This is a genomic window from Algoriphagus algorifonticola, assembly GCF_007655305.1.
Taxonomy (GTDB): domain Bacteria; phylum Bacteroidota; class Bacteroidia; order Cytophagales; family Cyclobacteriaceae; genus Algoriphagus; species Algoriphagus algorifonticola.
The window spans coordinates 5,096-62,002 of sequence record NZ_VLOG01000045.1 but is presented as its reverse complement, the minus strand read 5'-3'; the positions used below and the strand labels follow the sequence as shown (position 1 = coordinate 62,002).

62 protein-coding genes and 2 pseudogenes (1 of these 64 running past the window's edge) are annotated in these 56,907 nt (G+C 40.5%); 6 read left to right on the top strand and 58 right to left on the bottom strand.

From position 1 onward, the window contains the following. The 28 genes from FL972_RS11595 to FL972_RS11455 all read right to left on the bottom strand — a co-directional run. A protein-coding gene (locus FL972_RS11595) for a hypothetical protein (protein WP_144605599.1) crosses the window boundary here: on the bottom strand, positions 1-2,057 show its 5' portion. The gene continues 424 nt to the left of window position 1, outside the view; 2,057 of the gene's 2,481 nt are visible here — the first part of the coding sequence; its start codon is at positions 2,055-2,057; its stop codon lies beyond the left edge, outside the window. Between the two features lie 149 nt (positions 2,058-2,206). After that, complete coding sequence (locus FL972_RS11590) at positions 2,207-2,428, bottom strand: hypothetical protein (protein ID WP_144605597.1); 222 nt, start codon at positions 2,426-2,428, stop codon at positions 2,207-2,209. 356 nt (positions 2,429-2,784) lie between these two features. Next, entirely contained in the window at positions 2,785-3,204 is a 420-nt protein-coding gene (locus tag FL972_RS11585) for a 3-hydroxyacyl-ACP dehydratase FabZ family protein (protein ID WP_144605595.1), read from the bottom strand. A 91-nt stretch (positions 3,205-3,295) separates the two neighbouring features. After that, on the bottom strand, positions 3,296-3,790 hold the full coding sequence (locus FL972_RS11580; protein ID WP_144605593.1) for a hypothetical protein: 495 nt from the start codon (positions 3,788-3,790) through the stop codon (positions 3,296-3,298). Between the two features lie 88 nt (positions 3,791-3,878). Continuing rightward, positions 3,879-4,628 carry a hypothetical protein gene (locus FL972_RS11575; protein WP_144605592.1) on the bottom strand — a complete coding sequence of 250 codons (750 nt, stop codon included), beginning with the start codon at positions 4,626-4,628 and terminating at the stop codon, positions 3,879-3,881. Positions 4,629-4,667: 39 nt separating this feature from the next. Continuing rightward, positions 4,668-5,339 carry a hypothetical protein gene (locus FL972_RS11570; RefSeq protein WP_144605590.1) on the bottom strand — a complete coding sequence of 224 codons (672 nt, stop codon included), beginning with the start codon at positions 5,337-5,339 and terminating at the stop codon, positions 4,668-4,670. Next, entirely contained in the window at positions 5,311-6,237 is a 927-nt protein-coding gene (locus FL972_RS11565; protein ID WP_144605588.1) for a DUF4099 domain-containing protein, read from the bottom strand. The genes FL972_RS11570 and FL972_RS11565 overlap by 29 nt, the downstream gene beginning before the upstream one ends. Positions 6,238-6,247: 10 nt before the next feature. Next, entirely contained in the window at positions 6,248-6,877 is a 630-nt protein-coding gene (locus FL972_RS11560) for a M23 family metallopeptidase (RefSeq protein WP_144605587.1), read from the bottom strand. A gap of 12 nt (positions 6,878-6,889) precedes the next feature. Continuing rightward, the gene (locus FL972_RS11555) at positions 6,890-8,881 is read right to left on the bottom strand and encodes a type IV secretory system conjugative DNA transfer family protein (RefSeq protein WP_144605585.1); all 1,992 of its coding nucleotides are present in this window, start codon (positions 8,879-8,881) and stop codon (positions 6,890-6,892) included. A gap of 32 nt (positions 8,882-8,913) precedes the next feature. Next, complete coding sequence (gene traN / locus FL972_RS11550) at positions 8,914-9,750, bottom strand: conjugative transposon protein TraN (protein WP_144605583.1); 837 nt, start codon at positions 9,748-9,750, stop codon at positions 8,914-8,916. Between the two features lie 6 nt (positions 9,751-9,756). Then, positions 9,757-10,980: a conjugative transposon protein TraM gene (gene traM, locus FL972_RS11545; protein ID WP_144605581.1), complete on the bottom strand. Its 1,224-nt coding sequence runs from the start codon at positions 10,978-10,980 to the stop codon at positions 9,757-9,759. Further along, positions 10,970-11,401, bottom strand: coding sequence for a hypothetical protein (locus FL972_RS11540; RefSeq protein ID WP_144605579.1), 432 nt, complete (start codon positions 11,399-11,401; stop codon positions 10,970-10,972). The genes traM and FL972_RS11540 overlap by 11 nt, the downstream gene beginning before the upstream one ends. Further along, the gene (traK, locus tag FL972_RS11535) at positions 11,379-11,987 is read right to left on the bottom strand and encodes a conjugative transposon protein TraK (protein ID WP_144605577.1); all 609 of its coding nucleotides are present in this window, start codon (positions 11,985-11,987) and stop codon (positions 11,379-11,381) included. Before traK ends, FL972_RS11540 begins: the two co-directional genes overlap by 23 nt. 2 nt (positions 11,988-11,989) lie before the next feature. Then, positions 11,990-13,144, bottom strand: a complete 1,155-nt coding sequence (locus FL972_RS11530; RefSeq protein ID WP_144605575.1) for a plasmid transfer protein — start codon at positions 13,142-13,144, stop codon at positions 11,990-11,992. Next, a complete protein-coding gene (locus FL972_RS11525; RefSeq protein ID WP_144605573.1) occupies positions 13,141-13,923 on the bottom strand; it encodes a hypothetical protein in 783 nt (260 codons plus the stop codon). Before FL972_RS11525 ends, FL972_RS11530 begins: the two co-directional genes overlap by 4 nt. Beyond that, the gene (locus FL972_RS11520) at positions 13,920-14,582 is read right to left on the bottom strand and encodes a hypothetical protein (RefSeq protein ID WP_144605570.1); all 663 of its coding nucleotides are present in this window, start codon (positions 14,580-14,582) and stop codon (positions 13,920-13,922) included. Before FL972_RS11520 ends, FL972_RS11525 begins: the two co-directional genes overlap by 4 nt. Next, positions 14,579-15,235, bottom strand: a complete 657-nt coding sequence (locus FL972_RS11515; RefSeq protein WP_250161342.1) for a hypothetical protein — start codon at positions 15,233-15,235, stop codon at positions 14,579-14,581. Before FL972_RS11515 ends, FL972_RS11520 begins: the two co-directional genes overlap by 4 nt. Further along, the gene (locus FL972_RS11510; protein WP_250161341.1) at positions 15,232-15,894 is read right to left on the bottom strand and encodes a hypothetical protein; all 663 of its coding nucleotides are present in this window, start codon (positions 15,892-15,894) and stop codon (positions 15,232-15,234) included. Before FL972_RS11510 ends, FL972_RS11515 begins: the two co-directional genes overlap by 4 nt. A gap of 8 nt (positions 15,895-15,902) precedes the next feature. Next, positions 15,903-18,395, bottom strand: a complete 2,493-nt coding sequence (locus FL972_RS11505) for a TraG family conjugative transposon ATPase (RefSeq protein WP_144605568.1) — start codon at positions 18,393-18,395, stop codon at positions 15,903-15,905. A gap of 283 nt (positions 18,396-18,678) precedes the next feature. Further along, positions 18,679-18,993, bottom strand: a complete 315-nt coding sequence (locus FL972_RS11495) for a DUF4134 domain-containing protein (RefSeq protein ID WP_250161340.1) — start codon at positions 18,991-18,993, stop codon at positions 18,679-18,681. Positions 18,994-19,039: 46 nt separating this feature from the next. After that, positions 19,040-19,369: a DUF4134 family protein gene (locus tag FL972_RS11490; protein WP_144605564.1), complete on the bottom strand. Its 330-nt coding sequence runs from the start codon at positions 19,367-19,369 to the stop codon at positions 19,040-19,042. Beyond that, positions 19,366-19,758 carry a hypothetical protein gene (locus FL972_RS11485; RefSeq protein WP_144605562.1) on the bottom strand — a complete coding sequence of 131 codons (393 nt, stop codon included), beginning with the start codon at positions 19,756-19,758 and terminating at the stop codon, positions 19,366-19,368. Before FL972_RS11485 ends, FL972_RS11490 begins: the two co-directional genes overlap by 4 nt. A 2-nt stretch (positions 19,759-19,760) precedes the next feature. Continuing rightward, a complete protein-coding gene (locus FL972_RS11480; RefSeq protein WP_144605560.1) occupies positions 19,761-20,105 on the bottom strand; it encodes a hypothetical protein in 345 nt (114 codons plus the stop codon). Further along, positions 20,084-20,761 carry a ParA family protein gene (locus FL972_RS11475; protein WP_250161339.1) on the bottom strand — a complete coding sequence of 226 codons (678 nt, stop codon included), beginning with the start codon at positions 20,759-20,761 and terminating at the stop codon, positions 20,084-20,086. Before FL972_RS11475 ends, FL972_RS11480 begins: the two co-directional genes overlap by 22 nt. Beyond that, entirely contained in the window at positions 20,745-22,073 is a 1,329-nt protein-coding gene (locus FL972_RS11470) for a relaxase/mobilization nuclease domain-containing protein (protein WP_144605558.1), read from the bottom strand. The genes FL972_RS11475 and FL972_RS11470 overlap by 17 nt, the downstream gene beginning before the upstream one ends. Further along, entirely contained in the window at positions 22,070-22,435 is a 366-nt protein-coding gene (locus tag FL972_RS11465) for a plasmid mobilization protein (protein WP_144605556.1), read from the bottom strand. The genes FL972_RS11470 and FL972_RS11465 overlap by 4 nt, the downstream gene beginning before the upstream one ends. Before the next feature lie 152 nt (positions 22,436-22,587). Beyond that, positions 22,588-23,508, bottom strand: a complete 921-nt coding sequence (locus FL972_RS19715; protein ID WP_144605554.1) for a helix-turn-helix domain-containing protein — start codon at positions 23,506-23,508, stop codon at positions 22,588-22,590. Then, positions 23,505-24,074, bottom strand: a complete 570-nt coding sequence (locus FL972_RS11455) for a GNAT family N-acetyltransferase (protein WP_144605552.1) — start codon at positions 24,072-24,074, stop codon at positions 23,505-23,507. Before FL972_RS11455 ends, FL972_RS19715 begins: the two co-directional genes overlap by 4 nt. 688 nt (positions 24,075-24,762) lie before the next feature. Here FL972_RS11455 and FL972_RS11450 point away from each other — a divergent pair. The 3 genes from FL972_RS11450 to FL972_RS11440 all read left to right on the top strand — a co-directional run bounded on the left by FL972_RS11450 (position 24,763) and on the right by FL972_RS11440 (position 26,262). Then, a complete protein-coding gene (locus FL972_RS11450; protein WP_144605550.1) occupies positions 24,763-25,170 on the top strand; it encodes a helix-turn-helix domain-containing protein in 408 nt (135 codons plus the stop codon). Between the two features lie 68 nt (positions 25,171-25,238). Continuing rightward, positions 25,239-25,985: a ParA family protein gene (locus FL972_RS11445; protein ID WP_144605548.1), complete on the top strand. Its 747-nt coding sequence runs from the start codon at positions 25,239-25,241 to the stop codon at positions 25,983-25,985. A gap of 7 nt (positions 25,986-25,992) precedes the next feature. After that, positions 25,993-26,262: a hypothetical protein gene (locus FL972_RS11440; protein ID WP_014773269.1), complete on the top strand. Its 270-nt coding sequence runs from the start codon at positions 25,993-25,995 to the stop codon at positions 26,260-26,262. Positions 26,263-26,522: 260 nt separating this feature from the next. On the opposite strand, the pseudogene FL972_RS11435 reads toward FL972_RS11440, so the two are convergent. From FL972_RS11435 to FL972_RS11305, 29 genes and pseudogenes are all read right to left on the bottom strand, one after another. Next, positions 26,523-27,737, bottom strand: a pseudogene (locus tag FL972_RS11435) (IS256 family transposase). Positions 27,738-27,864: 127 nt separating this feature from the next. After that, complete coding sequence (locus FL972_RS11430; RefSeq protein ID WP_014773267.1) at positions 27,865-28,095, bottom strand: hypothetical protein; 231 nt, start codon at positions 28,093-28,095, stop codon at positions 27,865-27,867. Positions 28,096-28,105: 10 nt separating this feature from the next. Beyond that, positions 28,106-28,972, bottom strand: coding sequence for a patatin-like phospholipase family protein (locus FL972_RS11425; protein WP_014773266.1), 867 nt, complete (start codon positions 28,970-28,972; stop codon positions 28,106-28,108). Positions 28,973-29,058: 86 nt separating this feature from the next. Beyond that, a complete protein-coding gene (locus tag FL972_RS11420) occupies positions 29,059-30,429 on the bottom strand; it encodes a TolC family protein (RefSeq protein ID WP_014773265.1) in 1,371 nt (456 codons plus the stop codon). Between the two features lie 11 nt (positions 30,430-30,440). After that, positions 30,441-33,515, bottom strand: a complete 3,075-nt coding sequence (locus FL972_RS11415) for an efflux RND transporter permease subunit (RefSeq protein ID WP_014773264.1) — start codon at positions 33,513-33,515, stop codon at positions 30,441-30,443. A 4-nt stretch (positions 33,516-33,519) separates the two neighbouring features. Further along, on the bottom strand, positions 33,520-34,554 hold the full coding sequence (locus tag FL972_RS11410) for an efflux RND transporter periplasmic adaptor subunit (RefSeq protein ID WP_103923946.1): 1,035 nt from the start codon (positions 34,552-34,554) through the stop codon (positions 33,520-33,522). Positions 34,555-34,625: 71 nt separating this feature from the next. After that, complete coding sequence (locus tag FL972_RS11405; protein WP_200820542.1) at positions 34,626-35,219, bottom strand: TetR/AcrR family transcriptional regulator; 594 nt, start codon at positions 35,217-35,219, stop codon at positions 34,626-34,628. A gap of 151 nt (positions 35,220-35,370) precedes the next feature. Next, positions 35,371-35,802: a PaaI family thioesterase gene (locus tag FL972_RS11400; protein WP_014773261.1), complete on the bottom strand. Its 432-nt coding sequence runs from the start codon at positions 35,800-35,802 to the stop codon at positions 35,371-35,373. Positions 35,803-35,854: 52 nt separating this feature from the next. Further along, positions 35,855-36,343, bottom strand: coding sequence for a luciferase domain-containing protein (locus FL972_RS11395; protein ID WP_014773260.1), 489 nt, complete (start codon positions 36,341-36,343; stop codon positions 35,855-35,857). 13 nt (positions 36,344-36,356) lie between these two features. Then, positions 36,357-37,238 carry a dioxygenase family protein gene (locus tag FL972_RS11390; RefSeq protein ID WP_014773259.1) on the bottom strand — a complete coding sequence of 294 codons (882 nt, stop codon included), beginning with the start codon at positions 37,236-37,238 and terminating at the stop codon, positions 36,357-36,359. Positions 37,239-37,322: 84 nt separating this feature from the next. Further along, on the bottom strand, positions 37,323-37,988 hold the full coding sequence (locus FL972_RS11385) for an NAD(P)-dependent oxidoreductase (protein ID WP_014773258.1): 666 nt from the start codon (positions 37,986-37,988) through the stop codon (positions 37,323-37,325). Beyond that, positions 37,988-38,365: a DoxX family protein gene (locus FL972_RS11380; protein WP_014773257.1), complete on the bottom strand. Its 378-nt coding sequence runs from the start codon at positions 38,363-38,365 to the stop codon at positions 37,988-37,990. Before FL972_RS11380 ends, FL972_RS11385 begins: the two co-directional genes overlap by 1 nt. A gap of 111 nt (positions 38,366-38,476) precedes the next feature. Beyond that, positions 38,477-38,890, bottom strand: a complete 414-nt coding sequence (locus FL972_RS11375) for a hypothetical protein (RefSeq protein ID WP_146914385.1) — start codon at positions 38,888-38,890, stop codon at positions 38,477-38,479. Positions 38,891-38,933: 43 nt separating this feature from the next. Then, positions 38,934-39,287, bottom strand: a complete 354-nt coding sequence (locus FL972_RS11370) for a nuclear transport factor 2 family protein (RefSeq protein ID WP_014773255.1) — start codon at positions 39,285-39,287, stop codon at positions 38,934-38,936. Positions 39,288-39,370: 83 nt separating this feature from the next. Then, positions 39,371-40,132, bottom strand: coding sequence for an SDR family NAD(P)-dependent oxidoreductase (locus FL972_RS11365; protein WP_144605546.1), 762 nt, complete (start codon positions 40,130-40,132; stop codon positions 39,371-39,373). Between the two features lie 45 nt (positions 40,133-40,177). After that, positions 40,178-41,047 (bottom strand): SDR family oxidoreductase, encoded by an 870-nt coding sequence (locus tag FL972_RS11360; RefSeq protein WP_014773254.1) that lies wholly within the window; start codon positions 41,045-41,047, stop codon positions 40,178-40,180. Between the two features lie 96 nt (positions 41,048-41,143). Further along, a complete protein-coding gene (locus FL972_RS11355; RefSeq protein WP_160111209.1) occupies positions 41,144-41,410 on the bottom strand; it encodes an ArsR/SmtB family transcription factor in 267 nt (88 codons plus the stop codon). 370 nt (positions 41,411-41,780) lie between these two features. Continuing rightward, a complete protein-coding gene (locus FL972_RS11350) occupies positions 41,781-42,779 on the bottom strand; it encodes a DUF2971 domain-containing protein (RefSeq protein WP_103923797.1) in 999 nt (332 codons plus the stop codon). 141 nt (positions 42,780-42,920) lie between these two features. Next, positions 42,921-44,126: an SIR2 family protein gene (locus FL972_RS11345; RefSeq protein ID WP_103923796.1), complete on the bottom strand. Its 1,206-nt coding sequence runs from the start codon at positions 44,124-44,126 to the stop codon at positions 42,921-42,923. Between the two features lie 87 nt (positions 44,127-44,213). Then, a complete protein-coding gene (locus FL972_RS11340) occupies positions 44,214-45,341 on the bottom strand; it encodes a hypothetical protein (protein WP_144605544.1) in 1,128 nt (375 codons plus the stop codon). A 41-nt stretch (positions 45,342-45,382) separates the two neighbouring features. Next, positions 45,383-46,114, bottom strand: coding sequence for an ATP-binding protein (locus FL972_RS11335; protein WP_144605542.1), 732 nt, complete (start codon positions 46,112-46,114; stop codon positions 45,383-45,385). 85 nt (positions 46,115-46,199) lie between these two features. After that, positions 46,200-46,844, bottom strand: a complete 645-nt coding sequence (locus tag FL972_RS11330) for a tyrosine-type recombinase/integrase (RefSeq protein WP_255590697.1) — start codon at positions 46,842-46,844, stop codon at positions 46,200-46,202. Continuing rightward, positions 46,842-46,988: pseudogene (locus FL972_RS19665) on the bottom strand (phage integrase N-terminal SAM-like domain-containing protein); the annotation flags it as partial. The gene FL972_RS11330 and the pseudogene FL972_RS19665, both read right to left, overlap by 3 nt. A gap of 18 nt (positions 46,989-47,006) precedes the next feature. Continuing rightward, positions 47,007-47,162 carry a hypothetical protein gene (locus tag FL972_RS19435; protein WP_184496413.1) on the bottom strand — a complete coding sequence of 52 codons (156 nt, stop codon included), beginning with the start codon at positions 47,160-47,162 and terminating at the stop codon, positions 47,007-47,009. A 76-nt stretch (positions 47,163-47,238) separates the two neighbouring features. Then, positions 47,239-48,255 (bottom strand): toprim domain-containing protein, encoded by a 1,017-nt coding sequence (locus FL972_RS11325; RefSeq protein ID WP_186300107.1) that lies wholly within the window; start codon positions 48,253-48,255, stop codon positions 47,239-47,241. 192 nt (positions 48,256-48,447) lie between these two features. Further along, positions 48,448-49,470 (bottom strand): AAA family ATPase, encoded by a 1,023-nt coding sequence (locus tag FL972_RS11320; RefSeq protein ID WP_144605539.1) that lies wholly within the window; start codon positions 49,468-49,470, stop codon positions 48,448-48,450. Between the two features lie 108 nt (positions 49,471-49,578). Beyond that, on the bottom strand, positions 49,579-49,860 hold the full coding sequence (locus FL972_RS11315) for a helix-turn-helix domain-containing protein (protein ID WP_144605537.1): 282 nt from the start codon (positions 49,858-49,860) through the stop codon (positions 49,579-49,581). An 87-nt stretch (positions 49,861-49,947) separates the two neighbouring features. Further along, a complete protein-coding gene (locus FL972_RS11310; RefSeq protein ID WP_144605535.1) occupies positions 49,948-50,784 on the bottom strand; it encodes a hypothetical protein in 837 nt (278 codons plus the stop codon). 12 nt (positions 50,785-50,796) lie between these two features. Beyond that, entirely contained in the window at positions 50,797-52,110 is a 1,314-nt protein-coding gene (locus tag FL972_RS11305; protein ID WP_144605533.1) for a site-specific integrase, read from the bottom strand. A gap of 615 nt (positions 52,111-52,725) precedes the next feature. Between FL972_RS11305 and FL972_RS11300 the strand changes: the two genes are divergently transcribed. The 3 genes from FL972_RS11300 to FL972_RS11285 all read left to right on the top strand — a co-directional run bounded on the left by FL972_RS11300 (position 52,726) and on the right by FL972_RS11285 (position 56,483). Then, positions 52,726-54,027 (top strand): RHS repeat domain-containing protein, encoded by a 1,302-nt coding sequence (locus FL972_RS11300; RefSeq protein ID WP_222116031.1) that lies wholly within the window; start codon positions 52,726-52,728, stop codon positions 54,025-54,027. Between the two features lie 217 nt (positions 54,028-54,244). Then, positions 54,245-56,128 (top strand): RHS repeat domain-containing protein, encoded by a 1,884-nt coding sequence (locus FL972_RS11290; protein WP_222116030.1) that lies wholly within the window; start codon positions 54,245-54,247, stop codon positions 56,126-56,128. Positions 56,129-56,132: 4 nt separating this feature from the next. After that, positions 56,133-56,483: a hypothetical protein gene (locus FL972_RS11285; protein ID WP_076503108.1), complete on the top strand. Its 351-nt coding sequence runs from the start codon at positions 56,133-56,135 to the stop codon at positions 56,481-56,483. A gap of 34 nt (positions 56,484-56,517) precedes the next feature. On the opposite strand, the gene FL972_RS11280 is transcribed toward FL972_RS11285, so the two are convergent. Continuing rightward, the coding region (locus FL972_RS11280; protein WP_317129942.1) for a helix-turn-helix domain-containing protein at positions 56,518-56,907 on the bottom strand (390 nt) is incomplete at its 5' end.

Here is a 56,907-nt window from a genome sequence, read left to right as displayed (position 1 = left end):
GGCGAACCCCCTACTATAGAAGTCGTTTTTCTTATGTCATATTTTTCAATAGTATCCAATAAAAATTCATAAAGCATATTAATTGTAAGATCCCCACCTTCTATTGGAATATAAATTGCCTTATCAAAATTTCGACTTTCAATTTCAGAATGAATTCTCTTGTTCAACCATTCCAAGGATAAAATATTTGTTATACTTCCTTGAAGACCTAAGAGACCCTCTGAACCCATAAGCAAGTTATGAGGAAAATCACTAATAGCCATATCCTTAATTAATAAAACCTTTTTAACCTTCGATAACATATTTAATTTTGGAAACTTCAAATTTTGAATGAACCTAGAGGACTCTTGCTCGTAGTCTTCAGCAAACATGTTCCTTATTTGACCTCCTTTATCCTTTATCGTAGTATCAAACTTAAATTGAACCAATTCTTCATTCTTCCACTTCCTAAATTCATCAGGATTCCAATCAGGAAATTGGCCATAGTGTAAAACGCTTTTTTTATTGTAAATTAGATAGAATAGTTTTTCTTCTGAATTAATTAAAAAAATCACAAAATCAAAATCCATTATTGGAAGTTTTTCAAGGACTCCAAGCTGATTATTATAAATTTCATAGAAAGATTCATGGGAATATTCCGTAAGGTCAAGCTGCTCAAATTCAGAACTTGATTTGTTAACAAAATTTATACTGAAATCGGACTTCACTATCATCGCTATAAGAATTGATTCAAAATCCATTTTCGCAAAACTGTCTGCTATTATTCTACTAGCAATCTTTAAAGCCATTTCATTATCATAAACAAAATCAGCTTTGTTCTTGGTCTTTGTGAGCTTTAACAGAGATTCCTTTAATTGCACATTAAGCCCATCCGAATTTCCAAAAATTATATTTTTCCATTTTGTAATAAGGCCCGACGGAACAACACTTTCAAACAACGGTATGTATGAAAAAAGACTTGAATTTGAGTATTGAAAAGAATCATCAATTCTACTCAAATTATACAGCAAAATAAGCCATGGAATGCAGCCATTAGTCCCTTCCTTTAGGATTGACTCTCTTTCTATATTAATATAATCTTCTAAAGCCGATTTTAGACTAGGTTCATTTATCATAAGTCTACAATTGAAGTAGCTATTATCTAATGCATGCTTATCATAGTCAGAAAGTACTATTGATTTTGGCTTTCGATCATAAATACGAATTGCTAAAGGGTATAAATGACAATTTCTAAACATTTTAAGGGATTGCCAAATAATTTCGAATTGAAACTTATCACTTGGCAAAGCCTCTAATTGGATCACACTCTTCAAGCATAAATTCCCATACATTAAGGCAGCTTGAACGTTTCCTTGATTTGAGTAAACTCTAAAACAGATAAAATATCCGTAAAAAGAGAAATTATCTTTGATCGACGAAATCAAAATCTCCTCACAAAGATTTCTTGAGTCTTGATGGTATTCTGAAGTAAATAGCCTATCGAAAAACATGTTTGTTAAAAAATAGAAAAGCTCAGGCTCACGAATACGTAGGCACAACCCCCTTAGAAAAGCAAAATCAAACACTGTAGAATCAATGAGCTTCATATCCCAATGAAAATTTTCCACAGTATCATTCTGAAATTTGTCAATCATTAGACTAACAATTTCTCTTATTTCAAAATCAGAAAACCCATCAGTTTTAACAGAAAAATCTGATATTCTAATAATTTGAACATCCTCCATACTACGCTCCACAATACGCTTGACATTTTTTATTGCGGAATCTGATGGAATTATTTTTACAATATTTTGGTCGAAGGTACCTTTTACCGGGAGGTTTATTACCTGATCATAGAGGGCAACGTAAATAGAAGCAGAGACACCAAGTGCATAATTAAAATACGTTTCAAGGCTATCTAAAAACCTAGAAGAATTTTTGCGATAAGACTCATAATCTTCAATCCAATTATCTAAAATCTCATGATAGACTAAGACGATTTTTTCTTCGTTGGTATCAGATTTATTCGCAGTGTCGTGAAGCATCAAATCACGAAACTTTTCATATAATTCGGCCATCTATTTTTTTTTAACGATCTACTCCCATTTCTTAAGCCATGAAAATTTCTAGGTTGTAATTGATGCAAAATAATCATTTGGGAGACAAACTTTGGCAGTACCAACCGAAAATAGTCTTAAAGATCAAAAAAAGCCCGAAAGCGCTTTTTTTAAGATTCTTCAGAATCCGGGTCTTTGACGGAAACGTAGACCGTGTGGGTTTTGCCGTACTGATCAGGCTCTTTTAGCTTGGCGACATTGAACTTGACGAAGGTTTCTCCTTCATATTCAAAGGTGTGGTTTTGAAGCTCAGCCATATTCAGGCTCACTTCCACAATTTCCATGTTTTCGACTTGCTTTCCTTTACCGATGTACTTTTTTGAGAATGCCATAGTATTTTGGTTTTAGTTAAAATTTATGCAGGTCATTTAGGATGGCCGGGAAAGTGAGAAAAAATTAGAATTTAAAAACTGGGAGGCAGTCCGTAGGAAACCCTGTTTTTAGGAAATTCTGCTGAAAGCCTCAGTTTTTTGAAACTGACAGGCCGTCAGACCTTTGTGCATACAATTGGATAAAACCGGAATTTGGGATTCAATCACATCACATGAAAATTAAAAATGAATGGGACAGAAAAGGGGAAGAAAAAAACAATTTCAAATAGGATTCAGAGATCCACCATGAGCACAGGAATTAAAAGCTATTAAAAATAGTATCCTTAAGCTCTAACCCATCCCGTTAAGAAAACTGATCAATTTGCCAACTTAGCACAAACCCAAGAAGCCTCAGCAACTTTTTCCCCATTAGAATAAGCAATTCCAGATTGTTTTATTAAACGGTCACTTACTCTTAAATTATTAATTACATATTTCACCTTTTCGTCATAATTAACCCCTTTGTAAAATCGGACTTCCTGAAGACTTACTAACGCAAAAAAACCATTGGTTAAGCCCAATATTTTTATTCCAGCTCCCCCACATTGTGCCATAGATTCTATTAAAATCATTCCAGGAATAAAACCAGACTCAGGAAAGCTCCCTTTTACAAATTCGTCACCAATCGATCTAAATGTTTTAAACCCAACTATTTCTTCAACAGATGTACTTTCAATAGAATCTACAAACAGAAATGGGTAACGGTGTGGAATTAGTGATTCAATCTGATTTTCCATTTTTACTGTATTGATCTGATTTACATTTTTAAGTAAGTTAATAATTTTGAAAGTAAAGAAACCTTTTAATTAATAGTCCTCTTTTAGTAAATTATTCAATCGAAATCTCCTCCGCCAATGGAACCGAAGTCTCCCCAGGTGCCACAGCCTCATAGCTGAACTCTTTAAAAACCGAACCATTGGCCAAAATTCTAACTTCCGCCGAAAGAGGCTGAAAAGAAACATCTGTTTCTCCTCCCAAATGGACGGCATTGAAGACAAAGCCTAGGCTATGGATCGGGGCTGAAGAAGTGGCTGAAATGGTTGGGACTTCTGGCTCAAAAGAAAGAGTGTAGGTATTTCCTTGTTCGATCACTTGGGTCCAGTTGAGCTCATTCGGCTGATCCAATACCGGAGTAACAAAGGTAGAGGTACCGCTCAGCATACTGTGAACCGAAAAGGTCACCAAATAGTCGGTGTAATTCCCCTCCAATTCTACCTCAATGGTGACATTTTTCTCAACCAATTTAGGCCCCTCATCCTCCGAAGAACAGCTAAAAGAAAAAATGGTAATTGCGATTAAAAACAGATAATTCAGATTTCTCATGGATTAAAATGGTTTAGTTTAAAGATTTGGAATAGTTAAATGTAAAAGACTGGATATGAATAAAATAAATGATTTGGTAGACCTAAATTCACCTACCCATTTCTTGCGTCTGAGTAGGTAAAACGTCCAATTTGTTGAAATTCATGTCATAAAACTGGATTTTCTTCGATTCCGGATCCGCTTCGATAAATACGGATTGACCATTTTCCAAAGTGGCTTTTTGGGTATTACCCCGTCCTAAGCTGGAAAGTAGCAATTCCTTTTCCTGAAAATTTTCAAGCTCCTTGATCGGGAATCTGCTCAGTTCAGTTTCTAGGTGGAATCCATGATCAGGATAGAACTTTTTGTAGGAGAAAGTCCCCTGCTCATTCCGCTTTTCAAAATCCAGTTTGATCCAGATGGAATCAATCTTTTCTCCTGAGCCTTCCTTCATCTGACCGACTTCTCCCGAAGCCAATAACCCATTATCCATTTGCCTATTTAGAATAGCTTTTTTATGGATAGATGCCCCTCTGAGCAGATTATAGGCTTCCTTTGCCGTCACGTCATTCCCCTTTCCATACGAAAATGTGCTTTGGATCTGTTCGTTGAGGGTGACTTTTACGCTATCCAAAGAATAATTAAAAGGCTTCGAAGATCTCGAAAAATTCAGCTCATAATTAACCTTGTCCTTTCCCTGGCTTCCATCTTTCTGCTTGGCATCAAATTCAGCTGAAACTCCGATTTTAAAGAACTCCTGTCGCTCAGAAACTTTAGCTTCCAGGGCAGCATTTAACGAAGTGCCAAAACCAAGGAATTTCAGGTTCTTTTTAAGGAATTCAAGATTATTATTCTCCATAATTTTGAGTGACAAGCGTTTCAATATAGCAAAACCATATTAAATGGGACTTTTCCAATGTAGTTGATTTAGCTGATAAAAGGACTCAACTCCCTTTTGCTTAGGCTTAAATGTGCGGACAGTTTGAATGATCGCTTGCGAGATGCAGTAGGTTCGAAGTGAAAAGGTAAAAATCGATTCCTTCGAGACTTTATTCCTCTTTTGATTTTTCAGCTGAACCCAATCATCAGACAAATAATACTGGCAGTCCCGATCATAAACTAAATCCTGAACCTTACAATCCATCACCCTTCCCAAAATCGAGGTGCTAAAAACGGTATTGAACTTGGCTTTCTTTGAGACTTTCTTGAGCGCTTGGGTTAACAAGCTAAAGTCAAACTCAGCCCCGATGATCAGGAAGCCAGCTTCATCAAAGGAGATTCTGGCTTTGAATTGATTGACAAAGCAGATCAGGGAAGCATAGGAGTCTGAGACAAAAATTGCCCGAGAATCTTCTGAAAGGTTGAGTGTAGAAATCCCTCTTGAAGCCTGTTTATTCCGGTAAAGGCTCAGGATTTCAGCATCCACTTTCCTGCCTTGCTCATCAAAGAAATCAAAAACGATCTGGCCCGTTTGATCCTGATGGGCAAACTTGGAAAACAGGCCTTGAATAGCCTTATCCACTCCCTTATAACTCAAAATATCAAAGGTCTCTGTCAAAGCCATTGTCATGTTCGAAGCGTTTTCTTGGGTTCTTTCCCTCTTCCGTATCGATGCTGTTTAGCCGTTTGATGGCATTGATATCAAAGTCGTCCCTAACCGATTTTGGGAGTGAGGAATCAGCTGAAATTTTGGAATATTCCTCCTTGATGTTGTTCAAATCCCGGATTGCATCTCTGTCATTTGGATTTTTAGAAATCCGTCGCTCCGTCTGCTTTTGTACCTCCTTGATGGCCTGAAGGTATCCTTCGCTATAGGCTTTATCCTCCTTGCTTTGCTTTCCGAGCAATTTCTGAACACCGGTAATCAATAAGTAGGATACCCCTCCATCCAGCAAAACTGAAAGGACTAAGCCGGATTTATTTGATCTGAGGCCCTTTGGAGCAGATGGCGAAAGTTGAAAAGCTGTCCCATCTGCCAACAGCACCGTTTCCCCTTCCTTGTATTTCTTCTTTTGCTGTGGATCGAGTTCTTGCCCATTGACTGATTGAGGGGCTTTGATGTCACGGGGATTGTAGGAAAGAAATTGTTTGGTTTGCTGATCGTACTCGATGATTTCGGTCTGAATGTTCCCTTCTTTATCCACATAGCTTTTCTTGATGTTGGCCAATTCATTTCGAACCAGCAGATTCCGCTCATTGTCATTCAAATTGGGATGTGAGTTTGGTTCCCTATAAACCGGATCAATCCGCAAGGCGGGATTACCATCTTCCCCCCTTACTATGGAAAGTCTTGCCGGTAATTTTTCGATGAAAATATCCTTCCCTTTCAGGTCGGTCAATTCCACGATATCGGTCATTCCGCCATTCTTCAGGGCGTTGACATCTTTTTGAGGAATGGTAAATTTTCCGTTTTTGATGACTCCGAAAATCTCCAAATCCTTCATCGGTAATACATTTTGATTTGCCATGTTGCTTACTTTATGGTTTTGATAAATAAGTGATTGCCTCTTCTTTGGTCGATAGCCTTGAGATCAATTGAATGAATAAGATTGGATTGACATATTCCCTTCCCTTTTTGATACTCAAATGCAGATGATCGCCAGTAGCTCTTCCCGTACTTCCCGAAATCCCTAGGATTGTGCCTGGTAAGACACGCTCTCCCTTTGCTACAAAGGATTGAGAAAGGTGACCGTAAATCGATTCATAGTTGCCGTGTTGAACCTTGACAAAAATTCCCAAAAACGGATCATTGCCTACTGACAATACAGTTCCATGGAGCATAGAAAGCACTTTTGAACGGTTGGTTTTAAGATCGATTCCCCGATGAAATTTCGTTTCTCCGGAAAATGGATCGGATCGGTAGCCAAACCCTGAAGTCAGAAAAAAATCCTCCAAGGGAAGGGATGCCAACAATAGCTCCTCCCCATGTTCCAAGGCTAGTTCCTGTTGGGACAAAGGAGGAATTTCAGACACTTTCGCTTCTTGCTTGAATTCAAAAGACTTGATCACGTTCACTGAAGTCATTTCCTTTCGAAATTCAATGGAATTGAATTGAGGAAATGCCTGGTGAGCAAATAGAAGAAGTATGATCGATAGGTTCCTTTGCATGATTCCAATGATTTAATCTATCACTGCCATTTCCCTGTGCTTTTCAATAATCTCAGTAACCTGTCGGTGGATTTTCTCAAAGTGCTTGGTCAGGATCTCTTCCTTTTTTCCTTTGAAATCATAGAATTTCGGAGTGGTTCTATAGGAGTTTTCTTCCTGCCTGATCTCCCTCATATCCAAATTGACCCGGCAATGGACGTTTGAGGTTTTGTATTTTCCGTCAAACTGAGTTCCTTCTGTGGCGATAATTCCCGCTATTTCCCCGGTGTGCATGGATGCAATTTTGCCCGCAGGAATCAGTGGATCATATCGCTCACTATACGAAATCGAAGTTTTATCCCGATCAATCGAAACGCTTTGCCCCAGCTGCTTTCGCTTTCCAAACATCATCTCCAACCAGGACAGCGTGTCCTTATGGCGAACGGAACCACAAAGGACATTTCCGATCACCGAGGTCATGGTCGAAGCCGTATCTTTTCCCTGAAGCTGGTTTAACTGGGGCAGTTCCTGAAGACCTAGCAAAACCGCCACTTTATTACTTCGGGCTGTAGAAATCAGGTTCTCGATTTTGTGGATGTAAAAAGTCGGCGCTTCATCCGCTATCAAAGCGGTTGGCAAATTCCCTTTGGTATTGATCAATCGGGTCAGCCGGTTAATGATCACCGAATAACAGGTGCCTGTGATGCTCTGCGTTTCGGTACTGTTGGCAAGGACTAGAATGGAGGGGCTATTTGGATCCGAGATTTTGAGGTCGAAATCATCCCCACTGAAAACCCAAGCTGTTTCTTTGGTATTCAGTCTGGAAAGGAAAATCTTCAAGGTACCAACCTGCCCTTCCAACTGTCTGTAAACCTTCTTTTCAAAAGCACTTCGAAAAGGAGATACCATGGATCTGAGTTCGGGATATTTGGTCAGACAGTTGAAAATATCCTCATAGTCTCTGTTGAGAAAATCCAGCACATGGGCGAATGTGGAATATTTGCCTTCCTCGTATCGAGATACAAAAAAGATACAGGCGGAGAGAAAGTTGATGGCCGATTGCTCGAAAAACTTATCTGCTCCTCCTGTGGAATCGGATTTTTGAAGGGATTGAAAAATCGCTTCTGCGGTTTCCGAAGCATTGGCCACCGTCTTCAAATACCTTCTGTTGATCGGATTGATCCTTCTGGAATATTCTACCTCGTCCAGATTGATCACATGGAATTTGAAATTTGGGTTTTTCTTTTTGTCCTGAGCTTTGAGATAGTGGAAGTAGGCAATTTGAGCCAAATCAGGAAACTTAAAATCGTAAAGGCACATGGTGAATCCCTTCCCAATCATCTGTCGGATAAAGGGATTGATAACCCCAAATGACTTTCCCGAACCTGGGGTTCCGATCACAAAAGTCCCTCTGAATGGATTGACCAAGTTGATCCATCCTTTTCGGACTTTTCCCCTGAAATAGAACTTCATGGGAATGTTGACTGAATAGGGATTTTCGTTTTTTTTGATGTCTTGCATGAAAGATTCTCCTTCGATATTCCATTCATCTTTTCCCAGCCCAGATTTGATCAATTTCGAGACATTGTCCAAGGAGGTATGGATCAAAACAGAACCTATAAATAATGACAGGCTATACCCCAGGTCTTGAATGGAAGTGAGGTCAAAGACCAAAAATGAATCTTCCAGCGTGTAGAGATAGATCGATCCAAAGAACAAAATCAGGCCGATTGCCAAGGGAAAAATGATCTGATTCCTCGGGTTTAAATCCAGGTTCTTTCTGGCGACAGTCCCGATTGCTGAAAGGCAAATCGCTATCAAAATGGCCACTTTGCCAAGAAGCACGTTGCTGTAAATCTTCAGGTTTTGCAGCTTTTCAAATAGAGGAAAAAGAAATCTTCCTACCCCATCCATGGCCAAAAACTGTGGGGCATAGACAAACATCAGAATGTCCAGAAACACCATCAGGTAAACAATGAATTGAAAGGTCGCGTGAAGGCTTTTTAATTCTCTTTTTTCATTCATGGCAAAGGCTCAGTTGAAGGGAAAAATCATTTTTAAAGTGTGTCTGCCGCCAAAAGGTCCGCGTACTTGATCTCCAAGGAGAGCGTTCTTCCACTGATTTGGGATTCGGAAAGCTCGATGGTGAAAACCTTTGAATTGGGGAAGGTGAACTTTTTGAACACGTAGATATTGCGGTATTTCTTCTCAAAGCTCTCCGGAGTAAAAAGCTGGTATTCAGGCTCTATCTCAATGGATTGGACATTGGTTGCTTTGACAATTCGTTTGTCCTCGATCTTAAACCTCAACTGGTCCAGGTCAAATTTGAGATTGGTCTTGTTGATAAAGGAGATGTCCAAAAAGATGTAATCGTCCACCGTGTAGATACTGTTCACCTGACCGGAAACCCCATACTGACTACTTTTGGTGATCTTGTCCTTCTTCTTCTCTTTGAATGCTTCTATGGAGAAATACCGAAGCTCTTGGTCGCTCATGGGGATTTTACCGACCTCCAAGGGATTGGTATTGATCGGAAGAATTTCGATTTGAGTCTTGAGCTGCCGCTCATCATGGGCATACCATAAATCGTACTGAGCGATGAACTTCTGCCCGATAATGGTAACTACGCCCAAAGACTTATTGTATCCATTGAGGTTGGAAACACTGTCCCGGATGGCTTTTACCCGAAAAACACTCTCCAAAGGAATATCCCCGATCATATTATCGGTCGAGATATCCACATATTGAATGGGTTCGGGAGAAAGAAAGTGTAACGAGATTTCCTCGTCGATATAGATCTTGGGAAGTTGGCTTTTCAGCAGCGTTCCGTTTTGCTGGGCATAGCCCGAAATGGATATCGCCCAAAGGATTAAGGTTATAATCTTTTGTCTCATGGTAAGTCAGTTTTGATTTTGGATCATTTTTCCGTCTTCCTGCAATTCGTGGGTATCGATCAGATAGACAGAGGTTCCATACTTGATATTGGCCTTGTTCTTTTTGATGGATTTGGAAACGGCTTGGGATGTTGAGGTGAACATTCGTTGGAGCGCAGACATATACAGTTGACTCAATTCGTCTGAGTTTGGCTGCATGGTCAGATTCATTCCCCCGGTGGTATTTCCTCCGAGTTCTTTGGAGAATTCCCGAAAGGCACTGGCCGGGACATACAGACCCTCCATCCCATCAACGTCATAGATGGAGAGTTTAATCGGGAAGATTCGATCATTGATCATGACCGAAGAAATGGTCAGTTTCACCCGCTGCGCTTCATATCCGGAAATCAAGGCATAGAGATAAGTGCCTCTGCCCACAATGGCATTTCCGATCAGGATATCATCTAAAAGTCGGATTCTCAATCTAGCTCCTAGGGTACCACTCTTGATATCCTGGTCAATGATTGCCTCGATGAACTTTCCTTTTTTTTCTCTAGTGACGGTATTGAATAAGGTTGCGGCCCCCTCTGACTTCTGGACTCGATAAACCACGTTTTCGGTCTCATTTGCTACGGGTTGACTCTCCTTTTCTTTTTGCTGTAGCTCTCGATAATTTGGATCATTCGCTTTGGAGATGGAGTCTATTACCGCCATTTGAGCTTTGAATAGCTCCATGGGATCTTCGTATCGGTTGACGGGAACTTGGGTCTTTTTTCCTTCCAGCTGATTGATGGCATTCAGCAATTCTTCATCTTCCTTGGAAAAGCTTTGCTGTCTGGAATGTTGTGGCAAAACAGTTGGAATTGGATTCCCTGCATCGGGTTTTTCCGAGTACAGACCTGCGCTTTTTAAAGCGTTATCTATGGAATCCAGCAGCCTTTTTTCTTCCTCGTTATACAGCGTTTTAATTTGGCTGGATTCTTCTACCTCGAGCTCCAAGCCTTTGATAGCCGTGTATCCATCATTTGCCCTTTTATAGGTTTCCCTGGAAGCATCCAATTTGGAATCAAGCGGTTTTTTCTGGATCTGTTCCGATACCTTGCCAATCTCGGATTGGATTCCACTAAGCCCCTGAACAGGCTCAGCCGGACCGTCTTTGCTGAAGGATTTATAGCCGTAAAACAGCAAGCACAAAAACGGGAGCATGATAATCGGCAGGATGTATTTGGGTTGTTTGAAGTCAATTTTCATGGGAGTGGTTGTTAAAGTATTGCAGTTGCTCAATTGCTTTTTCCAGATAGGCTGAATCGGTCTTTGAAATGGAATCCTGAGCGATAATCCGTTCTATTTCAGACTTTAACTCTGCCATTTTCGCAGCCCTTAGTGTCAAATCCTGTAAGGCTGAAAATTCATTTGAAAGCTCCCTCGGGATGACCTTTAGCTCCTTTTTGAAATTTTCAGCCTGATTCTCAGGGGAAGGTTTCAGCACAAAAAAGGTCAGGATGAAAGATGCTACGATAAGAAGGAGCATGACACAAAAAATAATTTTGGCATATCGATCCATCAACCCTTTCAAATGGCCGTTTACTCCTGCCAAGTGAGGATAAAGCTCATTTTTCAGCTCTTGGAATAGGGTAGTTTCCCGATCCTTAGAAGGTGTTTTTCGAAACATTGCTCAGATCTTTATTTTCAATGGTTTTCCAATTCGTGATCAATACTCCGTGGCTGTTATTTTCACTTCTCGGGATATCGATCAATTCACCTTCAGTGATGATCGATCGGGTGATTGTGGCACTTCTTCGATCTATCTTTTGCTTACCGTAATACCGGAATCTATTCTGATCCAGGACAATGGAATCCGTCTGGATGGAAAGCACAGAACTTGAAGAAAGAATGGAATTGAAGTAGCCCTTTTCTTTCAGGTTATTGTATTGGCCGACTCCTGTCTCATCCACGAAATACATGGCCCTGCTCATCTGATATTCGATGTGCTTATCATCGGGAGTCAGGTTGAAAAAAAGGCTATGGAATAAGTCCACGGCTGCTTTGTACTCAGCTGGCCTATTCATTTGCATATTGGCCTGCTTGGCCAAAATGGGAATATCATTATCCAGGATATAAATGGACTGCCTAGCATTGGCTACCTGTTTATAAGCGTAAACCGAAACAAATCCACAGATAATGATTGAGGTAAGCAGGCTTCCCAAGGAAAGAACCGTAGCCAATCTGATTTTCGACTCAATATTTTGGATGATCATGGTTAGATTAGTTTAGCTCTTGAAATTGATTTTGAAGCAGAAGACCCCATCCTTCCGGCGGTGGTTGCTGCCGAGGAGATTCCTGAAGTGGAAATGATCCAAGTGGAAATGGAGGGCACGGTAGTAATGGCAATGGCACTGACAAAAAATGCAACTATCACCAGCCCGAAACTCAAAAAGCCATTGGATGCCAGCCAAGCCATTTTTTCAAGTCGATCCGCTCCGCCACCGGTTGAAAGCAGGTACTCGTACTTGTCAATTTCGACCTCCAAGGCGTATTGCTGGAGTCTTCCTGTGATGTAGAGAATCAAATAAGCCACTCCCACATAAAGGTTGACAGAAACAAACCTGGCTATCCAAGTCGTGAACGCATCCCGAAAAGCTGGAAGAATACTCACTACCACTGAAAAAGGTCCGAGTATCACCAAGACTGTCGAGTAGATGATCTGCAACATGAAAATGATATAGACACACACTCTCAGAATCCATATGGCCACCAATTCGATGATTTGGGTAGCGAGAAGCTGAAGGCTGGTTTGCATCCTGATTCGCATTTGGACAATAGGAGCTAGAATCTGATCGGAGAAAAATCCTTTCACCCCATCCACAATCACCGTCCCCAAATCCTTATCGGATTCCTGCGCCTGTTCCGATGCCATCTCCGTCACTGCCTGATATTCCACTAGCTGATCGGCCATCTCGATCATGTAGGCGGCGCGGTCAAGCCGCAACCCATTATTGATATCGTTTTGGGTCCCGAAAAGCGCTTCCGTTTTGGCTGCGATCAAATCGGTGGGAAAAGCGATGATCTGGCAGAAAATTGGCCACCACATCAGAAGAATCACCAAAGCAAATGGCCTCAGGAGGGGCATAATTTCAAGCTTCTTGTCCCCCGCCATCATTTCGTAGCATTTCAGACTGAAAAAAATCAGCATGAAAATACAGGCCAAGGTCTGAGCATCTCTCATGAAAGGATCTGAGTGTGCAAAGCCATAATCCCTCATTTCTTCAAAGAAGGTCATCACTCCTCTGTCATAAATGCTGTTTCCCTGCAAATAGCTTATGGTCTCCTTGTACTGGTCATGGTTGGCCGATTGTGCAAATCCGGAGATGGATACCCCAAGGAAAATTGATAGTCCTGTGATCAGCTTCTTCATTTTATCCCTTGGGTTTGATTAGCAATTTTCTTGGCTCTATCCTCCTCGCTTTTTGGATCTGAAAGGATGATCTCTCCGCTGATTTTTCGCTGGTTCAACTTTCGGAAGGCAAGCATATTGGAAGACATATCCAGCTTGTATTGCCACTTTTTAAGGACATCTCTCATTTCGAGCATGATTCTGTGATACATCAGAATCCGTTGCCCTCTTTCCATATCCAGGCTTTTGGCAAACTCATATCGTTCTGAAAGCGAAGCCATGTTGTTTAAATACCATTGATAAGCCCCGTGATCAGTCATGTACTGGATTACTTCTGCAGGAACGCCATGAAAAGCTGTGGCTTCAGGACTTTCCAATGGCTTCAACTCCCGCTTATAATAGAATTGGATTAGCGGATCTGCTGATGAAAAAGCGCCTGAAATACGGGCGATCTCAGCTCTTGCCAAGTTCTTGACCGTATCTGAGTGCTGCTTGTAGTAGTTCGATGAAATCTGCATGGCTGCTGCCAATCCCAGCCTTTGAGTCTGTTCACCCCTTGGAGATAAAGGCCTTCTGTCTAGATCAGGGTAATTGGGATGCAAGCCCCAGGTGATATACCAAATCGGATTCGTTGGGATTCCAAGGAATCTTTTGGGTTCGGGATAGAATTTATCTTCATCCCATTGCTTAAAGACCATTCGTTCCTGCTGAGCGAAAATCGCTCTATCATGGATGGGAATCTGTCCATAGCTGTGAATACAAACAGAAAAAAGTATCAAAATTGGGAGAGCTTGCTTCATCGGGTAAGGATTTTATGTTTGAGAATGATTTCATTGATCAATCCTAAATCACGATTGATATAGGTCTGGTAAGGATTGAGAGATCGGATTACCCCATTGGTCTTGGCCCAGTAGATGCTGTTCTTTGCAGCCAGTACCAAGGCAAGAATTACCTGTAATTCCTTTTGAACCGAATCAAGTAGCTCATCCCGGACATTGTAATTCATCAGGAGATTATCGCCTTCTTTGAGAATCAGGGAAGAAACTTCCGTGGCTAGATTGAGACTGCGTTTTTTCGCCTGAGCGGTGTATTCTTCCACAAAAAGAAAAAGGATGGGATTATCTCCTGCCAATTGGAAAGCCTCTGCGGAAATGGAGCTAATATCCAATACCGTCTCAGCGATCATCCTTACCTGAATTGCATCCTTGAACCCCTCATTGATTTGGGTCAGGGAATTGACAATCATGGTTTGAACCAGTGCTAGGCTGGATGAATTGAGAATGATATCATCGGTGTTTTGCCTGATGATATCCAAGGTTTGGTGATACCCTATTTCACTTGCATTTCGTACCGCAGCATTGGCATTGACTATCGAAAAATGCTCTCTGTCAAATACTACGGTCTGCCCATAGGATTCAAGAACCGCGAAACAGCTGAAAAGTAAAAGGAGATTCTTCATCGGGTTAGGGTTTTGGCGTTTTGAATAATTTCTTCTACCAAAGCCATTTCCGTTGCCACATACTGTAGGTAGGGATTGACTCCTTGCTTCCTTTCCAGATAGTGTTGAAGTGATTTGGAAACGGTATAGGAAAGTCCATTGATCTCCCTCAACTCATCCAAAATGTGTTGGAAAAGGATTCTTCTTTCGGAAACTTTCATCTGGTTGACCACTCCGATACTTGCCGATAGGCCAAAGAGGTAATTCAACAATGAATAGGATCTTTCGACGAAAACCTTTTCAGACTCTACCGCAAAAAGTACTAACTCCGGATTTTGGCTACAGTAGAAAACAATTTGCTGTTGGTTATCAATAATGGAGTTGACCAAGGGCTCAGCCGCAGAACCAATTCCAAAAGCATCAATAACAATCGAGAGTTTGGCGAATCGGTCTTGAACGGCCCGGTATTTCTCCTTTACCGACTTGACCAAATTGGTATTGACTTCCTCGTTGACCGCGTTCCTTCCTTGATTTTCCTTCGCCTGTTTTTGAAGGTTGTATTCAGACTTGGACTCCTCAACCAGCTGGTGGAGAAGAGCCACATTGGTTTGGGCAAAACTCACCTCAAGGGTTGCAATCAAAATGAAGGAAAAAAGCCAAAAAGATTTCATCATTGCAGGGTTTTGGCTTTTCTGGCTATATCCTGCGCAAGCTGGATATCCACGTTGATGTAACCTTGGAAAGGATTTAATGCTCTTACAAATCCTTTCATCTGAGCGAAATACATGGCTCGATACATTCCATAAGAGTAGGATCGCAGGATGACCATTTCAGTCAAAATCTGATTGATCAACTTGGACCGCTCACCTGCATTCATGAGGTTGTTTTCTCCTCCCTTCAACACAAAAGAACTGACCTCCAAACCCAAGGAAGTTGCCCTTTGCTGAAATAGGGTAGCATTCCGCTCGGCAAACAGGAGTAAAGCGGGATTCTCCCCTGCCAAGTCCATCACCTGACTGAGGTCACTGGAAATCCCGGTGGCAATTCGTGCGATTTCCTGAACGTTGGAAAGATTGGTTAATATCGAACTGACCTCAGAAAGTCCCTTGTAGATTTTGTCCTGCATCGTATTGACAATGGTCAGGTTTCCTGTAATCGCGAGCTGTCCCCGCTCAATCAAAGTCAATCGTTCATTGGTGGCATTCAGCTGGGAATTGATCACCGCAGAATGTGCCGCCGTTGCTCCTGCTACCGCAGGATCCACATAGACAGTCTGCCCAAAAGCAGATCCCGAGAGGATCAGAAATGCGAGTAGGTTCAATGTTTTCATCATGGTCTTGGTTAAAAAGTTGCAGTTAGTGTTTCTCTTGTCGGAGCCCCTTGCTTGTTGACTTCACTGAAAAACTCATGTAGGGTTAGCTCAGAAGCTTTGAAATCTTCGACAAAAGCGTCCAATCCCATTTGGTATCCTCCAAAAGCTTGGATATAGATTTCGATGGCTGATTTTTCGGGCTTTTCCGTGGTATAGGTCAGGTATTGGTACAAGGATACTTCCACCCCATATACCTCACCGGCAGATCCTCTTCGGATATAGACTTCCTTGAATCTTCCTCGGCCCTCATGATTATCCAGCTGATTAATCGTAAAAATCTTCTTCCTTTCATTTTCATTGATGGAAAGCAGAGAGGCGATTTGGGAATAATTGTCTTTGAACTTGGTTTGATCCAAAAGACAGATGGTATCCGAATTATTGATAATGCTGTCTTTGACCACCGCATTTCCAATAATATCTCCCAGCTCTTGGGTTACCACAATGGCTTCCCCCCAGAATTTTCGGACTGTTTTATAGAGATATAAAATATAGCTTGCCATGAGCGGGGAGGCGATGGCCTTCCAAGCCTCTTCGATGATGAGTGCTTTCCGGTATTTGGTTCGGAACCTCATTTTTTGGATGAAAACATCCATGATTATGAGTGTTACAATCGGGAAAAGCACCTTGTGCTCCTTGATGCTATCAATCTCGAAAACCACAAATGATTCGGTAAACAAGGACTGGTCAACTTCCTCATTGAGCAGGTTTTCAAACTCACCTCCTTTGTAAAACTTCTTCAGCACAAAGCGGAACTCTTCAAGTTCAAATCCGATGCTTTCACGCTCTTTGATTTCGGGGATTTTCTCCAAAGCGAATTCATAAAAGCTGTTGAAGCAGAGTCGGTCGATTTTACTATCTCCCGAGAAAAAGGAAGAATAGTAGGCCGAAATGGTACTGGAAATAACATCTGCTTCGACCTGAGAGACTGTTCCTTCCGCTGTCTTCCACAAAAGGGAAATCAGAGTCAGGAGATAGTCTTTCTTCTCGATGTTGTACTCTTCTTCAGTAATGGAAAAAGGGTTGGTGGTTATAGGCTTTTCCTCGGTGTAAGTGATGTATTTCCCTTGGTAGTATTGGCAAAGTCCAGAATACGAGTGGCCGGTATCGACAATGACCACATCCATGAGCCATTTAGGATTGGTTCGCTTATTCCACATGCAATACTGCTCGATCAGTGCATTCATAAAGAATGATTTCCCCGAACCGGAGGGACCCAATACAAACTTGTTTCTATTGTTGATCCGATTGGTTTGCATCGGCAAATCAGCCGGATCAATCTTCAAAGGGATTCCTTGCCTGTCCGTAAATCGGATCTGGAATCCGCTTATCTCATCCTTATTCAGTGACTCTTTTAAGAGAAAACAAAGGGCAGCATCCGAGGTCGTCAGAAAGAAATCATAAACTTTCAACTCAGCAGTATTGCACGGAAGCAGTGTCCTGAAAAGCTCCAGTTGGTTATAGGAATTTTTGTTGGCAACAATACCCTGTTGGAAAAGGGAGGACTCTACATAATTACTTGCTCCTTGGATATGCTCCTTCTTAGCGGAAACAACCACATTGAAATGACAATTGACCAAAAGCTGATTGTGTCTGGCCACGTCTTCCAATAACCTGTCGATATCTTCCACACAGATATTATTGGCTGGATCAGGTATCCCAGAATGGCGCTTTCGCTTCAATTCCAGCTTGTTCAGCGTTGCTTTCTGCTCAATGATTTCAATGACCTGGTTATAAACTATCGTCTGGAAATTAGGGACATCGAAGAGGAAGGCCATATTATCCACCGGAAACCCTTTTAGGTTATCCTTGTCGTTACGCTCCAAATGGGTGGTTACTTTTTCCGGAAGTTCTACTTTGTCGGTATCCACCAAGGTGATCGACCGAAACGCTCTTTCTCCGCTTTCCACCTGGCTTTCTTCGGCAAGCAGGTTGTCCAGCACAATCTTTTCCTCATGGAAATTCATGCTGAGAATCCGTTTTACATATCGGTCAGTCTCAATTTTTGAGAGTGCTTCTGCCTTGATTCCCGCGCGTTCAAAAAGATCGGTTACCTTACCCAATGTCTGGATAAAATCCATGACTGACTTTTGACTGTATCTGCCTTTTGCCCGTTTGGTAATCACCAAAAATGTCTTTAGCGAAGTGTATTGCCTCCCCTGGAAATGGTCATCATACTTTCGCTGTAGGTATTCTGTTGAGAATGTTTCGCTGTAAGCCTTTCTTGAAAAAATGTCCTGCTTTTGGATCAAATGCCCTTCACCCAATATTTTGATCAGGTTGGTGTATAGCTGGTGAAAGGAATCGTATTTGGAAGAATCCGCTGAATACTGCAAGACTAGATTGTCCAACCCAAGGATGATTCCAAAGTCACCCTTCAGATTGAATAGACAATGAAAACCATGGATCTGATCTTCAATCCCCAGATAGGGAAGCTTAAATTCATTCCTTTTTTTCCCAAACATGATTACTTCGATTTTAAGGATGTAGCGATCTGAAATACCCCTTTGTACCTTGTTTTGCTATGCAGGCCTTTTTTCTGCTGCTGAGAGGTGATGAAAAGTCCGGTTGTCATGACAATTAGAGTAATTACCCCGCCTAAAACCATACTGGTTAAGCTTCCGATTAATCCTCCCGAGACGACCGCGATAACTAAGGAAGCGACTCCCCATCCGATGAATTTTCCCTGAAAACCCCGATATATAAGAGGCTTTTGAAGCCCCTTATATATCGGAAATTGCTTAGCCATCAGACACCGAAAAACGCTTTGATGATCACACTGACCAAGACTAAAAACAGGCAGGAACCACCCCATCCCATCAATTCTTTATTGATGTCCTGATCACCGGAATTCCATTTGATGTAAACCCGTACCCCTCCGATCAGCCCGACTACCGCTCCAATTACCAGACATAGGCTGGCCACGGGATCCACATAGGCGAGTAGAGAAGATTCGGCAGCGGTGATCCCTTGAACACCTTGAGCATTGGTTGTTGTGGTTGCAAGCATCGCAAACAAGGCGCTTGCGATCATTTTTTTGGTTTTGTTGAACATGGTTTTCATAGTTTATTGAGAAAATATTGATTTTGATTTTGCTTTAATAGGTGTGTCAAGTCAGTGGAACAGCATATAATCCGCTGAGAAAAAAGCCCATGGTGGCCAGGAATAGACAGGCTCCAAACCAACTGATGACCTGAACATCCACCTGATGCCTTCCCATTTGCCAGTTGTTGTAAACCCGAAGACCTCCAAGTAATCCCGAGACTGCGCCAACCACAAATGAGAGTCGGGAAAGAGCCACATAGAAACTCTTCATATCGGTCTCCACCTCCTGAAATTTTGAGACTCCTGGAGGGGATTGGCCATAAGTCTCTGATCCCGACATATGGAAAAAGAAGGAGATAAGACCAAGGAGAATAAATCGACGAAGGGCTTTCATGAGAACACGACTTTCTTTTTCATTTCAATACTGCCTTCCTTGGCCAGGACAAAGAGGGAATTGAGCGTAGTCACTCCTCCTGTAGATTTGACCGGGCTGGGATCGTTGATTTCAAATTCGATTTCCTCTGAATCCTCCTCGTTGTTGACCCATACTTCTGTCGAGGAAGCCGATTCTGTTTTGGACTTTATAGGTTCAAGCACCGGGTCATTATCCTCAATCACGGTTGGGTTTTCGTCAAACTCATTGAGGTCCGTCTGGAAGGTGTAGGCATTCCCTGCCGACACTTCTGAAAGTTGTGGTTTGCGCATAACATCGATGACGACATTTACTGCATAGTACACCACATAGAAAAGGGATAGGTATAGAAAGAAGTCTGTCCAGCTCATGGTTATAGTTTTTGTATGGATTGTTTGATTTCGTTGACCAGTTCCGGATTGTTTTCCAGAAAGTCCCAGCATAGGAAATTCACAAAAGAGGTCACGTCCACTCCAAAAGTGGGACTGAGTAGTTTCAGGACTTCTTCTGTTCGAGTGTCCATCCGAATCAGCCTTTTAGAATCTCCCGTTACTTCAAAATCCTTTATGGCATTTATCAGCTTATTGATTCCACGACTTCTGGTTTTGGCAATCACTTTTCTTTTGGACTTTACTGAAGGCTTCACCTCAATTTCTGGCAATACCAAATCTGCCCTTACCCCTTGGACAAGTTTGCTTATGTAGTCTCCGTTTGCCATGGCTGATCTGCTTCTATGTGGTCATCAAATAATTTGTTGAAAATGGGATCCAGGATAGGCACGAGCGATTCGGGAGTGTAAGTGGTAGTCAGTCTTTGGAAGTCTATCCGATCCGATACCGGGGAGGTCAACTCACCAAATTGTCCAAGTGCCTGGTTGACGCTCTCCAAGGTTTCGTACTTGACCGAGGTTTTGACTCTGTTGGGGATCAGGATGATCCGGCTTTCAGGATTCACCTTTTTGACCACGTAGCAAAACTCAAAGGTGCTGGTGACGCTGTACTCGTCATAGCAAAATGGGCAGATGATCAATTCAGACTCCTTAAGTACCGGTACCAGATTATCGTCATCCATTCTACCGGCAAGGTCAATGACGGTGAGAATTTTGGGATCTTGGGCAGCTCGCTTCTTAATGGATTTGAATCCGGGAATATTCGAAAGCTCGACTTCATACAACTTCTCATTTTCCAAGAGGTCCGAATTGAGGTACTTGTTGTAAAGCGACTGCTGAAAGTCCATATCAAAGACTTTCACCTTTCTTTTCCTTTTCTGGACGGCAAAATTTGAAAACAGCACCGCTAGGGTACTTTTTCCCACTCCGCCTTTTTGGTTTGCAAATAGAATGATCATGGCCTTCTCTTTATCTGGTGATTTCATTTTCTCCCTTTCGCTTTTTGCTTCTTTTCCTGCCGTGCACTGCTTCATCATCGATGTCATTAGCGATGTTGAGCACAGGGGCCAAGTCAAAAATCCCTTGGCTCTGTCCCTCCCCATTGGCTTCTCTTTCTTGGAAATATTGCCGTAATGCCAATTGCTGCTCGGTGGAAAGAATGTCGCTGGCCGCGATATCTCCTTGGACTGTTCTCAGGAAAGAATTCCCATCCCGATTCTCCAGCTTCAAAGCGTGGTGCTCCAAGCCTTGCCGAACGGTCGAAAAATCATTGAGGGCAGATTGCAGCTTTACTTTTGCCTCGATCAAATCGAGAGGCTGATCCTTAGCTGACTTCTGGGATTGATAGGATTTACATTCACCTTCCTTCTCAAAAAATCGCTGAATCGGAAATACCTCACTTCCCTTAAAAATGATCTTGTTTGCATGATCAATCAGGGAATATCCATAGGGCCTTTTTCCATCTTTGCCATGGAACACGAGCTGTAGCCCAAATTTGTCCCGGATAAAATCACAGAGATCTGAGCGATACCCGGTTTGGTTTCCTTTTTTGCCGCCAGGTTTAGGTTCAAAAAGACAAGTGGGAAGGGTTTGGTAAACCTTGGAATACCGATCCAAAATCGCCTTCAGCTGATTGGCGCGATCCTTATCTAATTGATAGGACTGGATCTTTTGGTTGAACTCTGAAGCAGGAATATGGCCTTGTACTGAACCATACTTGATCAATTCAATTTGCTCGCCCTTTTCCCGCACTTTGAATCCCAAATTTTCCAGGAACAGGAATCCTTGGGCTTTGGTACTGAAGCGAAACTCCATCAAGTTATCCGCAGCCTTCACTGCTTCATGCTTGGGATTGAGTCTCATGATCTCGTTGATTGCTTCTTGTGCCCTCAGCTTTTCAAATGAATCACTGATCTTTTTGCCTTCTCTGTCGATCCTCGATGACACAATATGGACGTGGTTATTGGCGGTGTCCTTGTGAAAAACGATCAAAAAGGGATTGTCTCCATAGCCCATTTTATCAATCCACTCATGGGTAATATCCGTCAGCTCTTCTTTGGAATACTCCCTTCCCTTGCAGCTGATCATGGCATGAAACTGCTTATCCTTGACCAGTGTATTTCTGTTCGAATGCGCTATCAGGTAATTTCTCACCTCATTCGGACCTACACCTTTGGTGTCTTGCAAATACCCAAAATTTCGGAGCCTGGTTAGCTCTCCCTTTTCATTTTGGGTTTTGTTCGTGTTGTAAGTCACCCCATTGAATGAACTGGCGCTGGAAAGGATTTTAACTCTCATTTGATTGCCTGGTAGATTTGCTTCAAAAACTTGTTCATGAAATCCCGATGCTCAAGATGCTTGGCCATTTGGATTGTGTGACTCTTGAAAATCTCCGGGGAAATTTTGTCTCGATAGGTATTTGCATGCTTGGCCAGCTGGTTGATATTATTGTTCACCCTGGCCTGTTCAGCAACCACCTTATCGATTGCATTTAGGATTCCCTTGGTGTCAATGATCTTGATCGTGTCAGCGCTAAGCTTCATTCTGATCAAGTGACTCAGGGACACTCCAAGGGATCTACTTTCCTCCTTCAATCGGGCAAAAACATCCGGCTTTAACCGGACCGATACCCAAGAGAGATTTTCTCTTTTCTCCATCATGGCTACATGTTGATGGGGGTAAAGGATTGGATTCCTCAGGCAAAAAAAAATACCTAAAACTGCGTAAATGCGATAAATAGGCATATCTGCGTATATAGAAATCCCTATACGCAGATATACTTAGTCAACGGGTAAAGCCTAGAAAATCAGGATTATGAGTAGGAATTCAGGGCGTTGATCAGCTCAACTCGGTTTTTGCTGTCAGCTTTTTTAAAAATCGCCTGAAGGTGTTTGTTGACTGTTCTTTCTGAAATAAAAAGTACCTGGGCTATTTCTTTGCTGGTAAGGCCTTGGGCAACCTTCTCAGCCACTTCGCACTCTCTCTTGGTCAAACCAAATTCAGCGCATCTTTGCCCAAAAAATTCACTGGGATCAACCGGTAGTCTCAGGTCGGAATCATTGAGTTTTGCGAAGACCTTTCTGTTTTCGAAGATCATCTTTCGGATAAACAAAAAGGTAATAATGATGAAGCCAACATTTGTGCAAATCACTTCCACGAATTGGGTAGCATCGACATAGCTAAAAACCGGAAGCAATACCCAGGGCACCGCTGCAGAGTAAGTCAAAATTGCTTCGAGTGAATTTTGAGAACCTTCAAATTTCTTTCTTATACTGAGAAAAATGATCACGATCAGATAGATCGCATAAACCAAGGGGATCGCCAATCCATACCAAATGGTGGCCGGAAGGTCATCCAATAATGGAAGGCCGATACAGAAGAAAAGCAGAAATGGCGCTATCAAGAATATCCAGACTCCAACCCTGGCATTCCACCTCAAATCATCCAGCTCGAAAACCCGATAAAAATAATAGGGGAAATAGGCTCCCATCACAAACCCAGTCCCATAAGCCAGATTGATCTGCAAATTGATATCAATCGGAAGCTCAGGATCAGGAAACAAGCCTCCGGCGATATTGTAAATGATCAAGAGACCCAGGAGAATCAAGTAGTATTGACGATTCTTTTCAGCGGGATTTTGCAGATACAAAACCAACTGAGAAACAAAAAACAGCACCTCACAAACGACAAATATGAATGTCGCCAAGTGCATGTCAGTTCCAAACACTGTCATAGCAAATCCTTTCTGTAGAAGTAAAATGGGAAGCCAAATTGAGCGGATGATGCATACACTGAGAACCCGAAATTCTCATACCATTTAAAATTACGTTCCGTGGAAGTCTCCAAGCAAACAGGGAGCTTCTTGTCTTCAGCCATGTCAAGAACTGACTTGAGCAGCTTGGAACCCTCTCCTTTACCTTGGTTTTCCGGCTCTACACCGATAAACCAAACATAGAGAAATGGCTCTTTGGGCTGGACTGCTTCTATGCTGGATTCCCGTTTGAGGACCTTTGAAATTCTTGAAATTCCGATTCCCTGAAGCGCAAGTTTCAGATCCCAAACCCAAAGATTGAAAGGCTTTCGCTTTCGGTCAGAATACTTGATCAAGACACAAGATTTTCCGCTTTCGGATATATACACCTCTCCGTTTTCCAGACAGTTTGCCAAACTGTATTCCATCAGAATTCTCCTGGAAGCGGCCGATTTCCCGACTACAAAATCCACGGATTTATTGCCTTCAAAAGAATTTACTAAGATGTTAATGATTTTTTCTCGATCCTGTTCAATGAATTTTCTCATGGTTCAGTCATTTTAAATTTTACCGAGTTGCGAGGTTAAATCCCTCCATTTTGGATGATTCTGAGGAGAATCATCGGAATGGCAAGTGCGTGTTTGTGAAAAAAATTCGGCAGAATTTGTGTCACAAATACACAACTTGCAAGGAACACGCAAAAGGTTCTTCAACACATTTTTTCATTTTCACATGCTGAAAAAGCAAGATCAATTCTTCGACATCCCTCAAGGCCATCGATTCCCCACTACCGGAAAAAGGTGCCAAAATTTTTGGCTTTAGATAAAATGTGGCTCATTAATTAAACCAGAAGTAATCCTCACATCAATAGAACAAGGATATCAATATAATCCCTATATCGGTATTGTCCTATATATAGCTATACAGATATGTAGATATATAGAAAACCAATAATCACATTTCAAAATACATTTGTAAGTATATATTTGTAATAAGTGATCTGCATGAAATCGGCAAAAGGGAAAAAGGATTCTATCCAATTTCAAGATAGTTTTTGCTTGTGGTTGGCCCTGTGTTTAAGAAATCAAAGAATGAAGAAGTCTTGTAGATTATCCCAATTGAGCAATCCGAAAAGACCAATGGATAATTCCTTTTGAATATGTCCAAATATAAAAATATATGGTTTTGCTATATTATTGAAAAAATTAATCGTTTTAAAATCAGAATCATTCAGAAATGACTGAAAATCAACGCCTAAAAATCATCAGGAAATTCTTAAAGGAAACCCAAGAAGATTTCGGGCCTTCGTTGGGATTGACTCAGGCAGGATACTCTGACATAGAACGAGGCAAGAACAGCGTGTCGGGGAGAATAAAGATCCTTCTCAAAAGGGAACACAACATAAATTTGAGATGGCTAGAGACAGGAGAAGGTAAAATGTTTACTGCTACCATCGAGGATCGTGAAATGGATTCAGACAAACTGGGCAGCGAGCAGCACTTCTTTGAGCGGCTCCAATCCGAAATTGAGAGACTTCAAAATGAGGTAAAACGACTCTCTGCTGAAAATAACTCATACTGCGAATTGGTAAGATCAAAGAACCTGATCATCGAGAACTTGGAGTCCAGAATCAATCAAAAGTAAATACATTTTTATATAAATACTTTTTTATGGAAACACATTTTCATATCTTTAGTTAAACCAACTGAGCTATGAAGACTATCTCCATTATGAATCACAAGGGAGGAACGGGCAAAACCACCTCCTCTATCAACATCGGTGCTGGGCTTGCCAAAAAAGGTCTCAAAGTATTGTTATTGGATATCGATTCCCAAGCAAACCTGACTGAGGGACTGGGAAAAGGTGATCCTGAATTATCTGTTTATGATTCCATTCGGGAGAATAAAAAGTTACCGATCCTTAATGTCTCCGAAAACCTGGACTTGGTTCCCTCCTCCATCGATCTGTTGGGAGCTGAAATGGAGATTGTATCCAAAATTGGAAGAGAGCAAATCCTCCATAAACTCCTAAAGCCTATCCGCTCAGAATACGACTACATCATCATTGACTGCCCTCCTTCGGTTGGGTTATTGACCGTCAATGCCATGGTAGCGAGTGACACCATTTTGCTACCATTACAAGGAGAGTACTTTGCTTACAAAGGAGTGGACCGGCTTTTGGGCATAGTGAAAGAAGTCCGGGACAACCTAAACGATAAATTGGAAATCGGTGGAGTGTTTATTACCCAAATCAACCCAAACCGAATCCTGACCAAAACCATTGTGGAGAAACTCACCGAGGATCTCCAGGATAAAGTGTTCGACACCAAAATCCGAATCAACGTAGCATTGGCCGAAGCACAGCTGCAGGGACAAAGCATATTTGACTATGCACCAGACTCGAACGGAGCTAAGGATTATGAACTGCTGGTCGATGAAATTTTAAGCAAGTTAAACTGATAAAAATATGGCGAAGAAACTGAACGATCCTAGCAAGGGAAACAAAAACCTTGGCGCAAAACAAAGAGGTCTCGGAATGCTGATCAACCCTGAATCTGAGATACAACAAAAAGAAAAATCATCAAGCAAAGAGTTTGACACAGAAGATGTGAAAATCTACTCACTCCGGATTCCAACTGATATGTTCGATAAGTTAAAATATGAGATAGGTAGGGAAACCAAGGCTTCAATGAGAGATATGATTCTGACGGCGGTTGCTAAGCATTATGGGATTTAGGAAAAGGTTACTCCTTTTTGCACAATTAAAGCCACCTGAAAGGATGGCTTTGTTTCTTATGAAAGACTTTACGTTTTGCTTGATTTTAATACGGTTTTTTGAACAAAGACACGCACATGTAAAAAATTAATTTGTAGAAAAAGGCTAATCAAGCACTTCAGCCCTAATTACGTTTATACAATGTGGGAGGGGAGTGTTAGCCGAACTCTGTCCTTCCCTTCTCTTGGGGTAACCCAAGAGAAGGGAACTAAATAATTATTTTATTCCGCGTCCAAAACTAACCTCCCCTCAAATCTAATGGCAAACTGTTGGACTGTCAACCCCCAGTTATGGATAGGGGCCGTCCATTTCCGTTCGATCCTCTTTGCAGCAAGATACACCAGTTTCAGCAGTGCCATATCACTTGTGAAAGCCCCTTTTATTTTGGTGACTTTCCTAACCTGCCGGTGATAGCCTTCAACCGCGTTGGTGGTATAAATGATCTTTCTGTTGGGTTTGGTATAGGCAAAATAGGCACTAAGACGTTCCCAGTTGCTGTTCCATGAACGGACCACCACAGGGTATTTCTTCCCCCACTTTTCTTCCAGGTCCAACAGGGCAGACTCTGCCCCGTCTTTGGTATCTGCCCCATAGATAAGTTTCAGGTCAGCGGCAAGCTCCTTCTGCTCCTTACTAGCTACATACTTCAGGCTGTTGCGGATCTGGTGGACGATACAGAGCTGTACCTCAGCCTTAGGGAAAATAGAATGGATTGCTTCAGGGAATCCCGTCAGGTTATCTGTACAGGCGATCAGGATATCCTTTACCCCACGGTGCTGCAGGTCACTTAGGACCTGGAGCCAGAAGTTGGCCCCCTCACTTTCAGAAAGAAACATGCCCAACAGCTCTTTCTTCCCTTATTTGTTGATACCCAAAACATTGTACAGGGCCTTATGCCTCACCTTACCATCTTCCCGCACCTTGAAGTGCATCGCATCAAGCCATACGATACAATATACATCCTCTAAAGGACGGCTCTGCCATTCTTTCACCTTTGGGACCACCCGGTCTGTAATCCCGCTGATCACTTCGGTGGAGACCTCTGTATATACATCTCCCGGATATGGGCTGATATATCCCACATACTGCCTCCCATGCCATACAGGGCGGATCTGGTCTTCCAGACTGTCGGCTAATATGCGCTGCCTTTTTTTCACTATTTTAGGCTCAAAGCCACTTTTTCGGTCCTGTGGGGTCTCGATCGTTACTTCTCCCAGGTTACTCTTGACAATCTTGTTGCCCGTGCCGTTTCGCTTGTTGCCCGATGACCAACCATTTTCTTCATCCCGAAGATGCTCTTCCATCTCTGCGTGGAGCGCCTCTTCCAAAAACTCTTTGAGTATCGGCGCTAAGGCTCCGTCCTTTCGGAACAGGTTGTCACCTGATAAAAACTGTTTTAATACTTTTTTCTTGAATGCTGATTCTTGTTCTTTCATACTGCTCTATCTTAAAATTCAAAGCTTTAGACAGAGTTAAGATTACACACTCGATCGATAGAAATTCCATTATCGGATTTTCATACATTTTGTATTTCTTTTGTGCACTCATGTCAATGTGTTTTAATTATTTAATCAATTTTTCTATAATATAAGCTGGAACCTGGGCTGAATACGCATCTTCATCATTAAGTTGATTTTTGGTAACAAGTTCCAACTCGAAGATTAGCCCTAATACAAAAACCTTATCCATTTTTAGCTCTTGATAGAAGTTGTCATATTTTCTTTTTCCCAATAAATTGATCCCATAGAGATGAAAAACATGAATAATTTTACGGAGTTTAGAATAGCTTCCCATCTCTTAATAATTATAATATTCTATACTTTGTTATTTGTTCACTGGCAACCATTTCCCCTATTTTTATCAGTTCATCTGCTTTATGAAAGTCGAAGGTATTGGCCGAATCATTAGGGATATTGATTAAGATATCCGGTTTGTACCTTTCAATATGCTGCCTGGCAATTTTATGTATCATAGCAGCAGTGGTTGTGGTTAACATAGAATAATAACCTAAACTTCCTTTATCTCCTGATGAAACCAGTTTGGCCATATTTTTCATGAGGCCATTAAGCTGGTTATCGTTCGAATTGTTATTTGGCAAAACATTTTTGTTTAATTCATTTTTTTTATCTCCGTATAGATTTACCACAACAAGAATGTAATCCTGTTTACGTTCTACATACTCAATGGGAACCGGATTTAACACCCCCCCGTCTACCAGCAATAAGTTCTTATACATAACCGGTATAAAAACGGTTGGAATTGCTACCGATGCCCGAATGGCCTCATAAAAACTACCCGATTTAAAAATCATTTCGCGTTCGTTCAGCAGATCAGTAGCTACAGCCGCAAAAGGAATACGCATCTCCTCAATGTTCATGTCGGGGATAATTGTTTTCATTTTGTCAAATACTTTATCCCCTTTCAGTAACCCGGAGGTTGACAAAGCAAAATCCAAAAGTCCCCAGATTACCTGTCGGTTTATTGTTTTTACCCAATCGGTGTATTCGGGTAATTTACCCATCGCGTGGAGTCCGCCAATAACAGCGCCTATAGAAGATCCCGAAATAGAGGATATTTCAAACCCTTGTTTCTCCAATTCATTAATAGCACCAATATGAGCCAGCCCTCTTGAGCCGCCACTTGATAATACTAATGATACTTTCCTTTTCATCTTTTAAAATTCATTCATTAATTTCTATTCTATCATTTAATCCAGATGGTTAGCCATTTCTACTTTTGAGTACAAATAGCATTGCTTTAACGCATGTTCTTAACCTCTCTACTGGTACCGGTAACTTGTAAATAGGTTGATATTGCCAGTTGATATTGAGTTTTGGCTTCAATCAATTTATCAGCAGTTTCTGTTTGCAGTGCTTGTGCTTCCAGTAAGTCCGAAAGGGTGACAACACCACTGTTATAACTGGTCTGCATTACTTTCAGATTCTCATCGGTTTGCTTTACAGTTTCTTCCATCATTATAATTTGACGATAAGATTCGTTTACATCAGTCCAGGCTTTTTCCATCTGAAGCTTTAATAAACCTTTGGTATCATTGAAAGTGTTCTCGGCAATTTGTTCCTTGATTTTATGTTCCTTGATGGCGTGCGAGCCTCCCCACCAATCGGAAATGGGTATAGACACTGTGCCATAAACCAAACCATTGGTAGTAGTATTAGTTCCTTCGTAATAGCTGTTGAAGGAATAACCAGCAGCACCTACAGCTAACTGAGGCATATAATCGCCCCTTTTCATTTTAGTTTGTAACTGCTCTGCTTTTACCGATTGCTGCAACAACTGATATTCTGCCCGGTTTGGTAATGCAGCTTCGATATCGGTGTAATAAGTGTTTGGCAATTGTATGTTTTGCAAATCTTCCTGCAATACCAGCGCTGAGTCATACACTATACCGATGGTTTGACAGAACTGCCTAATCGCTAACTGCTTGCCGCTTTGCAGTTTGCTTTTATTGGTTCTAAGTTCACTTTGCTTTATCTGTACTTTCAACGCATCGTTTTTAATAATTAACCCTGATTTGAAGGCATCCTTTACTTGCTTGCTTACATCGTTTAACAACGCTTCATATTGTGCGATGGTCTTTTCTTTTTCCTGAAGCACTACAATCTGCCAGTATTGTTGTTCTGTTTTTAATAGCGTTTCATTTAAACTTAATTGTTGTTGCTTCTCTTTTACGTCAACTCCCAATTGGGCGAGTTTATTTCCGTTGCTGATTTTTCCACCAACAAAAATGGGTTGGGTTATATTGAGTAATCCAACCGTTGCTCTATCTAAAAGCTGGAGGTTTAAACCTGGAAAATAAGCAAACTCTGTTGCCGTTGCGAGGTTAGCCGGATTGCCGTCATATACCGGCAAATTTCCTCCCGGCATATTGAATTTAATGATGGGGTCCATCGCACGCATAGCAAATGCTGTTGCACTTACTTTAGGAAAGTAGTTGGTAAAAGCATTTTTCTTTACCTCCTGAGCCATCTCCATTTCCAATGCACTGTTTTTAATGTGTACATTATTTTTAATCGCCAAGTCTTTACTTTCTTGTAGGCTCAGCGTTGTCTGGCTGTATCCTTCTGTTATGAGAAATAAAGTGGCAGCTATGATAATTATCTTTTTCATTCTAAAGAATTTTAAGCAATTGATTTCTTAAGTGATTGATGATACATCACAGGCAGCACATACAAGGTAAGTATCATGGATATCAGCAGTCCAAAGCAAACTACAGCACCTAAAGGCCCCCAAAGAGATGAGCCACTTACAATCATCGGCACCACGCCAACGGCAGCCGCAAAAGAAGTGAGAAATATGGGGCGCATTCTACGCTTACCGGCAGCCACCGCTGCTTCCGCCAATAACATTCCGTTCTTGTTGCGGAGCTCTTCAGCATAATCAATCAGGATAATGCCATTGCGCACGACGATACCCATAAGGCTCATTATTCCGAGGAAGGAGGTAAGCCCAAAAGGATAACCGGTAAGTACTAAACCCATAGCCGCACCCAGAAAACTTAAAGGCATGGTCAGCATCACTAAAAAGACTAATCTCGATCGCTTAAACTGGAAAAGCAAAATAAAATAAATCAACATTACGCCTGCCAGCATGGCTTTGCTCAGCGGTGTATAATTTTCCAATTCACTTTCCTCCTCACCGCCATACGTGAGTTGAACATCGGAACCTGTTTTTATTTTTTTGAGTTCCGGCTTTAGTTCAGCTAATATTTTATAAGGTAGCACCCCTCTTTTTACATCCGCTCGCACCGTAATAGTTCGTACACCGTTCCTGCGGATAATTTGCCCTTCGCTCCAGTCGGTGGTTATGGTAGTTACCTGTCGCACAGGAACTGTGGCACTCAAAAACAGGGATGTTACATTTTGATTTTCGATATCATCAAAACCATCTCTTTTATCGATTGGATTAATGACCTTCACATCTACCGGATAATCTCCTTCCCAAACTGTACCTATAGGTATCCCAGAGAAACCAGATGCTATTGAAGAGGCGATTAGTCCTCGGGTCAACCCTAACCGGTTGGCGAGTTCATCATTCACATCTACACGCACACCCTGCCTTTTATTAAGATAATCCGTACGCGCCCATATAACAGCATCGTTTTGTTGCATTATACTTTTTACATTTTCAGCGATGGCTTTTATGGAATCAATGTTGTTACCGGAAATCCGTACTTCAATCGGAGCGGTTGTGCTCAGCATATCCAATTGTTTCATGCGCACATAGGCATTTGGAAAAATATTGCGTTTTGCTTCATATTCATCCAATATTGCCACGGCATCGTCGGCTGTTATGGTATTGACTACCAACTGCGCATAATTTTTTGATGGGAAATTAGGTGCGTAGGTAGTGTGGAAACGTGGTGAGCTGGTACCCATGAAGGAGGCTACATTAACCACCCGACTATCACTCATGAGCAATACCTCCATACTATCGGCAACAGCAACTGTTTGGGCAAGTGTGTATCCTTCCGGTAGATAAATTTCTACGGCAAACTGATTCCTCTCCACTTTTGGAAATAACTGTCGTGGCAACAGTGCCATGATTGCTCCGCCTAATAAAATGGAGAGTAAGCCTACCAGCATGGTCAGCTTTGGTCCTCTGAAGGCACTTTCGAGTGTGCTATTATAAAACTGTTGCACCCAATCGAGTAGTGACTTCTTATCGGCTTTTGCTTCTTCCGCTTCTCCTTTCCTGACTCCTTTTTTGATAAATACATAGCTCATGTAAGGAACCAGAAAGTAGGCCACCAGCATAGACGTAAACAAGGCCACACCAATGGTAACAGGCAGAGAACCAACAAAATCACCGGTCATTCCAGATAAGAAAAATACCAAAGGAACATAGGTAGCGATAATGGCAAGGGTAGCAGAAAATACCGGAACAAAAAGTTCTGTCGCACTTTTCCAGGCAGCATCCCAGGGCGTTTCGCCATGATCTAATTTTTCTACATGACTATCAATAACAACAATGGCATTATCCACCACCATGCCTAATACAACGATTAATCCTGCAAGCGAAACGGTGTGTAGTTCAACACCTAATAAATATAAAATGCCTACGGTTATAAAAATGGTAATGGGGATCGTTACGCCGGCAACCGCAGCTACCCGTAAAGGCAATAACAACATCGTAACGATGATCACAGCGATAATAGCAATGAAAAATTCTTTCAGGAAATGAATAATGGAACGATCTACGGCTGTTGGCATATCAGCAATCTTATCCAGATTTACATCAGAAGAAATTTTAGTCCGGATGGAAGCGAGGGATTGATCCACCTGTTTCCCAAAATCAACAATGTTGTTGCCAGGTTGCATTTCCAATGACACCAGCAAGCTTTTTGCCCCATTGTTTTTTATGAAAGAGTCAGGTTCCTTATATTTTCTAACTACAGTAGCAATATCTTTCATCCGGATGATGTTACCAGCAGGATCGGCATACACGATTTGGTTTTTAATGTCTTCTTCCGATTTGAAATTTGCTGGAATATGTATCGGTGTAATCAATTCTGAATTATTGAGTTCGCCACCGTAATACACAGCACCCTCCAATTGCATGGCGGCAAGCACCGTAATAGGACGCACACCGTAATAAGCCAGTTTAGCATTATCCAGATAAATGGCTATCTGTTCCTGTTGAATTCCGTAGTGTTTTACTTTAGAAACGGCCTTTATTTTTCGCAATTCCGTTTCGATAATTTTCAATTCTTTCTCCAGCTCTTTATAGGTTTTGCTTTCTGATTGTATGGTAAGTAGCAAAGCGGCTGTATCGCCAAAATCATTGTTGGCAATCAGCGCAAGTACCTGCGGTGGCAACTGTAATTTTAATTCGCTGAGGCCGAATTTTATTTTATCCCAAAAGCCATCAGGGTCTTTTACGTTGTTGTTTACTTCCACAAACACAACCAACATTCCTTCTCTGGATATGGAATACGTTTTCTCCCGGTTTACTTCTTTAAAACCGTAAAGAAAACTTTCCACTTTGGTGGCTAATTGGTCTTCCACCTGTTCGGAAGTAGCCCCCGGAAATACACCGATGATCAATCCCTGTCGAATGATGAACTCAGGAAATTCATTTCGGGGCATTACCCAAAGAGAAAATATACCAAACAACACCAACAGACTTGTTATGGTAATGGCTATTTGCTTATACCTCATAGCCAATTCTATGACATTAAACTTATGTGTCGTCATGATGCTATTTTATAATGTTTACCTGTGAGCCCTGGCGAAGTTTGTCTTGCCCTGCCACAATGATTTTATCACCTTCTTTCAAATTTCCGCTGACCAGAATTTTTTGGTCGATTAAAGCAATGGTTTTCACCGCTCGCTTTTGAGCCGTGTTATTTTCTATCACATATACAAACTGCGTCCCTTGTAAATCCTGCTGCATTGCTTTGTTAGAGATAAGAACACCGGTCGCCTTGTTTTGGGTTGCAAAGTTGACTGTACAAACCATACCCGGCTTAATGGCTAAATCAGAATTGTCAACTTCAAGTCTTACCGGATAGGAGTGTGAAAATATATCAGCCGAAACACCAATTTCTCTTACAATACCGGTGATTGTTTTAGAGATAGCTCCAACAGTAATGATGGCCTGATCTCCCTTTTTGAACGAACTGATCTCATCTTCTGGTACGGGAATTTTTACATATACTTTACTGATGTCGAATAATTCAAAAACTGTAATATTTGGAAATACATTCTCTCCCTCCTGAATCGATTTTTTACCTATCACACCCGCTGTAAAAGCATATAGTTTTGTATCGTCAAGTCCTTTTTTTGCAATGGCTGTAGCCGATTTTGCCTGACTTAATCCTGTTTCTACCTCCACCCATTTTATTTCAGACAGGGTACCATTTTCATGCATCGGCATTAACCGGTTATACGCATCCTGTGCCTGTTGTAATTTTTGAAATGCCATCTGGTAGGTGTTCTCCATAGTCGATGGATTTAGTTGTGCCAGCAACTGGCCTTTGTTTACCTGCTGTCCTTCTTCTACTGCTATTTTCGAAACGGTTCCCGGCACCGAGAAACTGAGTGGTGTATTTTTCTTTGGCACCACAACCCCGGAATACCCAACTGTATGGCTTCCTTTAAATTGAATTACTTCTTCTGTTTTAACATTAAGGGAAATGTGCTTCGCACTTTCCGATGATGTATTCTCTCCTGACGAGCATCCGGCCAGGATAACGGAAAACCAAAGAGCGATGTGCAGTTTATTGACTTTCATATTCATTGTTAGTTCTATTAATTACAATTAGACTATTTTAGTTTTTTGGTCGATAATGGGTTAAAAAAAAATTACCTCGCTATGATTCCATAAAAAAGCACGTTCAGCAATCCTTCAAACCGATTTTCTGTTTTTGCATAATTGTTTTTAATGAATAAAGGATATTCTAAACCCTTCAGTGCTGTGACCAGGGCAAAGGCGGTGAGGTTGATGTCTTCTATTTTAAAATCACCTTCTTCAACACCCGTCTTCAATATTCCTTTGATGGTGTTAACCTCTTCGGTGTCATACTTCACTCTGACATTTTCAATGAAACTGTAATGCTCCAGATATTCATCTTTTAAAGCACTGTATAGATTGGTTAATTTGTTAATAACTTTCATTCTTGTTAAAACATAAGCCCGTATTTTTTTTTCAGAGGTAGTTTCTGCATTGATTGCTTTTGCTATGGCAGCACTTAACACATCCGATTCCTTTTCAACGATTGCCTTGAAAATATCTTCTTTGCTTTTGAAGTAATGATAGATGGAACTTTTGCCTTTTCTTGAAGCATGAGCTATTTCATCCATTGTGGTTTTCTTAAAACCATATCTGGCAAAGATGGTTTTAGCGGAATTTAGGATGACCTCACTTACATCGTCTTTAATGTCCATTGTTGTTTCCATTGTTTCTTCCCAAACTATTTATCGACCAAATTAGTTTTTTGGTCGAGTGCAAAGATATACATTTTTTTTAAACCCACTCTTTTAAGAATTCTTTCGGTTGGGGAGTTTAGCTCAAACAAGCTGATTTTTGCATAAATTTGAGCGGCTCATGTTAAGATTCACTCCTTAATGCGCTATACACACATCTTGCGAGGGCGACCGGTTCTTTATTATCGGGCTGAAACAATTCTACATCAACCTTAATGATTGTCTTCCCTTGTTTAATTATTCGTGCTTTTGCTTGTACATCCGCCTTAACGGCTGCATGTAAATAATCAATGCGCATATCAATGGTGTTCAGCCTGTCATTGGGTGAATGTAAAGCCGTTGCCCCGGCCACTCCTCCGGCAGTATCGGCAATGGCGGCCAGAATACCTCCATGCCAGCGGCCTTGTATAAAATCACCAATAAACTCTTCTTTGAATGGAACATGAATATGAACCGAGCCTGCTGTAATCTCAACTATTTTTAAACCGAGTATTTTGTTAGCAGGCATCATGTTTTCGATGGCGTGCTTCAATATTTGAAAATCATTTTCGTGCATGGTTAATTTTTTTTTAGTAGAATTTATTTTTACTGACCCAAACTTCGCCTCATTAATCGCTTATTTCACCTATTGCAAATTGGTAGGAGCGAAAAATAATTTTTTTAATCTCATCGGCCTCCTCTTCGTTTCTGGGCGCGTAAACCATTATGAAGTTTGGCGGCAACCATCCTTTATGCACTACAGGATGCAATTCGCCCCAACCCAGTTCAATTACTTTTTTTACATCACGCTGCGGGAGGCCTAAGTGCATACTGCCATCCGGAGCAGGATGAAAATGCGCAAATTCCGTTTCAACCATAAAAGCATTACAATGTGTGCACATTTTTTCTTCTGACATACACATGGCCTGTGCTCCGGGTACAGAGATTTTGCTATACTCCTTTGAAATATCAGGAAGCGAGAATGCCCAACCAATGAGTTCATCCACCAGCTTTCTGTCTTTTGGTTGTTGATCCAATTGCATGTGAGGATTGCTCGGTGTGGTAGTTGGTTTGGCTCCTGTTCTTTTTGGAAGCTCAAAATCATAATGTAAGGTCATGTTATACTATTGTTTAATGGGTTGATTCAATGATGAAACTACGGTCGCTAAATGCAGGCAAAAGACTTTCATAGGTGTGCTCTATAGTATCGTTGGTATTCAGCATAGCCATAGAATAAATTAGCGGCACATAATGATCGGGAGTCGGGGCAGCCATTTTTCCAAATTTTGTTTTTTCATAATTCATCAAACTTTTTATGTCGCGGTCCACCACTCTCTGTTTTATCCATTCATCAAATTCCTTATCCCATCCATACAAGGTTTTATCGCCTTTGAAAAGTCTGGAACTTGCCAATTGAAGATTATGAACAACGGAACCGCTGCCGATAATCAAAACACCCTTCGTTCTTAATTTCTTCAGTTGAACTGCTAACTCATAGTGGTATTGAGGAGATTGATAATAATCAATGCTCATCTGAAAAACCGGTACATTGGCATCTGGGAAAAGATGACGAAGCATGGGCCAATTGCCATGATCGAAACCCCATTCGGTTGTAGTTCTAATTGCAGGGATGGCTTCTGCTACATTTTTGGCAAATTCCGGAGCACCTGGAGCCATGTATTTTATAGTGTAATATTCGGGAGGGAAACCGTAAAAATCGTAAATCGTTTCCGGCCACGGAGAAACATTTACGTATGTGCCTTTGGTACACCAGTGTGCTGATACTACCAATATGGCTTTAATTTCTTTTGGATATTTTTTTCGTAAGTCAACACCTAAATCAAAAAGATAAGTTAAAAAAGGATTCGCTTTATGAGGAAGGTGTATGTCCATTGGGTTTCCGTGCGAAGTAAAAAGAACCGGAAGGGTTACTTCCTGTTCGGGTAAGCCGGTTATCGAATTGGCCCAGCTCTTTACATTTGAAGTCCCAAAACCTATTGTTGCTGCTCCCATTATTTTTATAAAGTCTGATCGGTTCATTTTACAATTCAAAAGGGAATTTAAATCGGACGCACGTTACTCCGCTACCGGATAAAGTCATTCTGATGAAATAGAAAGTTCTTGCTGGTAATACTTTTCATCATCAACAATGTCCAGCATAAAGCGGGCAACATCTTTTCGGCTGATGGTCATGTTTAGTTTTTTATCGCCTTTAATGCTTACCCGAACTTGCTTCTGCTTTTCACTGCTGCTAAGGCCAACCGGTCGAACAGATGTCCATTTCAGTCCGCTTGTACGAAGTACTCTTTCCTGATCTTCATGACCTGCGTAGGCTACACCAACGTTGGTCTTTTTGATAAGAAATTTAAATATCCAATTTGTTTCTTTGTAGCTATCGCCTGTTCCCCAGGCTGAAACAGTTATCACCCGCTTTACACCGTTTTCATTCATTGCGAAAATTATATTTTTCATACTTGTATACAATAAATCAAGTGGCGAAGTCACTTTTGCCCAAGGCAGGTCAGATTTCCTTCCAATGTTGAGCGCAACAAAGATGGCATGTGTTTCCTTGATAACTTTCCTCACATCATCTATACGCATAGGATTTCCTTCAATGACTTGTAGATTGGGATTTGCAAGTTTGATTTTTTGTTTGTCGCGAACCAATGCTTTTACAACCCAACCTTTTTCCAGGGCTTGTTTTACAATTTCAATTCCAGTTCGGCCATTGGCGCCTAATACGGCTATTGCTTTTATGTCCATTATTTTTTCGTAAAACTTGCCAGCATTTCGGGATTGCGCAGGTAATTACCAATCCAGATCACAGTCAAAATAATGGCAGGCATTATAAACGATTCCTCATGTTGTAGATGAGTGGCAATGGCTCCACCAAAGTGGGCGGTTAACAAAAGAAACCCAAGGGAGGATGTTCTGGGAATAATAAATAAAATGATGAAAATCAATTCGCCAATTCCTATAAACGTGAGGTTATCAATCAATCCCCATTTAGTGAAATTAGTTACCAATTCTTCAGCGTGTGTCAGTTTCATGGTGGCGCTCATAATAACCAACGCACCCACTAGTCCAATTATCACCCATGCGGCAATTTTTCTTGTTTTACTCTTTGTTTGCTTTTCCATGATGGTTTTGTTTACTAAATGAATTTCATTTCCATAAATTCTATACTTAAGCATGATGCTCAAGCAAGAACTGCCAAGTAGTTCACTTACCTGGTTTATATCCGATCAAAATCAGGGCAGGAGATAAACGATTACAGTAATAATCAATCCTGTACCAAAAGCATAGGCAAGCAATTGCCAGGCTCTTGCTCTGTCTTTCACCCTGAATTCTTTTTGATCGATGGTATCTGTTTTCCCCACCTCTCCTAAATTGAACATGTGCCCAAATCCGAAATACACGCAGAACTTATTGTACGCCTGTATGAATCCTGTTGCTCCCATTACTGCCGGAATGAAAACTACAAGTCGCATCCAGTGAGGTGCACTGAACCATAATAAGAGAGAAATGGTAATTACCGTTAGTACCAACCCTGTCCATCCACTTGCTTTTCGCCTTTTGATTTCCTCTCTCCCCATATTGCAGGTTCCGGGAATATATTTTTCATTGGAAGGGTTGCTTCCATTATTTTCATTAAACGATGACATAAAGGCAATGGCTTGATCGAGTGAAATTGCTCTTGTTTTGATTTTAGTTAGTTGAATAATAAAAACGTTCATGAATAATTTGGCCGTCCTTCCATTTTTGCACGGCCACCTGGCACATTTTCATGCGGGGCGCGCCTTTGTAGGTGACATCAAATTCCCATTCTACCATAGTCACATTGTCGCCCACGGCAACTGCTTTTACTTCTGCTCCGTGAAACGTTTCAATCATCTGCATCCCTTGAATTTCCCTTTCCCTGTTGGCTGATTTGCCAACCATTGGGGGTTTGGAGTTTTCCTGCATTACTACATCTTCATGATAATACTTTTCAAAAGCATCCATTTGTTTGCCCGACAGCATTAGCTTGATTAGGTCTTCGATTTTTTCTTTGATGTTCATGGTTTGATATTTTTTCGTGTATAAATAAATTCGGTTTTAGAGCAGATAACTATGTAAGTGCCGATGTTGAATAAACAGAGAATCTAATATGCCGCCATTCCTCCATCTACCACATTAATGGTTGCAGTTATAAATTGGCTATCGTCAGAAGCTAAATACAAAACTACATTGGCTACTTCTTCGGGCTGAACATACCTTCCCAAGGGAATACCTTTTATAAATTCCGCTTTTATTGCCTCTGCATGTCCTGGAGCCATTCCTTCTTCCAGAGAACGCATCATCCGGTTATCAACGGTCCCCGGATTAACTGTATTTACCCTGATTTTTCGTGGGGCAGCCTCCTGTGCTGTGGCTCGCATAATACCAATGGTGGCGTGTTTACTTGCATTATAGGCGGTCATTCCTGAGATGCCAATAAGCCCTGCTACGGAAGATGTAATGATAACACTTCCTCCGTCATTCATTCTTGGTAACACATGCTTCATGCCCAACCAAACCCCTTTCACATTGACAGCAATAACTTTATCAAAATTTTCCTCCGGGTATTCTGTAATTGGCTTTACCACCCCTTCGATCCCTGCATTATTGAAGAACACATCTATTTTGCCAAATTTATCTACTGTTTTCTGTGCATATTTTTCAACATCAGAACTTTGGGTAACATCTGCTACGCAATAATCAACATTTGGTGATTGTAATTCTGTTGCAGCATTTTTCAACGAATCCTCATTTACGTCAACAAGCATTATTTTCGCACCGTTTTGTAAAAAAAGTTTGGCGGTAATCAGGCCGATACTGCCGGCACCACCTGTAATGATTGCAACTTTGTTTTCTAATTTTCCCATATTGGTTTCATTTATGAATTTCTACTATTTAAGGTTTTATTTATCCTACAAGGATTTTGTGCCATATACACTTTTTAGAAAATCCTTTAAATCAAGAGGAGGATGACCAATTAATTTCTTTAATGTATCATCGGCATAATCAAACTCCCCGGCTTTCATGGTCTCGGCAATACTTGCCATCATACCCGTAACATTTTCCGGCAAACCATGTTGCAGCATGCCCTTTTTCAAATCTTCCAGTGGAATATCTACATAGTTTACAGGGGCATTTACAATATCCGAAAGCATAACAGCTATCTCTGTAAAGGTATATGCTTTTAATGCGGTGATATTATACACTTTATTCTGATGGGCAGAAGGGTTGGAAAGTACAACTGCATTGGCCTCTGCCATATCATTTCGTGACGCAAAATTTACCCTTGCATCACCAGCACTGTAATAAATAGCTCCTGTATTGGTAAAATCTCCTAACAACATCGGTAGAAAATCAGCATAATAGGTATTTCCCATAATGGTATAAGGAATTCCTGATGCTTTAATCTCTGCTTCTGTTTTTACGTGATCCATACCTCCACTGAATTTGGAATCAGGGGAAGATTTCAGCACACTGGTGTAAACGATATGCTTTATGCCACTCTCTTTTGCCGCTTTTATGGCATTAGAATGCTGCTCATAACGTCCGGTTATGGAACTTGATGAAACCAGTAAAAGGACATCTACCCCCCGCATAGCCGCAAGCAATGAATCATAATTAAAGTAATCTCCTATGGCAATATCCACTCCTTTTTTTTTGAATGGAGCTCCTTTTTCTTCGGTTCTTACCAATGCCCTAATTGGGGTTTTAGGATTTTTTTTCAATAAAGATTCGATAGTGGCCGCCCCTAAATGCCCGTTGGCTCCTGTAATTAATATCATAATTTTTTGTTTTTAAATTAGTTGGTAGATGTTTTCACAAACTTAATCAAAATTAAAAGATATATTGAAATATATCTATATATTGAATAAAAAAAATTACTTGACCAATTCTTCTTTAAGGGATGTGAGGTATTTTTCTAACAACTTCTTATTTACCGATAAAAGCGAATGTTGTCCATCCTTTTTTGCATGGATAAGTCCGCAATCAAACAGTATTTTAGAGTGGTGTGAAATGGTAGGTTGAGAAAGCGTAAAGTGGCCTTCCAATTCACTGCAACTGATTTCTCCTTTTGCCATGAGTATCTTTAGAATTTTGAACCGCGTGGCATCAGCCAGTGCTTTTGATATTTTGAGCAAATCCATTGTCATTTTGTTTTTTGTAAAGATAATGTTTTGTAAAGAATTTTACTGTTGACCAAAACTAATAGCGAATAAAATAAGGTGCTTTATTGCTGGCCAGGCTGAACTTTATAAGTATAATATACTTAGGGTATGGATGATATTACTGACCTATCTCGAATTCACACTGCCTACTATTTATAGTCTGGCGCGGCTATGGCATGTGCCAAATGCTTGGGGCAATTCGGATGACAACTCTTCTTAAAAATGCGAAGGGTCGGGCCGTTTCTTTTTCTCTCCATGCGTTGGCATATTATTCATAATATTCCCATTCAATAAATTCTAGGTCTTTCCCGTTTGTCGGTTTACATTCAAAGTATTGTAGTTCTTTTGCTTACTTATCAAAAATGTGAAAGATTCTCTTCTTTACGTTTTCTGGAGTTCGCATACCAAAATAGATAGCTTTCAGACTTTCAAGTGGATAATGTCGGATTCTTTCTTCTGGTTCTTGGGGATTTCCAAAGTTTATATGAATCGCTCTCCATTCCTTTTCATATTTCCACGGTGCAGTTTTGGTAGAGAAAACCCATTCTAATTGATGAGCAAAATGATGTGTCCAAGGTTTTGAAAGACCTATCAAATCACAATCGTGTTCATTTTCAAAAACTTGTGAAAACTCGAAAAAATTTATAAACGGCTGTTCGCTCTCATAATTAACTTTTTTAATTCTGTCCCAATACACGTGGGTTTCTAAATCCCATTTGGATAGTCTTTCTTTGTATTTTTTGCAATCTAATTTCCTTCGAGCTTTCCCGATGTAAGGGAAAAGACCTGAATTTTCTAACGCAAACTCTAAACAGATTCCTGAATGCTTGCTGGAATAGTGCGACCACATTAAAAAATCATCATTGCTTTCTGAAAAGCAAGTAGCATAACTATTTTCAAGAAATTTTGACGATATACGTTTAAGTACGCTTTTGAAATTCTCTGAATCAAATTGGAATTCTAGATTGTGTTTCTTTGATGCGGAATCAATAATGCTTTTAATATCAATATCCCAAACTCTTTCTTTTTCATCTTTTAGCTGGTTTATATATTCAAAAACCGTTTGCTGAAATTCTGCAACCTTTGTTCTGTTGTCATTGAATGCAAGTAGGTTTTTGTCGTTCTTCCTTTTTTTGTCAGTTAAGGCATCATTGAGCGATAGGGTTGACTTAAAAAGAAAATAAATCAGATATTCTACTTGCTCGGATTTCTCACAACTAAATTCAATCCGAGCCGACAAATCAAGCGGGTCATTCAATTCGAAGTAGGAAGCGAAGTACAACTCTTGATAGTAAAGTTCCTTAAAAAGAAATTCTGAAAGTGGGCGATATTTATAGAGAATCTTCAATTTCCTGCAGTGGTAATAATTTTTCAGTCAGCTATCCTTGTATGCAGCACAACTTTTGGCTATGAGTATTATCCCTAAGTGGAGCGGCATAGGTGGTGTTACAAGTTTTTTATTATTTATTTTTTATTAAATGAACAGTTTTTATTCAAATTTAAAGGTTTCATCAAAGTATTCCTTTTTGACGATGATGTAAGATGAGGGTATGCCATAATCAAATGTGAATCTTTCAAAGATCAAATCCGGGTTGGGATTATGGATAATAATCTTTGGAAATGTTTTCCGTTTGAGAAATGCCGATTTAAACAATTGATCAGTTCTAATATCAGTTACAGGAAATGAATATCCTATTATATAGATTTCCTCTGCGTTTTCAATTTCTCTTTGTGCTTCAGCCCAAACTCGAGTAAATAATGTTCCAAATAAATCGTATTCTTTATTTTTTACCGGGGGAATTATTAATGGCATAGAATACAAACCTTTATCATTCGATTTTCCTTCAGGCATCAAAGGGTTTTTAATTCTGCTTTTTACTATTGTATAACCTTCAGGAGCAGGTTTACCTATCAAGGGAAGATTTGGTGGATAATAGCCATATGAGAACTCTTCATATCCAGACATGTATCTACCAGCATAGGTTGCATATGGTTTAGTTGCTCGTTCGAAGACATAGAAGTCTTCTACATTAGTTTCCTGGCTTAATTCAAATTTGCCTTCTTTGCTAGGTATAATATGACTTGTAATCCAATTACTAGAACCGTGAAGTTTTAACAACTTCGGGAAATTTCGTTCAATAGATTGATCATCATTATAAATCCAATCATCCCTGAAAACGGCAGAAGGCTGTACAAAATATCCATTTCCACTATTCCAATCAGTTTCTTTCATTAAAGCTCTGTCCATCAAAGTATCCCAATTAAAAGTTATGATTGAGTCTCTCGTAGAAAGTTGTTTAGCTAAATTTTTATGAGTTAAAGATTCATCACCATTCTGAATTTCATTTATTACACTTACAAAAAGAAATATCAATTCATTATAAGCCTTTAATTGTTGAATACCATCTGGGTGTCTAAAAATATTTCCACGATGTAAAGCCTTGTACAATTTTTTTTGAATTTCAGAATGCAGTAATTCGATATCTTCAGAAAAATTCAAAAATTGGAGTGCATCAACTTTATCTCTATCAGATATATAGTTAATTAAATGTCCAATTAATACCCAAGGATTTTCTGAAATTTCAAGTTTTCTAAAGGTTTCAAAAAAGTCTAATGCAACAGGCATTTTCACACCTGTTTTAGATTTGTTATAGCTTTTAGAAGCCCCTGCTCCAAGTATTATTGCTCTTTTCATTTAAAAAATAACGTCAATGTAAGAATCGTAGTTTTGGTTGTGCTGTAGCAATGAAAGGCTCTAATTTCTACAAATTGTTATGGCCTATTAATTTTCTAATAAGTTCATTTGACCGTTAAGCTCTTCTTCCAGTCTTACATTTTCGAGAAATGGTGAATTTTTTACTTTGTCATAAAGATTTAGTAATCGGCTGTTAGCCCGTTTTACTACAGTATCGTAAAGTAAAGGAATTATTTTAGTTCCCCCTTGATGCGTTTCCTGAGCTTCAAGTGGATCAATTTCCGAACCGAGAACGAAACATGTTATTTTATTTTCAGGAGTGACATATCCTTTTTTTGTTAACTCCTTCACATATCCCCATGCTTGACTTTTTTGCTCTGAACTAAGGGGAACACCTGGCTTTTTTAATTCCACTATCGTAAGTCTATCTACGCCAATTTCACCGCCTTCATCATCATATTTAGGATATGAGTAGAGACCTACTGTACTGTCACTTAAAATTGCGAAATCTGGTCTTTTTCTTGAGCCTTTCTCTATTCCTCCGTATAAATTTTGTATTACTGATGTCATTCCTTGATTTGAGGTGTATTCGATAGTTTCGTATTCGGGTCCAAAAATCCATAGGCCCTTTTTGAATAAAGGTTGCAACTCCTGAACCTCATCAGTATCCTTTGAAAGTACTTTGATTTTTAACTGCTCCAATAATTTTAGCCTAAATTGAAGTTCATCCAAAACTATTTTTGCAAGATCCACATTCCATTCTTCTAGAATCTCATTGAGATTATCCAGTTGATTTGGATCAAGTTCATATAGAGCGTGTATAAGGCTGAATTGAGATTGTGATTCCTCCAAATTGGCTAGGATTGTCCCAAGCTTTGCAAGTTCTGTTTCATTAATTGATGGGCATTCCTCCTGCACTTGAGTTATAAACGAATTCCATTTTGTTTGACCAATTAGCCCAATCCTTTTAAGAGTTTGATTATTTTGTGATTTGATGTCATAAAAAGTTTCTTTACGTTTTTCTTTAGAAATATCCAAAACAAAATCTTTAACCTTGTTGAGTACAACCTCATTTACTGATTGAAATTCGTCACTATTTGATTTAAATCCAGACCAATCCGGATGTATGTTTTTTTCGGAATTTAAAATATCTGCCAAAACGATAAAGATAAATCTTTTGGCTTCTATACGTCTTCCGTCAATAAGATGATCCATACCAGTTCCTTTCCACGAACACTCACCAACTAACCTCCCATTCACATGCCATGTTGATGGGTAGTTTTGTCAGTTGATAAAGTATCGATTGCAATTAGTTTAACTTCTCCAAAACCTTCCACGGTTAGAATAAACTCCTTAATATTTTTCTCTGGTATATCTAGAAAGGTTATTTTTTCTCCATCAATTGCAACTTCGAAATTTGGGTCAGTAAGGAATCTCATACCAATCTCTCTTTTGATTAAATTAGCCGAGATTATGGGAATTTTGGCATTATCTGCATAAACCATTGTTCCATGTCCAGTTACTCCTTCTTTACTATCTATTTTCTGGAAGAATATTTCGCCTTCATTCCCTTTAAATACTTTTACAGTAACTTCATTATTCTTTTTCCATGTTTTAACAAAGAAAGACGGACCAAAACAAAACCCTGCAAATCGTCCTTTGCCGTTTTTTCCAAAAGCAAGTCGTTTTGAAATAAATGAGTTTTCTCTAGGTATTTCAGCATAAATACCCTGATCTCTTTGCCTATTATATGCCAATTTTCTAAAACGTTTATCAAATTCGGATTCAGACATCCCATGTCCATTATCTCTGATGAAGAAAGAATTGTCTGATTCGTTAGGCCATTTGATTTCCACTTTAGAGGCACCTGCATCCCAAGAATTTGCAATTAGCTCTATTATAGCAATCTTTGGTTCACTCACTATTCCAGTACCAGTAAATGATTCGAGGAATCTCTCGTCAAATAATGCTGTTTGTTTTCCTTCCATGAGTTTTCATTATTAGCTATAATACTTTTTGGTTACAGCATCACCACTTCCCTATTGCCTATATATCACCATTGTCCACAGGTCTTTAGGGATCTGCTGTGACCAAATTAAGGATTTCGTCGATCCCATCAAGTGGACTTTGAATATTTTTATTTGATATCGATAGCACATGCGTATATATTTCAGTGGTCTTACTACTTTCATGACCAAGGAGAGCTTGCACATAACGCAAATTTGTCCCCTTTTGAAGTAGATGAGTTGCAAAACTGTGACGCAAAGTGTGTACAGTCGCCCAAGGGTTTGAATTGCTATTCTTTATTGCTCTTCGAAAAACGGCTTGAATGCTTGTCGCTGAATACTGACCTCCTTCCTGCCCTTCAAATAGCCAATAACTGGGCTTATAAGCTTTGTAATACTCTCTAAGCATTACTAGCAGAATTGGTGAAAGCACAGTTTTCCTATCTTTTTTTCCTTTTCCTCCCTTGATGAAAATGTAACCATCATCAGAATGAATATCTCGTTTTCTTAGGTTTAGATATTCCGACGAAAGGTTGATAGCTTCACTTATTCTTAATCCAGCACTGTAAATAAGCATCAATACAGCTCGGTGCTTTATATTCTCCACACTGCAAAGGATTGCTTTGATCTCTTCCTGACTGAGTACATTGGGCAGCGTTAGGCTTTTCTTAGGTCGTTGGATATCATAAATAGTCCGTTCTCTACCCAGCACGTGTTCATAATACGCCTTAATCGCGTTTATCAACGTATTTTGCGCACTTTCTGAAATTTTATATTTGGTGATCTGATGATAGACAAAGGCTTCTATTTCTTCCTTTGTCACATCCTTAATATTTCGACTTTCAAAAAAAGATAAAAATTGAGTTAATGATGATCAATAGTTCTTTACTGTAGATGGGCTATAGGCTTTAAGAATTAATTTCTGCTCCAAATCTGCCAGTGCCTGGACGGATTGCGTATTCATGATTCTAACTGGTACTGCAACTTTTCTTTCAGATGGCCTGACTTCAGATTTACCTTTATATAACATTTGAAGTTGATCCCAATTAGCTTTTGTATTGACGAGACTCCAAAGTATTCCACTTTAACCCCCAGACCGAATATTGTCACTTGTGAACCCCACCCACCAAAAATGCATTAACATCCTCAAAACCAGAAAAGTGACATCTTTGATCAGAAACATTCGTTTGGATCTTCCAGATTTCCATCGCTTCTGAAGGAATGATTTTCATATTGGAAAGGAGAATTCCAATTTTGTCCCTACTCCCCCTCAATGCCTCCAAATCCCAATCGGTAGGTGATCCTTTTTGAAGGCAATAACGGAATAGCTGGGCTACTCTAATAAAATTAATTGTACACTTCTCTCCCGTAACATCATTATCCAAATAGAGATCAACTACTTCACACTCTTCCAAAACATCCAGAATTAAGCGAAAACTGAGATTGGCAGTACTATTCAGAATAATGGCTTTGAAATCTGTAGCTCTAGAAAGCTTCAGATAACTCAGAAAGTCAAACCAGCCTTCAAAAACTTTGATGCCTTTAACAGTCCCAAGGATTCGAATTGAAGTACCTCCTCCAAGAATGTTCCCCTTAAAAATAGAGGATCGAAGTACCCATCCACCCGATTCATTTGGAAAACCCACTGCGAAATATCGCTTTCCCTTATTCCGCCAATGCACCTCTTTACCGAAAGGAGCAATATCCTGAAGATCAATACCCCTGCCTCGAATGTATTGGATAAGTGCATCATGGCTGATCTCAGCCACCTTTTCCACCACTATTTTCTGGGCAATCTCAGGTTTTTGTCTAGGAACAAATTTTCTTACCGGAACTGATCCAGAGAGGCTTTCCACTGATTCGAAGAAGGTTTTGTTTTCAAATTCCTGGACTGCTGCGATAACGTCTCCGCCCTTTCCTGCGGCATGATCATACCACACATTCGCTTTGTCATCTACGGCAATCGAGCCAGTTCGCTGTTCCAAAAAACCAAAAAAAGATTCTTTGCCGTGGATGCCTTCGTATTTAAGAAAACCCGATTTGACCAGGCTATGAAAATAATCGAGCACAGGGAAGGTCTGTTTGATCTTGGCAGCTTCTTGTTTTACTTCAGAGTAGTTCATAATATTTACATTTTTATATAAATACATCTATACATAAATAATGCATCTTCTTGATTTAAAGGAATCTTGTCTTTCCTTTTGTCGTGAATTGTCAGATTACCTGCAAAAAGAAAAAGAGGGGTAAGGGCAAGTTGAATTCGTACGAATCGCACACCTCGTACCCCTCGTACCGTTCGAACAGTTCGTACAAGGTTATTCAGCTACCTCATTTTGCTTTAACCACTTCCTCACAGCTCCCTCCGACACTCCAAGTTCCTGTGCTATTTTCACATTCGAATGCCCCTCTTCTTTTAGCTCAAAGGCCTTGCTTTTCATCTGAGACCTATCTGTTAGTGTCACCTGCTTCAAATGATCGGACTCATTCGAGAATTCTAAAAATTGAAAGGAACTGAAGTTCGTGTTCTTGCCGATTTTGCAAACCAATACCTTCTCAGATGGAAATTCAAAAGCTCCATATCGAACCTTGATTTGCTTTAGATATTTGACAGAGGGATCTTTTTGGCTTTCCCCCACAGCGAAGCATGAATCGATTAAGTTGATAAAGCTTTTACTACCCTGGATATCATTCCTGCTGATCGGAGCAAACAAATTCCGTTTGGGTGTATGGGCTATTAATAAGATTGACCAGCCGTAAATCTTCTTTAGATTATTTAGCCTAATCAGAAATGGTGTAGTGTTTTTGGCTTTTTCATTATCTGAAATCAGACAGGACAGGTTGTCGATCACCAGAATTCTAGCACCTGATTTAGAAGTCTGATTTTCAATTTCCTTAAACAGAAAAGTCTCGTATTCTTCTATGGATTCATCATATCCATGGGGATTGATTTCAGCTCTCAAAAAAAGCTCGCTAAATTCAAAATGGTCGAATAAGATATCTTTGACTTTATCGTATTGGGCATATCGCATTTCAAACTGCTTAGCCGTCAATTCCAGGTCAAAGTAAATGACTTTGGAAGCCTTTAGATCCATTTCGAGTCCAAGAGTCGGAACTCCCTTAGTGACGCTATCTATGATTTGGACGGCTAATAGCGACTTACCCTGATTGGTATCAGCGAAGAGAATGCATAGCTCTTCCTCATACCAAAATGGCCCAAATATCTTCTTGGGGATTGGTTTACTTTTGGCTTCATCTATCCAGTCATTTGCTGATTTGATTATTAAGAAATCCTCTGAACGAGGATCATTAGAGTTAGTATTTAGATTTGTTGAGGTCATTTTTCTGCATGTAAGAGTTTGATAAAGAATGCAGAAACAGTATCTTTAAGTCGTCAAACAGGATACTGAATCCACAAAAACAATTGAGCGAGTTCGAAAGGACTCGCTTTATTTTTTTCTGGGGTTCCGCTGTCGACCAGCACTGAGGACTTCAGATTTTTTGAAATACACACTGCTGTTTATCATGTGTTCCTTTAGGAAGCCCTCCTTTCTCCAATTATTTATGGTAGTTCGGGATCTCCCTAGGAGCTTCATCACTTCGGGGATTTTGATGAATTCCTCTTCCAGGGTAGAAGGGTTAGAGATTTTGGATAGCTTGAAGACGATCGCTTCCGCTATTTCATTGATGAGTTGCCCTTTATCGATGGGACTTAAGATTACATTGTTCATGATCCGCTGAAAATTTGTTTCTGGCCGAATCTGCCCAAAAATGACCTTGGATAGGTAGTGGGATACTATCCAAAAAGAATTACCGATTTACAAATCCGTTCTTTTTCCCATAAAATCATCAACCAAGGCAGCTTTTCTTTTCAAACCTGCTTTGGCAAAAATTTCTCTTACTTTAAAAAGTTGTTCTTTCCTTTTGCTGCTAAGCTCCTTGGCGGTGAGGATATCATTAGAAATCTTGGAGAAATAATCCCGGACTCCTCTATCAGTTCCGCCGATTACGCTGGAGATCACCTTATCAAATCCTCCGCTGGTTATCTCTTGATCTTTTTGAAGCGCTTTTTGCTTCAAATCATTAAGCACTCCTGGATTTCCAATTAGAAATTCAATAGCAAGAAGCGAGATAGTTTTGTCATACTCCACCAAATCAATTAGCTCCTCCTTATAATCTCTGCCTTTTCTTAAGTTGGAGTAAAAGGCTTCGGCTCCTTCGTTGTCATCGAGATCTAGACCTAAGAAAGCTTTGTGATTTTCAGGTTTGGCAATAGGATCTATGTAACTAAAAAATCGCTTTGTCTCGCGCAAATTCTTTCTGGCTTTTCCCATTATCACAATAAATGTCATTATTGATCCTGCCATGACGAACAACCCAAATGCATATTTTAAAACTGATGGATGAACTAGGATGATGAAAAAGACAGCTGCAAAAAGTGTCAAAGCTATGAAATACCCAAGGCTCTGAAGCAAGTATCCTTTCCTCTTATGAAATGTGGAGAAATCCTCAAAGAACATCTTGTTCTGATCAAAAATGTGCCAACCCAATCTGTAGGCTAATATTCTTTCCTCTTCGGAGAGTTCATCAAAATACCAAAATGATTCTTTTGCTTTGTATTGACCTAGTGAAAGGTTTGAGCCAAAATTTTTCATACTTAGGTTGGTTTAGTCCCACGCTAGGCTCATTGCATCTCTTTTTCTTTCCTCATCTACCTCAACGTATCGTTTAAAACTTTTATAGTCTGAGTGTCCAGTGATCTTCATTACCACTTCAGCCGGAATTCCTTTACCCAGTGAAAGGGTGACAAATGTTTTTCTACCGGTATGCGCGCTTACAAGTTCATGTTTGGGATAAATTTTGGAATCCCTTACCGCTCCTCGATATCTCACAATCTCTACTGGATCATTTATTTCAGCTAATTCACATAGTTCTTTGACGTATTTATTAAATTTTTGGTTTGAGATCATTGGTAGCGGAAGAACCCTTTCCTCATACTTCTTCAATATTTCTCTGGAAATCCGAGTCAGAGGAACGATGGACGGCTCCTTAGTTTTTGTGATTGTCAATCTAATTTCGTTTTGCTTGATATGCTCTCTTTTAAGCTGGAGTAAATCTGAAAATCGATAGCCTGTCACACAGCTGAAAAGAAAAATATCTTTGACTTGACTTAATCTTGGATTCGCACTCACATCAAGCGCATACAACGCATCGAATTCTTTCTGATTAAGTGCAATTACTTCAAGTCGATCCTTTTTAACCGAATATTCTTTGTAGCCATCATGGGTCTTTATTCCTCTTCGTCTTGCATAGCCCAAAAATGTCTTCAGTGTGCTTATTTGTTTTGCTATAGTGATGTTATTCAATTTTTTAACATTTCCAGTAGTAGGGTGTATCTCTTGCCAGTCAATCAAAAAATTCTGGAAATCCTGCATAAAGGAATAGTCCATATTCTCAAAACGAACTCGTTTCCGCTTTTCGTCTTCAAAGTTTTTTAGATGCTTTTTGAGTGACTTGTATACGACCAAGCTTCCTTTTACTCTGGAAAGCTCGTTCTCTCTAATATATTGATCAATAAAATCGTAAACTAGGTTTTCTGGTTCTACTTCTTTCTTTTTTGGTATTTTCGATTCCTTATAAATGGAGACGATTTCATGGGAATCATAGGGGACTCCGGAAAATCTGAGACCTTCTTCGATGCGTTGAATTTCAAATTTCAATTCATTGAGCTCCGCTTGGTACTTCAAAAGAATTGCTTTTGGAGGGATAACATCACCAAACTTCATTTCCAACTGAGCCATTTTTTTAGAAGTCATAATGACTATCTCCTTCTTTTCGTCTGACCACAGCTCCGGCAAAAGAGCAATTCCAGTGGAGATTTTCCGTTTTTGACCTCCCATACTTACCATTAGAACGATTGGTTGTTCGCCCTTCTTATTTGCCAAGTCTTTTCGCAGCAAGAATCTCAGTGAAGCTTCCATAAATTAGATCGATTGATTCTCAAATGTAGAAAATAATAAAATCAGGGTCCAATTCAGGGTCTTAAAAGTTGATCAAAGATGGTCATAAGTTGTCAAAACCCTCCAAAAATATATAATAAAATGCTGAAATAGACCAATTAGGGCAGAAATTGGAAAGCTACAAACAAAAGGTTCGAATCCCTCCTCCTCTGCAAAAGAAAAGCCTTTTCGCATCGCGAAAGGGCTTTTTGCATTTAAAACGCCAAGCTGGCTTGAGCGTTTTGGATTGCAAAAAGCCCAAATCGAATGATTGAGATGGCTTTTCTTTTGATACTCCCCCTAAAAGGGATCGCCGTAGGCAATCCCGGTAAGTCTGGCTTTTTCCATTTCGAGTCGTCGGCCCCCCCTCTGGGTCTAGACAAATATGGGTTGGACTAGCCGTAGTTTGAAACTACGCCTTTCTATTCTGCCAATTTGTAATTTGCTTAGGATAAAAGATTTTAACCTTGGGCCAGTCCCGATAAATATCGGGAGCAGGGCGGGAAAACTTCACCCAGCGCCTACTGGAACTTCAGAGCTGCTGAGGAGAATCTACGCCTAGGGGAGGTACAGGAAGGAGATAGTCTGACGCTTGAAGTGGATGTGATTTTCGACAAAAAGAGAAAGGGCATATTGCATCCTTCTGCACTGATCAAAAGTGGAAGTCAAACATTATGGAAGGATCGCTTGCTGGAAGGGGTACAAAACCTTAACTTTTCTCCTAAGATCAATCCGATGTTGATTTATGAGTTTACCCGATTGCTATTGGCAGAGATCGAATCCAAGAAGACCCCAGAAAGCTACCTGATGTATGCGCTATATGATCAGGACAGTGTGCTATACGATCAGGGCAAGGTCTTGGTCAGCAATGCCGCAGCCAATGAGCATGAGCAACTTCGACAGACACTCAAAGTCAAAAAGAATGGATATCTGGAAACCTTTGTGGTCAACGAAACAGCTCAGAATATCTTTTTCGATAATCTAAAAGTGCAAAGCACCAGTCCGATCATCGTTCAGGAAAATGCCTACTATCCCTTTGGTATGACCATCGCAGGATTGGATTATAGCTATAATAATCATACGAATAGGTATCTTTACAACGGGAACGAGATCATGCGGGATCACGGCCTTGAGCTATACGACTTCAAATCAAGGTTTTACGATCCTGCAATAGGCAGGTTTACAAGCATCGATGTGCTGGCCGACCACCCAAGGCAAATCGGGATTTCCCCGTACCAGTTCAGTTGGAACAACCCGATCAGGTATAATGATCCGGATGGGAAATGCCCCAGCTGCTTTCCTATGCTTTATGCTGCCTATCAGGGGATGAAAGCAAAATATTCAGGTATTTTAAGTCAAGTCAACGCTCCATCACAAAGATTGATTTCGGGAACGTCTGGCAATACCCCTTCAAATATCCGAATGAGTGAAACCATGAGGTCTACCATTAAGTTTACAGGTGTTGCTTCCGATATCAATGCGGTTACCGATGTTGGTAAAACTCTTGCCAGGGAGGCTACAATGGACGTTGGCAACACTTTGGACACGGGTGGTGGATTGATTTCAGATGCTGGCATGGCATTGGCAATTCCGACAGAGGGGATGTCTTTGGCACTAGTTCTATTTGGAGAGGTGACATCAGCAGCTGGCAAAGTAATGAAGGGATTGGTTTATTATAGTGAAGGGGATAATAGAAATGCTGCTATTGAAGGAGGGAATATTGTTTTTGGGGTGGCTACTAACAGTTTAACCAAGACAGCTGTAAGAGAGTCAAAAAGGGTTGGAAATATTACTAATTCTCAAGAAGAAACAATAACTGAAACTGTATTGGGAGGGTTAGGAAGTCTATATAATAAAGTTGTTGGTTATTTTACTCATGGAGATGAAAAGGATAAATGACCCGTTTGGTAAGGCAGCAAAAGGACAATTAATAGTTCTTTTAATTGGTTTGATAGTAGCATTGATAATTTATATCATCAAGAATTGGAATTAGATTGACATAAGTTTTAATAATTGTTAAAAAGCCCTGCATTCCTGCCGGGCTTTTGTGTTTTTAGATGCTGAGTGAGTTCTGAACCTGGCACTTGAACAGGAATGCGTCCATCAGGGCGAAGATGTGTTTCCTGTCCTCGGGCTGCAGTTTTTCGATGTCCTGCAGGCGTTTGACAGTTTTTTTGTCGAAGGAGCTGTTTACCCTCTGCAAAAGAAAAGCCTTTTCGCATCGCGAAAGGGCTTTTTGTATTATAGTCAGAGTACCACAAAAACCTATGATTATATTGGAGATTTTGTATATCTGAACAATACGATTCAACACTTTGCACATGAGGAAGGACGTACAGCCTGGGATGGTGGAACGGGCGATCCATATGATGAGTATTTTTATAAAGATCATCTTGGCAATGTCCGTCAGGTAATACGTGCACCTTTTACACTGGCTTTTCGGGCCACCATGGAGGAGGAATACGCTCAAGAAGAAGAGCAACTTTTTGAACAGCTTCCGGAAACAAGGATACTCGACCACCGCCATAACAATACTGCGGGTGGAAACCAAGTGGCCTGGCTGAATGCAGAAAGAGGAAAAATGCTCGGTCCATCAAGAACGCAGGAGGTACAGGAAGGAGATAGTCTGACGCTTGAAGTGGATGTGATTTTCGACAAAAAGAGAAAGGGCATATTGCATCCTTCTGCACTGATCAAAAGTGGAAGTCAAACATTATGGAAGGATCGCTTGCTGGAAGGGGTACAAAACCTTAACTTTTCTCCTAAGATCAATCCGATGTTGATTTATGAGTTTACCCGATTGCTATTGGCAGAGATCGAATCCAAGAAGACCCCAGAAAGTTACCTGATGTATGCGCTATATGATCAGGACAGTGTGCTATATTATCAGGGCAAGGTCTTGGTCAGCAATGCCGCAGCCAATGAGCATGAGCAACTACGACAGACACTCAAAGTCAAAAAGAATGGATATCTGGAAACCTTCGTGGTCAACGAAACAGCTCAGAATATCTTTTTCGATAATCTAAAAGTGCAAAGTACCAGTCCGATCATCGTTCAGGAAAATGCCTACTATCCCTTTGGAATGACCATCGCAGGATTGGATTATAGCTATAATAATCATACGAATAGGTACCTCTACAACGGTAAGGAACTGATCTCCGATCTAAATCTTGGTTTATACGATTATGGGGCGCGTTTTTACGATCCGGCAATAGGACGTTTCCCATCTGTGGACCCCAAGGCACATCTTCTACCTTCTTGGTCGCCGTATGTATTCAGTCTGAATAACCCTATATTGTTTATTGACCCAGATGGGCAATTTCCATATACTTTCCATGTGAGAGCTTTTGCACCTACTGGATCATTTAAGGGATCCGGTTTCCATGATGATGGCAGAGGATTTTCTACAAATGCTGGTGCATCATCAAGGATAAAGCAAAACTTTACAGTTGACCCAACAGCCCAAACATTTTCAGGAGGAACACCGACTAGTGATCCGACATACTGGAATGGTATTAATACCGGAACTGCTACAAATAAGGGAGGTATTTCTACACCCGAATTTGGAGCCAATTCACTTGGTAGTGCCACTGCCTCTCTTTCCTCTAATTTTGAGGGTTCTAATCCTGCATTTAAGGGCTTAGCTCCTAATATTGAAGTTAGTTCTGCTTTATCGATAACAGAGAATTTAGAGAAAGGGCAAGTAACTATTTCGTTCGATCTTTCCAGTAAACAATTTCCGGCAACGGAAGGGTTTGTTCAGGACGCAGCTGGAAACAGTGTATTCTTAGGAGGTGCAGCAGCTTTTGGAAGTGCTGGAAATTTGGTTAATGCTGATAAAAAACAAGTTTCTACAATTGATTTGATAATTGGGATAAATGATAAAGGAGTATTTCAAAATGTAACAATGGGAGGAACGACTTATTCCCTTGATGATTTTAACAATCTACGAACATCCAAACCTGCAGGACCATTCCCCAGAGAGGACAAAGACAAATAAGCAAATGATAAGTTATATAATATACGGGATATACAATCTGGTTTTTCAAATAGCTTCCATCGGCTTTTTGTTTTACGCCAATACATACCTGAATGGGTTCATTATTCCTGATCGCCTTCGATGGAAGAACGGGGGACTAAGGGAAGACCTAACAAGTTTGGCGTTCGCACAAGCAACAGTATTAATAATAGAGGCTGCTTTATTACTGCTTCTGATTTACTACGTTAACAAGTGGTATTTAACCAACTTGGCAGGAGCAAGTGATCCTGTCAAGGTTGCACTATGGACAGCAGGTATTTATGCAGTTATTACTGTGGGGGTAATACTTGTGACGACTTACCTGAACTTCAAATAATTAAAAAAGCCCGGCAAGTCCGGGCCTTTTGCATTTATAGCGCAGCGACATTTTTCTGGAAGAAGTCTTTGAATTTTTTGTTGGTGAGCATCTTGTCTATCAGCTTGAAGATGGTCTGCCTGTCCTCTTCTTCGAGCTGCTGGATAAGCCTGAGCTGTTCTACGGCTGTCTTGTCCTCGATGACGACTTCTGAGGGGATATCCCCATCATATGCAAGTATCTGGTCAGTAGTCATGTTGAAGAGCTGTGCGGCTTTGTAGAGTTCATCCACGGTGATTGCCCTGGTTCCCTTTTCAATTTTGCTGTATGCCGACTTGTCCACCCCCTCTGGGTTTAGACAAATATGGATTGGACTAGAGGTTGTCTCAAAAGTGCAATATGTCACATTGAGCGAAGTCGAAATGTAGGCCACAACGATATAAAT

What these genes read in the sequence shown, in the direction of transcription:
- FL972_RS11590 (WP_144605597.1), bottom strand. Translation starts at nt 2,428, where the DNA reads ATGGCATTCTCAAAAAAGTACATCGGTAAAGGAAAGCAAGTCGAAAAC.
- FL972_RS11585 (WP_144605595.1), bottom strand. Translation starts at nt 3,204, where the DNA reads ATGGAAAATCAGATTGAATCACTAATTCCACACCGTTACCCATTTCTG.
- FL972_RS11580 (WP_144605593.1), bottom strand. Translation starts at nt 3,790, where the DNA reads ATGAGAAATCTGAATTATCTGTTTTTAATCGCAATTACCATTTTTTCT.
- FL972_RS11575 (WP_144605592.1), bottom strand. Translation starts at nt 4,628, where the DNA reads ATGGAGAATAATAATCTTGAATTCCTTAAAAAGAACCTGAAATTCCTT.
- FL972_RS11570 (WP_144605590.1), bottom strand. Translation starts at nt 5,339, where the DNA reads ATGACAATGGCTTTGACAGAGACCTTTGATATTTTGAGTTATAAGGGA.
- FL972_RS11565 (WP_144605588.1), bottom strand. Translation starts at nt 6,237, where the DNA reads ATGGCAAATCAAAATGTATTACCGATGAAGGATTTGGAGATTTTCGGA.
- FL972_RS11560 (WP_144605587.1), bottom strand. Translation starts at nt 6,877, where the DNA reads ATGCAAAGGAACCTATCGATCATACTTCTTCTATTTGCTCACCAGGCA.
- FL972_RS11555 (WP_144605585.1), bottom strand. Translation starts at nt 8,881, where the DNA reads ATGAATGAAAAAAGAGAATTAAAAAGCCTTCACGCGACCTTTCAATTC.
- traN (WP_144605583.1), bottom strand. Translation starts at nt 9,750, where the DNA reads ATGAGACAAAAGATTATAACCTTAATCCTTTGGGCGATATCCATTTCG.
- traM (WP_144605581.1), bottom strand. Translation starts at nt 10,980, where the DNA reads ATGAAAATTGACTTCAAACAACCCAAATACATCCTGCCGATTATCATG.
- FL972_RS11540 (WP_144605579.1), bottom strand. Translation starts at nt 11,401, where the DNA reads ATGTTTCGAAAAACACCTTCTAAGGATCGGGAAACTACCCTATTCCAA.
- traK (WP_144605577.1), bottom strand. Translation starts at nt 11,987, where the DNA reads ATGATCATCCAAAATATTGAGTCGAAAATCAGATTGGCTACGGTTCTT.
- FL972_RS11530 (WP_144605575.1), bottom strand. Translation starts at nt 13,144, where the DNA reads ATGAAGAAGCTGATCACAGGACTATCAATTTTCCTTGGGGTATCCATC.
- FL972_RS11525 (WP_144605573.1), bottom strand. Translation starts at nt 13,923, where the DNA reads ATGAAGCAAGCTCTCCCAATTTTGATACTTTTTTCTGTTTGTATTCAC.
- FL972_RS11520 (WP_144605570.1), bottom strand. Translation starts at nt 14,582, where the DNA reads ATGAAGAATCTCCTTTTACTTTTCAGCTGTTTCGCGGTTCTTGAATCC.
- FL972_RS11515 (WP_250161342.1), bottom strand. Translation starts at nt 15,235, where the DNA reads ATGATGAAATCTTTTTGGCTTTTTTCCTTCATTTTGATTGCAACCCTT.
- FL972_RS11510 (WP_250161341.1), bottom strand. Translation starts at nt 15,894, where the DNA reads ATGATGAAAACATTGAACCTACTCGCATTTCTGATCCTCTCGGGATCT.
- FL972_RS11505 (WP_144605568.1), bottom strand. Translation starts at nt 18,395, where the DNA reads ATGTTTGGGAAAAAAAGGAATGAATTTAAGCTTCCCTATCTGGGGATT.
- FL972_RS11495 (WP_250161340.1), bottom strand. Translation starts at nt 18,993, where the DNA reads ATGAAAACCATGTTCAACAAAACCAAAAAAATGATCGCAAGCGCCTTG.
- FL972_RS11490 (WP_144605564.1), bottom strand. Translation starts at nt 19,369, where the DNA reads ATGAAAGCCCTTCGTCGATTTATTCTCCTTGGTCTTATCTCCTTCTTT.
- FL972_RS11485 (WP_144605562.1), bottom strand. Translation starts at nt 19,758, where the DNA reads ATGAGCTGGACAGACTTCTTTCTATACCTATCCCTTTTCTATGTGGTG.
- FL972_RS11480 (WP_144605560.1), bottom strand. Translation starts at nt 20,105, where the DNA reads ATGGCAAACGGAGACTACATAAGCAAACTTGTCCAAGGGGTAAGGGCA.
- FL972_RS11475 (WP_250161339.1), bottom strand. Translation starts at nt 20,761, where the DNA reads ATGAAATCACCAGATAAAGAGAAGGCCATGATCATTCTATTTGCAAAC.
- FL972_RS11470 (WP_144605558.1), bottom strand. Translation starts at nt 22,073, where the DNA reads ATGAGAGTTAAAATCCTTTCCAGCGCCAGTTCATTCAATGGGGTGACT.
- FL972_RS11465 (WP_144605556.1), bottom strand. Translation starts at nt 22,435, where the DNA reads ATGATGGAGAAAAGAGAAAATCTCTCTTGGGTATCGGTCCGGTTAAAG.
- FL972_RS19715 (WP_144605554.1), bottom strand. Translation starts at nt 23,508, where the DNA reads ATGACAGTGTTTGGAACTGACATGCACTTGGCGACATTCATATTTGTC.
- FL972_RS11455 (WP_144605552.1), bottom strand. Translation starts at nt 24,074, where the DNA reads ATGAGAAAATTCATTGAACAGGATCGAGAAAAAATCATTAACATCTTA.
- FL972_RS11450 (WP_144605550.1), top strand. Translation starts at nt 24,763, where the DNA reads ATGACTGAAAATCAACGCCTAAAAATCATCAGGAAATTCTTAAAGGAA.
- FL972_RS11445 (WP_144605548.1), top strand. Translation starts at nt 25,239, where the DNA reads ATGAAGACTATCTCCATTATGAATCACAAGGGAGGAACGGGCAAAACC.
- FL972_RS11440 (WP_014773269.1), top strand. Translation starts at nt 25,993, where the DNA reads ATGGCGAAGAAACTGAACGATCCTAGCAAGGGAAACAAAAACCTTGGC.
- FL972_RS11430 (WP_014773267.1), bottom strand. Translation starts at nt 28,095, where the DNA reads ATGGGAAGCTATTCTAAACTCCGTAAAATTATTCATGTTTTTCATCTC.
- FL972_RS11425 (WP_014773266.1), bottom strand. Translation starts at nt 28,972, where the DNA reads ATGAAAAGGAAAGTATCATTAGTATTATCAAGTGGCGGCTCAAGAGGG.
- FL972_RS11420 (WP_014773265.1), bottom strand. Translation starts at nt 30,429, where the DNA reads ATGAAAAAGATAATTATCATAGCTGCCACTTTATTTCTCATAACAGAA.
- FL972_RS11415 (WP_014773264.1), bottom strand. Translation starts at nt 33,515, where the DNA reads ATGACGACACATAAGTTTAATGTCATAGAATTGGCTATGAGGTATAAG.
- FL972_RS11410 (WP_103923946.1), bottom strand. Translation starts at nt 34,554, where the DNA reads ATGAAAGTCAATAAACTGCACATCGCTCTTTGGTTTTCCGTTATCCTG.
- FL972_RS11405 (WP_200820542.1), bottom strand. Translation starts at nt 35,219, where the DNA reads ATGGAAACAACAATGGACATTAAAGACGATGTAAGTGAGGTCATCCTA.
- FL972_RS11400 (WP_014773261.1), bottom strand. Translation starts at nt 35,802, where the DNA reads ATGCACGAAAATGATTTTCAAATATTGAAGCACGCCATCGAAAACATG.
- FL972_RS11395 (WP_014773260.1), bottom strand. Translation starts at nt 36,343, where the DNA reads ATGACCTTACATTATGATTTTGAGCTTCCAAAAAGAACAGGAGCCAAA.
- FL972_RS11390 (WP_014773259.1), bottom strand. Translation starts at nt 37,238, where the DNA reads ATGGGAGCAGCAACAATAGGTTTTGGGACTTCAAATGTAAAGAGCTGG.
- FL972_RS11385 (WP_014773258.1), bottom strand. Translation starts at nt 37,988, where the DNA reads ATGGACATAAAAGCAATAGCCGTATTAGGCGCCAATGGCCGAACTGGA.
- FL972_RS11380 (WP_014773257.1), bottom strand. Translation starts at nt 38,365, where the DNA reads ATGGAAAAGCAAACAAAGAGTAAAACAAGAAAAATTGCCGCATGGGTG.
- FL972_RS11375 (WP_146914385.1), bottom strand. Translation starts at nt 38,890, where the DNA reads ATGTCATCGTTTAATGAAAATAATGGAAGCAACCCTTCCAATGAAAAA.
- FL972_RS11370 (WP_014773255.1), bottom strand. Translation starts at nt 39,287, where the DNA reads ATGAACATCAAAGAAAAAATCGAAGACCTAATCAAGCTAATGCTGTCG.
- FL972_RS11365 (WP_144605546.1), bottom strand. Translation starts at nt 40,132, where the DNA reads ATGGGAAAATTAGAAAACAAAGTTGCAATCATTACAGGTGGTGCCGGC.
- FL972_RS11360 (WP_014773254.1), bottom strand. Translation starts at nt 41,047, where the DNA reads ATGATATTAATTACAGGAGCCAACGGGCATTTAGGGGCGGCCACTATC.
- FL972_RS11355 (WP_160111209.1), bottom strand. Translation starts at nt 41,410, where the DNA reads ATGGATTTGCTCAAAATATCAAAAGCACTGGCTGATGCCACGCGGTTC.
- FL972_RS11345 (WP_103923796.1), bottom strand. Translation starts at nt 44,126, where the DNA reads ATGAAAAGAGCAATAATACTTGGAGCAGGGGCTTCTAAAAGCTATAAC.
- FL972_RS11340 (WP_144605544.1), bottom strand. Translation starts at nt 45,341, where the DNA reads ATGGATCATCTTATTGACGGAAGACGTATAGAAGCCAAAAGATTTATC.
- FL972_RS11335 (WP_144605542.1), bottom strand. Translation starts at nt 46,114, where the DNA reads ATGGAAGGAAAACAAACAGCATTATTTGACGAGAGATTCCTCGAATCA.
- FL972_RS19435 (WP_184496413.1), bottom strand. Translation starts at nt 47,162, where the DNA reads ATGTTATATAAAGGTAAATCTGAAGTCAGGCCATCTGAAAGAAAAGTT.
- FL972_RS11325 (WP_186300107.1), bottom strand. Translation starts at nt 48,255, where the DNA reads ATGAACTACTCTGAAGTAAAACAAGAAGCTGCCAAGATCAAACAGACC.
- FL972_RS11320 (WP_144605539.1), bottom strand. Translation starts at nt 49,470, where the DNA reads ATGACCTCAACAAATCTAAATACTAACTCTAATGATCCTCGTTCAGAG.
- FL972_RS11315 (WP_144605537.1), bottom strand. Translation starts at nt 49,860, where the DNA reads ATGAACAATGTAATCTTAAGTCCCATCGATAAAGGGCAACTCATCAAT.
- FL972_RS11310 (WP_144605535.1), bottom strand. Translation starts at nt 50,784, where the DNA reads ATGAAAAATTTTGGCTCAAACCTTTCACTAGGTCAATACAAAGCAAAA.
- FL972_RS11305 (WP_144605533.1), bottom strand. Translation starts at nt 52,110, where the DNA reads ATGGAAGCTTCACTGAGATTCTTGCTGCGAAAAGACTTGGCAAATAAG.
- FL972_RS11285 (WP_076503108.1), top strand. Translation starts at nt 56,133, where the DNA reads ATGATAAGTTATATAATATACGGGATATACAATCTGGTTTTTCAAATA.